Source organism: Streptomyces xanthochromogenes, assembly GCF_014650455.1.
Lineage (GTDB): Bacteria > Actinomycetota > Actinomycetes > Streptomycetales > Streptomycetaceae > Streptomyces > Streptomyces xanthochromogenes.
The window spans coordinates 229044-284146 of sequence record NZ_BMUZ01000004.1 but is presented as its reverse complement, the minus strand read 5'-3'; the positions used below and the strand labels follow the sequence as shown (position 1 = coordinate 284146).

General features: G+C 71.4%; 58 protein-coding genes (2 of these 58 cut by a window edge). 31 read left to right on the top strand and 27 right to left on the bottom strand.

Features of this window, described 5'->3' with window-relative positions; translation table 11 throughout:
* Nucleotides 1-217, top strand: partial view of a PRC-barrel domain-containing protein gene (locus tag IE267_RS12260; RefSeq protein WP_189763204.1) — the end only. 239 nt of this gene lie to the left of the window's left edge; the window shows 217 of its 456 coding nt (coding positions 240-456); the start codon falls outside the window, past its left edge; it ends in the stop codon at nucleotides 215-217.
* Nucleotides 218-340: 123 nt separating this feature from the next.
* Here the strand turns inward: IE267_RS12260 and IE267_RS12255 are convergent, their stop codons facing one another.
* The 5 genes from IE267_RS12255 to IE267_RS12235 all read right to left on the bottom strand — a co-directional run bounded on the left by IE267_RS12255 (nucleotide 341) and on the right by IE267_RS12235 (nucleotide 4052).
* Entirely contained in the window at nucleotides 341-697 is a 357-nt protein-coding gene (locus tag IE267_RS12255; RefSeq protein ID WP_161245078.1) for a hypothetical protein, read from the bottom strand.
* Nucleotides 698-794: 97 nt separating this feature from the next.
* Nucleotides 795-1472: a response regulator transcription factor gene (locus IE267_RS12250; protein WP_167161939.1), complete on the bottom strand. Its 678-nt coding sequence runs from the start codon at nucleotides 1470-1472 to the stop codon at nucleotides 795-797.
* Entirely contained in the window at nucleotides 1469-2680 is a 1212-nt protein-coding gene (locus IE267_RS12245) for a histidine kinase (protein ID WP_189763203.1), read from the bottom strand. Before IE267_RS12245 ends, IE267_RS12250 begins: the two co-directional genes overlap by 4 nt.
* 2 nt (nucleotides 2681-2682) lie before the next feature.
* Nucleotides 2683-3210: a hypothetical protein gene (locus IE267_RS12240; protein ID WP_167161936.1), complete on the bottom strand. Its 528-nt coding sequence runs from the start codon at nucleotides 3208-3210 to the stop codon at nucleotides 2683-2685.
* A gap of 209 nt (nucleotides 3211-3419) precedes the next feature.
* Nucleotides 3420-4052, bottom strand: coding sequence for a DNA polymerase ligase N-terminal domain-containing protein (locus tag IE267_RS12235; RefSeq protein WP_189763202.1), 633 nt, complete (start codon nucleotides 4050-4052; stop codon nucleotides 3420-3422).
* Nucleotides 4053-4232: 180 nt separating this feature from the next.
* Here IE267_RS12235 and IE267_RS12230 point away from each other — a divergent pair, with 180 nt between their 5' ends.
* The 6 genes from IE267_RS12230 (at nucleotide 4233) to IE267_RS12205 (ending at nucleotide 10058) form a co-directional block, all read left to right on the top strand.
* Complete coding sequence (locus IE267_RS12230; RefSeq protein WP_373304532.1) at nucleotides 4233-4469, top strand: chaplin; 237 nt, start codon at nucleotides 4233-4235, stop codon at nucleotides 4467-4469.
* A gap of 240 nt (nucleotides 4470-4709) precedes the next feature.
* Nucleotides 4710-6125: an NAD-dependent succinate-semialdehyde dehydrogenase gene (locus IE267_RS12225; protein WP_189763201.1), complete on the top strand. Its 1416-nt coding sequence runs from the start codon at nucleotides 4710-4712 to the stop codon at nucleotides 6123-6125.
* Nucleotides 6126-6308: 183 nt separating this feature from the next.
* A complete protein-coding gene (locus IE267_RS12220; RefSeq protein WP_161245084.1) occupies nucleotides 6309-7136 on the top strand; it encodes an aldo/keto reductase in 828 nt (275 codons plus the stop codon).
* A 173-nt stretch (nucleotides 7137-7309) separates the two neighbouring features.
* On the top strand, nucleotides 7310-7942 hold the full coding sequence (locus IE267_RS12215; protein ID WP_189763200.1) for a hypothetical protein: 633 nt from the start codon (nucleotides 7310-7312) through the stop codon (nucleotides 7940-7942).
* 341 nt (nucleotides 7943-8283) lie between these two features.
* A complete protein-coding gene (locus IE267_RS12210; RefSeq protein WP_229861129.1) occupies nucleotides 8284-9564 on the top strand; it encodes a molybdopterin-dependent oxidoreductase in 1281 nt (426 codons plus the stop codon).
* On the top strand, nucleotides 9561-10058 hold the full coding sequence (locus IE267_RS12205) for a hypothetical protein (protein WP_167161926.1): 498 nt from the start codon (nucleotides 9561-9563) through the stop codon (nucleotides 10056-10058). Before IE267_RS12210 ends, IE267_RS12205 begins: the two co-directional genes overlap by 4 nt.
* Nucleotides 10059-10073: 15 nt before the next feature.
* Here the strand turns inward: IE267_RS12205 and IE267_RS12200 are convergent, their stop codons facing one another.
* The 3 genes from IE267_RS12200 to IE267_RS12190 all read right to left on the bottom strand — a co-directional run bounded on the left by IE267_RS12200 (nucleotide 10074) and on the right by IE267_RS12190 (nucleotide 12777).
* Nucleotides 10074-10580 carry a hypothetical protein gene (locus IE267_RS12200; protein WP_229861045.1) on the bottom strand — a complete coding sequence of 169 codons (507 nt, stop codon included), beginning with the start codon at nucleotides 10578-10580 and terminating at the stop codon, nucleotides 10074-10076.
* A 57-nt stretch (nucleotides 10581-10637) separates the two neighbouring features.
* Complete coding sequence (locus tag IE267_RS12195) at nucleotides 10638-11195, bottom strand: hypothetical protein (RefSeq protein WP_167161924.1); 558 nt, start codon at nucleotides 11193-11195, stop codon at nucleotides 10638-10640.
* Nucleotides 11196-11478: 283 nt separating this feature from the next.
* Entirely contained in the window at nucleotides 11479-12777 is a 1299-nt protein-coding gene (locus tag IE267_RS12190; protein WP_189763464.1) for a phosphatase PAP2 family protein, read from the bottom strand.
* 328 nt (nucleotides 12778-13105) lie between these two features.
* Between IE267_RS12190 and IE267_RS12185 the strand changes: the two genes are divergently transcribed.
* Both IE267_RS12185 and IE267_RS12180 read left to right on the top strand, forming a co-directional pair.
* Nucleotides 13106-13306, top strand: a complete 201-nt coding sequence (locus IE267_RS12185) for a DUF6229 family protein (RefSeq protein ID WP_053728018.1) — start codon at nucleotides 13106-13108, stop codon at nucleotides 13304-13306.
* Between the two features lie 133 nt (nucleotides 13307-13439).
* The gene (locus IE267_RS12180; protein ID WP_189763198.1) at nucleotides 13440-16307 is read left to right on the top strand and encodes a type 2 lanthipeptide synthetase LanM family protein; all 2868 of its coding nucleotides are present in this window, start codon (nucleotides 13440-13442) and stop codon (nucleotides 16305-16307) included.
* 33 nt (nucleotides 16308-16340) lie between these two features.
* Here the strand turns inward: IE267_RS12180 and IE267_RS12175 are convergent, their stop codons facing one another.
* A complete protein-coding gene (locus IE267_RS12175; RefSeq protein ID WP_161245091.1) occupies nucleotides 16341-17573 on the bottom strand; it encodes an aromatic acid exporter family protein in 1233 nt (410 codons plus the stop codon).
* 170 nt (nucleotides 17574-17743) lie between these two features.
* On the opposite strand from IE267_RS12175, the gene IE267_RS12170 reads away from it, so the two are divergent.
* Nucleotides 17744-19906: a TerD family protein gene (locus IE267_RS12170; protein WP_189763463.1), complete on the top strand. Its 2163-nt coding sequence runs from the start codon at nucleotides 17744-17746 to the stop codon at nucleotides 19904-19906.
* 198 nt (nucleotides 19907-20104) lie between these two features.
* Entirely contained in the window at nucleotides 20105-20695 is a 591-nt protein-coding gene (locus tag IE267_RS12165) for a GNAT family N-acetyltransferase (protein WP_189763197.1), read from the top strand.
* Nucleotides 20696-20701: 6 nt separating this feature from the next.
* Here IE267_RS12165 and IE267_RS12160 read toward each other — a convergent pair whose 3' ends face one another.
* The 5 genes from IE267_RS12160 to IE267_RS12140 form a co-directional block, all read right to left on the bottom strand.
* A complete protein-coding gene (locus IE267_RS12160; RefSeq protein ID WP_167161918.1) occupies nucleotides 20702-20941 on the bottom strand; it encodes a hypothetical protein in 240 nt (79 codons plus the stop codon).
* Nucleotides 20942-21083: 142 nt separating this feature from the next.
* A complete protein-coding gene (locus IE267_RS12155; protein WP_189763196.1) occupies nucleotides 21084-23720 on the bottom strand; it encodes a type 1 periplasmic-binding domain-containing protein in 2637 nt (878 codons plus the stop codon).
* 199 nt (nucleotides 23721-23919) lie between these two features.
* Nucleotides 23920-24357, bottom strand: a complete 438-nt coding sequence (locus IE267_RS12150) for an ATP-binding protein (protein WP_167161914.1) — start codon at nucleotides 24355-24357, stop codon at nucleotides 23920-23922.
* Nucleotides 24358-24429: 72 nt separating this feature from the next.
* Nucleotides 24430-25665, bottom strand: a complete 1236-nt coding sequence (locus tag IE267_RS12145; RefSeq protein WP_167161911.1) for a PP2C family protein-serine/threonine phosphatase — start codon at nucleotides 25663-25665, stop codon at nucleotides 24430-24432.
* Entirely contained in the window at nucleotides 25662-27269 is a 1608-nt protein-coding gene (locus IE267_RS12140) for a CHASE3 domain-containing sensor histidine kinase (RefSeq protein ID WP_189763195.1), read from the bottom strand. Before IE267_RS12140 ends, IE267_RS12145 begins: the two co-directional genes overlap by 4 nt.
* A 114-nt stretch (nucleotides 27270-27383) precedes the next feature.
* Here IE267_RS12140 and IE267_RS12135 point away from each other — a divergent pair, with 114 nt between their 5' ends.
* On the top strand, nucleotides 27384-28157 hold the full coding sequence (locus IE267_RS12135) for a response regulator (RefSeq protein WP_189763194.1): 774 nt from the start codon (nucleotides 27384-27386) through the stop codon (nucleotides 28155-28157).
* A 95-nt stretch (nucleotides 28158-28252) separates the two neighbouring features.
* Here IE267_RS12135 and IE267_RS12130 read toward each other — a convergent pair whose 3' ends face one another.
* A complete protein-coding gene (locus IE267_RS12130; RefSeq protein WP_189763462.1) occupies nucleotides 28253-28999 on the bottom strand; it encodes an endonuclease/exonuclease/phosphatase family protein in 747 nt (248 codons plus the stop codon).
* 196 nt (nucleotides 29000-29195) lie between these two features.
* Between IE267_RS12130 and IE267_RS12125 the strand changes: the two genes are divergently transcribed.
* Complete coding sequence (locus IE267_RS12125) at nucleotides 29196-29537, top strand: cyclic-phosphate processing receiver domain-containing protein (protein WP_189763193.1); 342 nt, start codon at nucleotides 29196-29198, stop codon at nucleotides 29535-29537.
* Nucleotides 29538-29584: 47 nt separating this feature from the next.
* Here the strand turns inward: IE267_RS12125 and IE267_RS12120 are convergent, their stop codons facing one another.
* Entirely contained in the window at nucleotides 29585-29989 is a 405-nt protein-coding gene (locus IE267_RS12120; protein ID WP_167161908.1) for a hypothetical protein, read from the bottom strand.
* 361 nt (nucleotides 29990-30350) lie between these two features.
* On the opposite strand from IE267_RS12120, the gene IE267_RS12115 reads away from it, so the two are divergent.
* Nucleotides 30351-31010: a DUF5701 family protein gene (locus IE267_RS12115; RefSeq protein WP_189763192.1), complete on the top strand. Its 660-nt coding sequence runs from the start codon at nucleotides 30351-30353 to the stop codon at nucleotides 31008-31010.
* A gap of 113 nt (nucleotides 31011-31123) precedes the next feature.
* Here the strand turns inward: IE267_RS12115 and IE267_RS12110 are convergent, their stop codons facing one another.
* A complete protein-coding gene (locus IE267_RS12110; protein ID WP_167161904.1) occupies nucleotides 31124-31534 on the bottom strand; it encodes a hypothetical protein in 411 nt (136 codons plus the stop codon).
* Nucleotides 31535-31781: 247 nt separating this feature from the next.
* On the opposite strand from IE267_RS12110, the gene IE267_RS12105 reads away from it, so the two are divergent.
* Nucleotides 31782-32714: a SigB/SigF/SigG family RNA polymerase sigma factor gene (locus IE267_RS12105; protein WP_189763191.1), complete on the top strand. Its 933-nt coding sequence runs from the start codon at nucleotides 31782-31784 to the stop codon at nucleotides 32712-32714.
* Between the two features lie 170 nt (nucleotides 32715-32884).
* On the opposite strand, the gene IE267_RS12100 is transcribed toward IE267_RS12105, so the two are convergent.
* From IE267_RS12100 to IE267_RS12090, 3 genes are all read right to left on the bottom strand, one after another.
* A complete protein-coding gene (locus tag IE267_RS12100; RefSeq protein ID WP_189763190.1) occupies nucleotides 32885-33283 on the bottom strand; it encodes a hypothetical protein in 399 nt (132 codons plus the stop codon).
* Nucleotides 33284-33472: 189 nt separating this feature from the next.
* Nucleotides 33473-34216, bottom strand: coding sequence for a polysaccharide deacetylase family protein (locus tag IE267_RS12095; protein WP_189763189.1), 744 nt, complete (start codon nucleotides 34214-34216; stop codon nucleotides 33473-33475).
* Nucleotides 34213-35604: a glycosyltransferase family protein gene (locus IE267_RS12090; protein WP_189763188.1), complete on the bottom strand. Its 1392-nt coding sequence runs from the start codon at nucleotides 35602-35604 to the stop codon at nucleotides 34213-34215. Before IE267_RS12090 ends, IE267_RS12095 begins: the two co-directional genes overlap by 4 nt.
* Nucleotides 35605-35777: 173 nt before the next feature.
* On the opposite strand from IE267_RS12090, the gene IE267_RS12085 reads away from it, so the two are divergent.
* The gene (locus IE267_RS12085; protein WP_189763187.1) at nucleotides 35778-36209 is read left to right on the top strand and encodes a BlaI/MecI/CopY family transcriptional regulator; all 432 of its coding nucleotides are present in this window, start codon (nucleotides 35778-35780) and stop codon (nucleotides 36207-36209) included.
* A gap of 4 nt (nucleotides 36210-36213) precedes the next feature.
* A complete protein-coding gene (locus IE267_RS12080; protein ID WP_189763186.1) occupies nucleotides 36214-37221 on the top strand; it encodes a M56 family metallopeptidase in 1008 nt (335 codons plus the stop codon).
* An 18-nt stretch (nucleotides 37222-37239) separates the two neighbouring features.
* Here the strand turns inward: IE267_RS12080 and IE267_RS12075 are convergent, their stop codons facing one another.
* Nucleotides 37240-38190, bottom strand: a complete 951-nt coding sequence (locus IE267_RS12075) for an NADP-dependent oxidoreductase (protein ID WP_189763185.1) — start codon at nucleotides 38188-38190, stop codon at nucleotides 37240-37242.
* An 84-nt stretch (nucleotides 38191-38274) separates the two neighbouring features.
* On the bottom strand, nucleotides 38275-39036 hold the full coding sequence (locus tag IE267_RS12070; protein ID WP_189763184.1) for an SDR family oxidoreductase: 762 nt from the start codon (nucleotides 39034-39036) through the stop codon (nucleotides 38275-38277).
* 135 nt (nucleotides 39037-39171) lie between these two features.
* On the opposite strand from IE267_RS12070, the gene IE267_RS12065 reads away from it, so the two are divergent.
* Nucleotides 39172-40089: a LysR family transcriptional regulator gene (locus IE267_RS12065; protein ID WP_189763183.1), complete on the top strand. Its 918-nt coding sequence runs from the start codon at nucleotides 39172-39174 to the stop codon at nucleotides 40087-40089.
* 11 nt (nucleotides 40090-40100) lie between these two features.
* Here the strand turns inward: IE267_RS12065 and IE267_RS12060 are convergent, their stop codons facing one another.
* Together IE267_RS12060 and IE267_RS12055 are read right to left on the bottom strand one after the other, a co-directional pair.
* Nucleotides 40101-40781: a TetR/AcrR family transcriptional regulator gene (locus IE267_RS12060; RefSeq protein WP_229861044.1), complete on the bottom strand. Its 681-nt coding sequence runs from the start codon at nucleotides 40779-40781 to the stop codon at nucleotides 40101-40103.
* Complete coding sequence (locus IE267_RS12055) at nucleotides 40778-41449, bottom strand: DUF998 domain-containing protein (RefSeq protein ID WP_167161898.1); 672 nt, start codon at nucleotides 41447-41449, stop codon at nucleotides 40778-40780. Before IE267_RS12055 ends, IE267_RS12060 begins: the two co-directional genes overlap by 4 nt.
* 135 nt (nucleotides 41450-41584) lie before the next feature.
* On the opposite strand from IE267_RS12055, the gene IE267_RS12050 reads away from it, so the two are divergent.
* From IE267_RS12050 to IE267_RS12035, 4 genes are all read left to right on the top strand, one after another.
* Nucleotides 41585-42394 carry an inositol monophosphatase family protein gene (locus IE267_RS12050; protein ID WP_189763182.1) on the top strand — a complete coding sequence of 270 codons (810 nt, stop codon included), beginning with the start codon at nucleotides 41585-41587 and terminating at the stop codon, nucleotides 42392-42394.
* A gap of 245 nt (nucleotides 42395-42639) precedes the next feature.
* A complete protein-coding gene (locus IE267_RS12045) occupies nucleotides 42640-43527 on the top strand; it encodes a YihY/virulence factor BrkB family protein (protein WP_229861042.1) in 888 nt (295 codons plus the stop codon).
* A 72-nt stretch (nucleotides 43528-43599) separates the two neighbouring features.
* Complete coding sequence (locus IE267_RS12040) at nucleotides 43600-44424, top strand: MerR family transcriptional regulator (RefSeq protein WP_189763460.1); 825 nt, start codon at nucleotides 43600-43602, stop codon at nucleotides 44422-44424.
* A gap of 147 nt (nucleotides 44425-44571) precedes the next feature.
* On the top strand, nucleotides 44572-45447 hold the full coding sequence (locus IE267_RS12035; protein ID WP_189763180.1) for an RNA polymerase sigma factor SigF: 876 nt from the start codon (nucleotides 44572-44574) through the stop codon (nucleotides 45445-45447).
* A 94-nt stretch (nucleotides 45448-45541) separates the two neighbouring features.
* On the opposite strand, the gene IE267_RS12030 is transcribed toward IE267_RS12035, so the two are convergent.
* The 3 genes from IE267_RS12030 to IE267_RS12020 all read right to left on the bottom strand — a co-directional run bounded on the left by IE267_RS12030 (nucleotide 45542) and on the right by IE267_RS12020 (nucleotide 46864).
* A complete protein-coding gene (locus IE267_RS12030; RefSeq protein WP_167161890.1) occupies nucleotides 45542-45991 on the bottom strand; it encodes an ATP-binding protein in 450 nt (149 codons plus the stop codon).
* Between the two features lie 134 nt (nucleotides 45992-46125).
* On the bottom strand, nucleotides 46126-46473 hold the full coding sequence (locus IE267_RS12025) for an STAS domain-containing protein (protein ID WP_229861040.1): 348 nt from the start codon (nucleotides 46471-46473) through the stop codon (nucleotides 46126-46128).
* Nucleotides 46474-46702: 229 nt separating this feature from the next.
* Nucleotides 46703-46864 (bottom strand): hydrophobic protein, encoded by a 162-nt coding sequence (locus IE267_RS12020; RefSeq protein ID WP_100575597.1) that lies wholly within the window; start codon nucleotides 46862-46864, stop codon nucleotides 46703-46705.
* Between the two features lie 259 nt (nucleotides 46865-47123).
* On the opposite strand from IE267_RS12020, the gene IE267_RS12015 reads away from it, so the two are divergent.
* The 9 genes from IE267_RS12015 to IE267_RS11975 all read left to right on the top strand — a co-directional run.
* Nucleotides 47124-47297 (top strand): CsbD family protein, encoded by a 174-nt coding sequence (locus IE267_RS12015; RefSeq protein ID WP_167151788.1) that lies wholly within the window; start codon nucleotides 47124-47126, stop codon nucleotides 47295-47297.
* 196 nt (nucleotides 47298-47493) lie between these two features.
* Nucleotides 47494-47688: a hypothetical protein gene (locus tag IE267_RS12010; RefSeq protein ID WP_167151786.1), complete on the top strand. Its 195-nt coding sequence runs from the start codon at nucleotides 47494-47496 to the stop codon at nucleotides 47686-47688.
* Nucleotides 47689-47787: 99 nt separating this feature from the next.
* Nucleotides 47788-48468, top strand: coding sequence for a helix-turn-helix transcriptional regulator (locus IE267_RS12005; RefSeq protein WP_189763458.1), 681 nt, complete (start codon nucleotides 47788-47790; stop codon nucleotides 48466-48468).
* Nucleotides 48465-48923, top strand: coding sequence for a hypothetical protein (locus IE267_RS40125; protein WP_268251542.1), 459 nt, complete (start codon nucleotides 48465-48467; stop codon nucleotides 48921-48923). Before IE267_RS12005 ends, IE267_RS40125 begins: the two co-directional genes overlap by 4 nt.
* A 101-nt stretch (nucleotides 48924-49024) precedes the next feature.
* Nucleotides 49025-50113 carry an alanine racemase gene (locus IE267_RS11995; protein WP_189763457.1) on the top strand — a complete coding sequence of 363 codons (1089 nt, stop codon included), beginning with the start codon at nucleotides 49025-49027 and terminating at the stop codon, nucleotides 50111-50113.
* A gap of 571 nt (nucleotides 50114-50684) precedes the next feature.
* Nucleotides 50685-52175: a UDP-N-acetylmuramoyl-L-alanyl-D-glutamate--2,6-diaminopimelate ligase gene (locus IE267_RS11990; protein WP_189763179.1), complete on the top strand. Its 1491-nt coding sequence runs from the start codon at nucleotides 50685-50687 to the stop codon at nucleotides 52173-52175.
* 197 nt (nucleotides 52176-52372) lie between these two features.
* The gene (locus IE267_RS11985; protein WP_189763178.1) at nucleotides 52373-53761 is read left to right on the top strand and encodes a nitrosuccinate lyase; all 1389 of its coding nucleotides are present in this window, start codon (nucleotides 52373-52375) and stop codon (nucleotides 53759-53761) included.
* A 223-nt stretch (nucleotides 53762-53984) separates the two neighbouring features.
* A complete protein-coding gene (locus IE267_RS11980; RefSeq protein ID WP_161246873.1) occupies nucleotides 53985-54458 on the top strand; it encodes an ATP-binding protein in 474 nt (157 codons plus the stop codon).
* A 188-nt stretch (nucleotides 54459-54646) separates the two neighbouring features.
* Nucleotides 54647-55103, top strand: partial view of an STAS domain-containing protein gene (locus tag IE267_RS11975; RefSeq protein WP_167151780.1) — the 5' portion only. Its footprint extends 395 nt past the window's final position; only the first 457 of its 852 coding nucleotides appear in the window; its start codon is at nucleotides 54647-54649; the stop codon falls past the right edge of the window.

Genomic DNA, 55103 nt, shown 5'->3' with positions numbered 1-55103 from the left:
GGCGCAGCGCGGTCTCGTGGGCAGGCGCGTACTGACCGAACACGGCGAGGACATAGGCAAGTTGACCGATGTCGCCTTCGACCCGGTCGACGGTCGGGTGGAGGCCCTGCAAACCGCGCGCGGGCCGATCCCGGGGCTCTCCATGCTCGGCGTGGGCGCGTACGCGCTCGTGGTCCGCGCCCAGACCGCCCCGCCGCCCGGCCCGGCCGCCGGCTGAGCGGGCAACCGCCTCGCGACCGCATCCGTCGCCCCCTCGGCTGAGTCCGACGCATGTGGGCCGGGACCGGAGTACCGGTCCCGGCCCACATCGCTCACCGGGGACGCTCGGGTCCGTATCGGCTCAGTGGTCGGAGTAGCTGAAGTCCCCCACGGTCCAGGAGCTGACGTCCTCGATCGCGACCCGGTACATCCCGCCGGTCTCCGGGATTCCCACCGTGCCCTGAAGGATCCGGGCGACGTGGAAGTGCAGATGGGTGGGCGGGCCGCCCGTAGTGGCGGCCTCGAAGACGGTGGAGAACTCACCCAGCTGGTCCGAGTCCTTGAGCACGTCCGACACCCTTTGCCGCCACACGGCCTCGGGTGCCAGCCGTCCGGTGATGACCGTCCCGCCGGTGACCACGGTCAGGGACATCTGATTGCTTTGCGCGGATTCGACCAGGGCGGCGACGTTCACGAGCAGTTCGTCAGGCTTCGACATGAGACAGATTCTATTCACCGGTGCGGCGGCTGTTCCCTGCGGTCTGCCCGAGCGGTGACCGGGCGGCGGCCCGCGCCGCCCGGTCGGGTCCGCCGCCTCAGGCCAGTCCGGCCTCTATGGCGCGGCGCACGGCGTCGGCCCGGTCGCGGATGTCCGCCTTGGCGAACAGGTTGTTGATGTGGGTCTTGACCGTGGCCTCGCTGATGAAGAGCCGCTCGGCGATGCCCCGGTTGGGCAGGCCCTGCCCGATCAGCGCCAGTACCTCGCGTTCGCGGGGCGTGAGGTCCTCCGGCAGGGACTGGCCCCGTACCTGCCCTTGTGCCGGCGCCTTGGTCCTGGCCGTGGCGAGCAGCCGGTCCTGGACCTCGCGGTCGAGTACGGACTGGCCGGCGGCGGCGGCCCGGATCGCCCGGGTGATGTCCTGGCGCCCCGCGTTCTTGGTGAGGTACCCACGGGCTCCGGCGCCCAGTGCACCCAGGATCGAGTCGTCGTCGGCGAAGGTGGTCAGTACGACCACCGCCACATCGGGGTACTCCTCGCCCAGCCGGCGGGTGGCCTCGATGCCGTCCATCACCGGCATCCGCAGGTCCATCAGGACCACGTCCACCGGCCCGGCCGCGACAGCGGCAAGCACCTCACTGCCGTCCGCCGCGGCCGCGACGACGTCGATGTCCTCGGCCAGACCGAGCACCGCGGCCAGCGGTTCACGCACCGCGGCCTGGTCGTCGGCGACGACGACCCTCAACTGCTGTGCTCCGTCGCTCTGTTCACTCATGCCGGGATCACTGCCTCCACCTGCCACCCACCCTGGTCCGGTCCCTCGGTGATGGGGCCCGCCGTGACGCTTCCGCCCAGCAGAGCCACGCGCTCACGCATCCCGATCAGCCCCATCCCGCTGCCGGCGCTCGGAGTCACCTTATGGGGAGCGGGACGGTTGCGGATCCTCAGCGCGGTCGCCGATGAGCCGAACGCCAACTCCACGCCCACCTCGCCGCCGGGCGCGTGCCGGGTGGCGTTGGTCAGTGCCTCCTGGGCGATCCTCAGCAGGTTCTGGGTCACCTGGGCGGGCAGCTCGCGGACGGTTCCGGTGACGGTGAGGGCGTCACGGTGGCCCGACGATTCGACCATCGCGGCCAGGCTCTCCAGGAGCGGAAGCGAGTCCTCGCGGAGTGCGTGCACGGTCCACTGCGCCTGCTTGAGGCTCTCCTTGACGAGGCTGTGCGCCTTGTTGTTGGCCTCGCGGACCTGGTCCAGGTCTCCGGTGTCGAGCAGCGCGTCGGCCAGCTCCAGCTGCATGTTGATGCCGGCCAGCGAGTGTGCGAGGACGTCGTGCACGTCCCGGGCGATCCGGCTGCGCTCGGTCAGTACGGCGCTCTGGGCCTCGGCGCGGGCCGCGCGTTCGGAGGACTCGGCGGCCGCGAGGGCCGCCTTCACGGCCTGGCGCTGGGTGCGGTTGACGATGCCGACGAGGACCGGGGTGCCGGAGGCGAGACCGAGCACCCATGGCAGTACGAGATGCCCCGGCCCGAGGTGGAAGTACAGGACGCCGCCGCAGAGCAGGCTGCAGAACCCGGCGAGCGTGAGAGCCGACCTGCTGTCGAGCCGGTATCCCAGGTGGCCGGCCAGGAAGAAGGCGAAGAGGTAACTCGTACCGCTGCTGCTCACGCCGATCAGGGCCGCGGCCGCGATGATGCCGAGCGTCAGCCAGACGAGCGCGACGCGCCGGGACACCCGGTGTTCGGGCAGCCCCCGGGCCAGCAGTGCCGCGCAGTTGACCACGAAGAGGGCGGCGACGGCCAGGCCCTGGCCGCTGAGGCCCATGGGCCGGATCGTCAGCATCCCGACGACGACGACCGCGAGGGTCAGCGCCCACTGGGTACGCGGGTCCTGCCCGGGCACGGGCCGGTGGCCCGCCCCCCGGACGGCGGTCTTCTCGGGGGGCGGGGTGCTGTCGGTGCCGGACACGGGCAGAACATAGCGCACGGTCAGGCCGCGCGGTCGAGGACGGGGGCGGGGAGTGCGGCTGCGGTGCGGGTCCGGCTGCGGAGGTAGATCGTGGCCACCCGGGTGATGACCTCGGTGAGTGCCATCAGGACGAAGGCGGTGACCCAGGCCTGGCTGCTCGTGATGTCGTGAGCGAGGCTGAACCGGGCCACGTCGTCGGCGCCACCGCCGTGCTCGACCCACAGCTGGAAGCCCATCCGTGCTCCCATGCCCACCACCCACAGGATCGCCGACACCGCGCCGGCCTTGATCATGAGGTGCCCGTCGAGGGCCCGGATCCGGGTGTAGATGCCGCCGGCGATGCCGAGGACGGCGCCCACGGCCATCAGGGTCGCGATCAGCACCAGGTCGTTGCCCGCGGTGGGGATGGTGTCGAGGTACGAGTACGCCACGAAACCCACGATGCCCAGCGGGATGAGGAAGGTCTTGGCGTCGAGCCGGCCTTCCCGCAGCTGCCGGAACACGACGAGGATGAGGGCGATGTCGGTGATCCACTCGGTCGTTGTCATGCCTCAAGACTGCTGCGACACGGCCTCCGGCACCTGGACCCGTGGGTGGAGATCAAGGGTGGAGATCGACCGGCTCTCCCGTCTCCACCCCGCTCCGCCCGATGTCGCATCCCTGCGGACGCCGAAGGGCGCGAGCCGGTCGACCGGGGCATCAATGTGCTTACGGGTAAAGCGAGTTGGGCAAGGTTGTGAGTCGGGTGGCGTCGCGCTCACGGCGACGTCTGCTCCGCCGCCTCGTCCGCGACCTGCTTGAGGGTGCGCCCGCTCAGCGCGGACCGGGCGCGGGTGGGCTCGGTCGTGCTGTGCGCGGAGGCGTGCCCGTCGTCCTCCTTGACCAGCAGCCAGGCCTCGCGGTCGCCGTCCTGCGGGCGTCGGATCCGGGTCAGCGCGTAGCCGCCGCGCAGCTTGGTGCCTTCCATCCAGAACGAGACGTGCCCGTGCTCCAGCGCCTCGGCGAAGGGCACCTCGTGGTGGTGGCGGTCGGTGGCCAGGCTGCGATAGGTGCCCGAGTCCCAGACGATCACAGTTCCGGCGCCGTACCCCTCGCCGATGACGCCCTCGAAGTCGGCGTACGCCATCGGGTGGTCCTCGGTCGGCATCGCGAGCCGCTTGTCGTGCGGGTCGCCGGACGGCCCCTTGGGGACGGCCCAGGACTTCAGCACCCCGTCCACCTCCAGGCGGAAGTCGAAGTGCACCGTGCTCGCGTCGTGGATCTGCACCACGAAGACCGGCCCCCGGCCATTGCCCTGGGCGGCCTCGCCCGCGGGCTCCGGGGTCTTCGAGAAGTCGCGCTTGCGGGAGTACTCGCTCAGCCCGTCCCGCGCCTCGTGCTTCTTGGCCATGGTGGGCACCCTTCCGCGGACCATTTCATACCGGTGTGCGGCCAGCCGCCACCCGGACCGGGGGGACGACCGCCACTCGTCGAGGGCGACACGCGACCGGTGTGGTGAATGCGGCTTTTTCGATCATGCTGCGGGGTCTCATATCGGCTCAACGTTCTTTCGACCATGTGGGAGACAGACATGCGTATGCGAACCGCGATTGCCGCCGCAGCCCTCGCCGTGGCCGGTGTCCTGGCCGGAGGTGCCAGTGCCGTCGCCGACGCCGGTGCACAGGGTGTCGCCGCTCACTCGCCCGGCGTCGCCTCCGGCAACCTCGTCCAGATCCCGGTGCACGTGCCGATCAACATCTGCGGCAACACCATCAGCGTGGCCGGCGCCCTCAACCCAGCCGCCGGCACCACCTGCATCAACTCCTGACGCACCCCTGGCCGGGGTCCGCACGGCGGACCCCGGTGAGCCCGTAGTCCTCGACCCCGCCCCGGTGCCGGCCCTCTCGTCGGCGCCGGGGCGGGGTCGCGGCGTCTCGGCCTCGCGGCGGGCCACCGCGCCACGGCCGATCCAGGACGGTTTGCGCCATCGGAAGGCGGTTACCCGTGACAGGGACGGAACGTGCCATTCCGCCGCACTTCCTCCCCGTTTCACCGTTCTGGAGATTGCATGTCAGACCAGCACAAGAGCTCGTTCGCGACCGTGAACCCTGCCACCGGGGAGACCGTCGCGGAGTTCGATGCCATCGAGGGCGAAGAGGTCGATGCCCGGCTCGAAGCGGCCAACCGTGCGTTCGACGCATGGCGGCGGCGGCCGATCGAGGAGCGGGCCGCCGTCGTCGGCCGGGCCGGCGCCCTGATGCGCGAGCGCAAGGAGGAGCTGGCCCAGCTCATCACGCTGGAGATGGGCAAGCTCATCGCCGAGGCGCGCGGCGAGGTGGACCTCGCCGCGTCGATCCTGGAGTACTACGCGGAGAAGGGCCCTCACTTCGCCGCCGCCGAGCCGCTCGACGTCGACGAGGGCGAGGCGTACCTCCTCAACGAGCCCCTCGGTGCCCTCCTGGGTGTGATGCCGTGGAACTTCCCGCTCTACCAGGTGGTCCGCTTCGCCGGCCCCAACCTGGTGCTCGGCAACACCGTGCTTGTCAAGCACGCCGGGATCTGCCCGCAGTCCGCGCTCGCCCTGGAGTCGCTGTTCTTCGACGCGGAAGCTCCCGAGGGCGTCTACACCAATCTGTTCGTGGGCCACGAGGAGATCTCGCGGATCATCGACAGCCCGGTCGTTCGCGGTGCCTCGCTGACCGGCAGCGAGAAGGCGGGCGCGCAGGTCGCCGAACGGGCCGGGCGGAACATGAAGCCCAGCCTTCTGGAACTGGGCGGCAGCGATGTCTTCATCGTGCTCGACGGGGAGCGGCTGGAGCGTACGGTCGGCGCCGCGGTGGCGGGCCGGATGGCGAACACCGGGCAGAGCTGCGTGGCCTCGAAGCGCTTCATCGTCCTCGCGGACGTCTACGACGACTTCGTGGCGGGTCTGCGCCGCGCGTTCGAGGGACTGCGACCGGGCGACCCCGCCGACGAGTCGACCACCCTGGGTCCGTTGTCCTCCGAGCGGGCCGCCGCCGATCTGGTCGACCAGATCCGAGAGACGGTGGAGCAGGGTGCGGAGCTCGTCACCGGGGGCCGTCGGATCGACCGCCCGGGCGCCTTCGTCGAGCCCACCATCCTCACCGGCGTCAAGCCCGGGATGCGCGCCTACGCCGAGGAGCTCTTCGGCCCGGCCGCGCTGATCTACCGCGTCGCCGACGAGGAGGAGGCCATCGCGCTGGCCAACGACAGCCAGTACGGCCTCGGCGGAACCGTGTTCTGCGCCGATGTGGAGCGCGGGCGCAAGGTGGCGGAGCGGGTGGAGACCGGCATGGTCTGGGTCAACCACCCGACGTCGACGCAGCCCGACCTCCCCTTCGGCGGCATCAAGCGTTCCGGCTACGGCCGCGAGCTCTCGAAGCTCGGCATGCAGGAGTTCGTGAACCGCAAGCTGGTCCGCGTCCTGCCGCCCGACGCCGAACTGCGCGGAATCGCCGGCTGATCCTCCCGAGCGACGACGCCCGGGCCGCGAAGCCCGAGCGCCAACACCCGAGCGACGACGCCCGGGCGGCGAGGCCCGAGCGCCAACGCGCGAGTGGCGAGGCCCGAGCGCCAACGCCCGAGCCGCGAAGTCCCGAACCACGACATCGATCATCAACACCGGTCACGAGATCAGGAGAGCAGCATGACGGCAGTACCCACGATCACCCTCAACAACGGTGTGCGGATCCCGCAGCTCGGCTTCGGGACGTTCCAGATCCCGAAGGACGAGACCCGGGAAACCACGCTGGCCGCGCTGGAGGCCGGATACCGGCACATCGACACGGCGCAGATGTACGGGAACGAGAAGGAGGTCGGGCAGGCGGTCCGGGATTCCGGGCTCGACCGCGGCGACGTCTTCGTGACCAGCAAGCTCAACAACGACGCCCACGCGCACGACGACGCGCTCGCGGCGTTCGACCGCACCATGGACGAGCTCGGCCTCGACCACCTCGACCTCTTCCTCGTCCACTGGCCGCTGCCCGGCAAGGGTGACTTCACGGAGACGTGGAAGGCCATGGAGGAGATCTACGGCTCCGGGCGTGCCAAGGCCATCGGCGTCTCCAACTTCCAGCCGCACCACCTGCGTCGGCTCATGGAGAGCGGTGTGGTCGTGCCCGCGGTCAACCAGATCGAGGTGCACCCCTACCTCACTCAGGACGACGTCAGGGCCTTCGGTGCCGAGCACGGCATCGCCACCGAGGCGTGGTCGCCGATCGCGCAGGGCAAGGTGCTCGACGACCCGGCCATCAAGCGGATCGCCGAGCGCGTGGGCAAGTCCCCGGCACAGGTCACACTGCGCTGGCACATCCAGCGCGGGGACATCGTGTTCCCCAAGTCGGTGACGCAGAAGCGCATCGAGGAGAACTTCGACCTGTTCGGCTTCGAGCTCACCGAGGGCGATCTCGGAGAGATCTCCGCACTCAACCGCGACGAGCGGACCGGTCCCGACCCGGACCGGTTCAACGGCTGAGGCATCAACGTGCAGGCGTCTACGCCGAGTTGAGGACGGGGGCGCAGACCATGTGACCCAATCAGTGGATATGCCGGGACGGTTCGGGTGATCTTGGCATAGTGGTCGTGATGTGAAGCCGAGCTCGGCGGGCCCATCAGGGGCCCGGCGCCGGCCCGCGAGGGAGCTTCGCCATGGCCACTGCATCGATCACCGGAGCCGTCGTCACCGTCAACGTCGAGGGCGCGACGCCGCTCCGGCTGGACATGTCCCTGCAACGCCACTCCTACCGGCACTGCGCCACCAGCACGGTCGCCGGGGAGATCAACAGCCTGTTGTACGCGAGCGTCGACGACGCCACCGTCACGGCCGAGGCCGTGGAGGTCGGCGTGCAGGTCGAAGCGTTGCTCGCGAAGGCCAAGGGCAGTTGGAAGGCCCTGTTCGGCAAGACCCTGACAGTCGGTTCGGGACGCACCTATCTGGTGGACAACAGCGGCCTCAACCCCAACGGCTCGCCCAATCACTTCTTCGTCACCGGTGGCACGGGAGTGTGGTCGAAGGTCTCCCAGGCCGACTACGTCGCCGCCCGCGATGTGCGCCGCGCGGAAGAGGCGATCACCGCGCGGCGCGGGCGGGGCGACACCTACGACTACCTCGACTCGAAGAAGCTCAACGAGAAGCGGGCCGAGCCCGGCGGCGCCACCAACCCCGTGGTGCAGGCGGTGCAAGCGGCGCGCGTCAGTATCGCCGCTGCCTCCGCCGACGACGCGGCACTCATAGCGGCCTCGGGCCGCAAGGACCTCGTCACGCTCATCCGCAGCGTCTGAGGAGGCGGAGGCAGCCGCCCCCGGCCCGGCGGGCTGGGCCGTTCGGCTGCCTCTCCGGTGCGCGTGCGGAGTGTCAGCGCGCCGGGGCAGGCCGGAGGCGGAAGTTTCACCTGGAACGCGCGGCGCTCGGTCGGCGCCTGGTGGAACAGGGGATTCCCATGGACGGCGGCCGAAGCGACCAGCCCCTCCCCGAGGATCCCCACTCCGCCCCGCAGAACTCCAGCCCGCAGGACTCCCCTTCGCGGGCATCGGCTCCAGGTGCCTCCGCGCCGGGTGCGCCGGCGCACGGTGGGTCAACTCCCGCTGATTCCGGGCGAGTCGAGCCCCGCGGATGGCGGCGGCTGCGTGCGGCCGTCCCGGTGGGACCGCCTCCGGGTCCGGCGCGGCCGGAGTTCTGGCGCAGCCCCATCCGCGGCCCGTGGCTGACAGCCGTGTTCGGTCTGGCCCTGCTCTGCGGGGTGAGCGTCCTGTTCGTCACCGGGCTGCTGTCGTACGCGGCATACGACCCCGACCTGGCGCGGATCAACGACCAGACCCCGGACAAAGGGGTACTGGGCTTCTATCTGTTCACCTGGCCCACATCGCCGTACTGGGGGTACCGGCTCAGCCAGGGTGTGCACGTCACACTCGGCATCGTGCTGATCCCGGTGCTCCTGGCCAAGCTGTGGTCGGTGATCCCCAGGCTCTTCGAGTGGCCGCCCGTGCGCTCGGTCGGCCATGCGCTGGAGCGGCTGTCCCTGCTCCTCCTCGTGGGTGGGGCCGGCTTCGAGTTCGCCACCGGCGTCCTCAACGTGCAGTTGCACTACGTCTTTCCGGGTTCCTTCTACGTACTGCACTTCTACGGGGCGTGGGTGTTCATCGGCGCGTTCGTCGTGCATGTCGTCTTCCGCCTCAGGCGGGCCGTGATCGCGGTGGTGAAGGGTCCGCGCGCGGAAGAGCAGCACCGGGCGCGGCCGCTCGCCACGGCCGGGCCGAGCCTCGTTGCGCCCCGCCCGGCCGAGCCGACGATGTCGCGTCGCGGCGCCGTGCTGCTGGTGGGCGCGGGGTCGGCGGCCCTGCTCGTGGTGACGATGGGCCAGAGCATCGGCGGCTGGATGCGCAGGACCGCGCTGCTCGCTCCGCACGGCCAGGACCCGGGTTCCGGGCCGAACGGGTTCCAGATCAACAAGACCGCCGCCTCGGTGGGTGTCCGGCCCAGCGACATCGGCCCCGCCTGGCGCCTGACCGTCCGGGCCGGCGGTCGGCAGACCGTACTGACCCGGGACGAGCTGTATGCCCTGCCGAGGCGGACGGTCGAGCTCCCCATCGCCTGTGTGGAGGGCTGGTCCACGCCCGACCAGCGGTGGGGCGGCGTACGCCTCGTCGATCTCGCGGCACTGGTGGGCGTGACCCACGACGTGCCGCGGGTCCTGGTGGAGTCGGTGCAGCGTGGCGGTTCCTTCGGCTCGGTGGTCCTGGCCGCCAACCAGGTACGCGACACCCGCTCGCTCCTCGCGGTGGAGGTCAACGGGGCCGCCCTCTCCCCGGATCACGGTTACCCCGCGCGGATCGTGGTTCCGAACGCCCCCGGGGTCCACCACACCAAGTGGGTCACGCGCCTCACCTTCGGAGAGCCGACGTGAACCGCTTCCGCAGCCGCTACGGAGCCTCCCCGCTGCATCTGACGGCGGTCCTGTGCTCCTTCGCGCTCGCCCTCTACGCGGGGGTGCGCCTCCTGCGCGGCGACACACTGGGAGTCGTCCTCTGGTTCGTCGGCGCGGCGCTGCTGCACGACCTGGTGCTTCTTCCGCTCTACGCGACGGCCGACCGCGCCCTGCAACGCCTCATGACCGCAACGGGCCGAAGCGGTACGCACCCGGTGGGGGACCGCGTGGTGGGCGTCAACCACGTCCGGGTCCCGGCGTTCGTCTCCGGGGTGCTGCTTCTGGTGTGGTGGCCGCTCATTCTCGGGCAGGTCGACGGCTTCACCGCCGCCACCGCGCTGCCGAGCGATGTCTTCCTCGGCCGCTGGCTGCTGCTGACGGCGGCGCTCTTCGCGGTGTCCGCGCTGTGTGCGTCGGCGCGGCTGTGGCGGCGGTCGTCGCGCGAGCGGCGGCGCCGGGACGCGACCGGGTGAGCTTCCGGTCGGCGGTCACGTGCTGAGCAGGCGGTTGAAGAACGAGCGGTACTGCTGAAGGGCGACGCGCAGGTCCTCGGTCGGCACCTCCTCGCCGCGATGCCACTGGCCCTCCAGATCGCGCTTGTGGGCCGAGAACGTCGTGGCGAGGGCCTGCATCGTCTCGGCGACCAACTGGTCGGCGGCGTTGACGGAATCCTGGGGATCGTCGACGAACCGGCTCTGGATCTGCTGCCACCTGGCCCGGAACTCCTCCTGCTCCGAGCCGAGCAGGGGTTCGTCGTCCTCCACAGGTTCCGCCTCCGCCCGCGCGTGCCCGGGTGCCCGGTCGCCGGCCTCCTCCTGCCGGTCCTCGCGGCCGGCCGTGGCCTCTCCGGGGTACGTCGGTGCTCCACCGGCCGGCCCCGGTGCCTCGGCCTCGGTGTCCTGCTGCCTGCCGGCGGCGAGATCCTCCGTGGACAGCGGGCCCTCGTCGGGTCGGGGTGTCTCCTCGTAGCGCATCTCTTCACTTCCGTCCGTCACGCGTCGTGGTCCGCGACGCGTGGGCCCGTTCGGCGCCCACCCGCGGCGGTCGTGCACTCATGCCGTGCTCCTGCCCGGCCGGTCCCCGTTGTGGAGCAGCTCCTCGAACAGCGCGCGGTAGTGCACCATCGCGCCACGCAACTCCTCGGTGGTCGCCTGGTGGCGGCCGCTGCGATCGTTGATGTCATGGGCCGCGCGATAGTGCTCCAGGGTCTCCCCGTGCTCGACCGACAGGTCCTTGAGCTGCTGCTCGTACCCTTCGGTGGGGTAGCCCCGCTCGCTCATGAGCGTGGTCACGAGCCGGTCCGCGTCGTGGACGGCGTCGTCGGGCCGGTCGACGAACTGCTCCTGCACCCGGGCCCAGTCCTGGGAGTAGCGCTCACGTGCGGCGGCGGGCAGCGGCTTGATGTCCAGCGCGTCATGGCGCTCCTGGCGCTCACGCAGCTCCTGCTCACCCGCCCGGCGGCTGTCCTGCTCGTCCACGGTGCGCTCGTACTCCGGGCCGAACCGCTCCTGAAGCCTGCGGCGCCGGACCGTGGCCAGGCGCGCTGCCACCGCACACGCGATGAGCACCACCACGACGGCGATGACGATGATGACGACGGTGAGGGACATCGAGTCCTCCGGTCGTTGGCCGGGCCCGTACACGGCCCGGTGAGGGCATGGCCCGCCGCGTGAGCTGCCGCGCCCGGCAGGGAGGGGCCGCACCCGCCGGCGGACGGTCCCGCTGTCCCTGTGCGGACGAGGGTGGGTGCGGCCACGGCAGTCGTCGTTCCGCGCGACTGCGATGGCTGTGCGGCAATGACCTCCGGCGATGCGGAGGTGCTGCCTCCGTTCTGTCTCCATCGTGCTCCCTGTCGCCCCGGGCGACAAGGACCGGCCCCGCCCGGGGGCCGGCTCAGACCGGCTCGGGCTGTCGTTCCGGCAGCAGCGCCGGGGCGGTGTCCGGGCTCGTCCAGGGTCTGGTGGTGCGCAGGTAGCCGAGGATGACGGAGCCCATCGCCAGGAGGACGAGCGGCCCGAACAGCCAGGGACGGGCGGCCATGTGCACCGGGAGCCAGCGGTACGACACCAGGAGCAGGGTGAAGACCGCCGTGCCATGGGCGACCAGCCGCAGTCCCGAGCGGTCCCAGCCGCGGTCGAACGTGCGCAGGGCCGTTTCGACGGTGAGTGAGAACACCACCCCGGCGACCAGGTCCACACCGTAGTGGTAGCCGAAGCCCAGCGTCGCGGCGAGCGTGGCGATCAGCCAGAACGTGCCCGCGTAGCGCAGGAGTCGGGGGCCCGTGCGGGTGTGGATGAAGATCGCGGTGGCCCAGGCGGTGTGCAGGCTGGGCATGCAGTTGCGCGGGGTGATGCCGTCGTACGGCACCGGGTGCGGGATCGTGATCGGCGGCGGCGTGTGCGGCCACAGGTTGGCCACCGACCACTCCACGCCGCCGGTGCCGGACGCGCCGGGCCCGTACGCGAAGACCGGTCCGACCACCGGGAAGATCATGTAGATGGCAGGTCCGAGGAGACCGATCAGCAGGAAGGTGCGCACCAAGTGGTGGCGCGGGAAGCGGCGCTCGGCCGCCACCTTGCGCAGCTGGTACAGGGCGACCACGATCGCGGCCACCGCGAGCTGGGCGTAGATGAGGCCGAGGAGGTTGGAGCCTGCCGGGCCGATGGCGTCGAGCGCACGGCCCGCCAGCCATGACGGGTTGCCCAGCGCGTGATCCGCCGTCGCCACGTACGGGTCGAGCACGGTGGGGCGGGTCTTCGAGGTGATGAGCAGCCAGCTGTCACCGATCTTGCGGCCGGTCACCAGGAGCAGCCCGAGGCCGACGCCCTTCAGGAGCAGCACCCGTTCGGTGCCGGTGCGGCGCGTGATCGCGAAGACCGCACAGCCCAGCATCGCCCACAGCGCGCCGTTGCCGAAGAGGTGCCCCTCGGGCACCCGGACGCCGCACGCCCACCGGCCGAGCACGAAGACGGCATCGACACCGATCGCCACACCGGCAGCGACGAACCGTTGTCGCCAGGTGAGCACCACCATCATCAGCGCGAGACCGCCGTACAGGGGCCCGGGCTTCGGCGCGAACAACACCTCGCGCACCTGGGTGCTGAGCGGCCCCCGCTCGCCGTAGTGGCGCGCGGTGATCTCCAGGCCGATGAGGAACGCGAGAGCCACCACGCCCACCGCCGTCCACAGCATCACGCGCTGCCGGCGCCACGGGGCGGACTCGATGACGTGGCGTATTCGTGCGCTTCTCGGTGAAAGTCCAGGTATCAATTGTTCTGCCGATGTGTTGGTTGCCGGAGGGCAGGCTGGGGTGGGCGCATGTCGAGCATCGATCATGCCACCGCCCGATTCGGGTGCCTTCGCGGGGATCGGATCCGCCCCGCCGCCTGCCCGGACGACGGGTGTGCCGCGCATCTCGGACCCCGTGACTTTGGCTGGATTCCGCATCTGACGGGTGTTCGGACATGGCCATACTCAGGGCTGGGCGATCCGTCCCGATCCCTCTGTCCGGAGGCCGCTGATGCCGCAGACCAGTGTTCCTGCAAGTGCCGTGCTCAACGCCTGGCTCTCAGGTGCCGAAAGCGCGTACGGCCAGCTCAACCCGGCCGGTCCGCTCTATGTCGGCGGCGCCGCCGCCGAGGCCGCGCTCACCGACTCCAGTGACTCCCTCTACGGCTTCTGCTCCAGCCCGAGCGGGTCGCACGGGAGCTGGTGTTGCTGAGCGTGCGAGACACCCGGCGGGCCCTTCGTGGAGCGACTTCCCGCGAGGGGCCCGCCGCCTGACCGACCGCCCGCCTCGCGGGCCCTTCAGGCGCCTCGCGGGGCGCGAACTCGTGGTGGGACGGGGACGGTTGATGGCGAACGCGGTGGTGCCGGGAGCACCGGAGGAGACGGAGCACTTCGCTCGGCCCGTACGGAGCATCGCCCGCCCCTGGCGGGATCAACTGGCCCGCGCCCTGGCCGAGTTGCCCTCCCTGGACGCGACGGAACGCGACGTGATCCTTGAGGCCGGTCACACGGCCCTGCTCCGGTCGCTGCACGCGAAGCTGTCCCGCCTGTTCCTGATCGAACTGCACGCGCTGCGGCTCTCCGGCCCGGCCGCCGGGGCCGGTGCCGCCCCTGGCCCTGGCTCCGGCTCCGGCTCCGGCTCCGGTGCCGAGTCGGGCCGAGCGATCTGGGACGTCTTCGTCGAGCAGGCCGGCGCGGAGGGCTACCTCGACGGGCTGAGCGACCGGTACCCGAACCTCGCCCGGCGGATCGCCACGGTGGCACGGCTCTCGGTCACGGCCACGGCGGAGTTCGCCGAGCGCCTCGCGGCGGACCGGGATCTCCTCGCGCCGCTCCTCGGCGCACCCGCGGGCTGGGTACGGGCCGTCGCGTTCGGGGCCGGAGACTCGCACCACGGCGGGCTGACCGTCAGCCGGGTCGACTTCGCCGGGGGCACCGTGATGTACAAGCCCCGCCCGTCCGAGGCCGACGTGGCGCTTGGTGCGCTCCTGGACGACCTGTTCACCGGCCTCCCCGGCGCCCCGGCGCCGGACCGGCGCATCCGCGTCCCCGCGACACTGGCTCGCGACGGGTACGGCTGGGCCGAGTTCATCGGCCACCGGTACTGCGCGGACGGGGCCGAACTCGCCGTGTTCTACCGCAATCTCGGGCACTGGCTCGCCGTCCTCCGGTTCACCGGCGGCACCGACATGCACGCCGAGAACATGATCGCCGCCGGGCCCGTGCCGGTGATCGTGGACGCCGAGACGCTCTTCGACGCCCCGGCCCCCTTCCCGCCCAGCGGCCGCGGCGACGCGGTGGACGTGGCGGCGGCGGCCATCCGCCGCACCGTGCTGCGCACCGGTCTGCTGCCCGTGCGCGGCACCGGCTTCGCGCTCGGCGGAGTCGACATCTCCGGCATCGGCGCGCTGCCCGGGCAACAGCCGCTGATCCCGCACCCGGTGATCGCCGACGGCGGCACCGCCACGGCCCGCTTCGAGGTGGACCTGGTGGCCATGCCCGTAGCGGGCAACCACCCCGCCGCCACGCCGGTCCTGAGCACCTACTGGGACCGGGTCCTGGCCGGATTCCGCGAGATGACCGCACACCTCAGGCGGCCCGGCCTCGACCCGCACCGGCTCCTCGCCCGCTTCGAAGGAGCCCGGGCACGGCGCATCCTGCGGCCCACCCAGGCGTACGTCGACATCGGCCGCATGCTGTGGCACCCGGCCTCGCTGCACGACGAGGCGGCGGCGGTCGAGCGCGCCCGGGACATCCTGCGCCGCAACGCCGACGCGCTGCCCGGCGCGCCGACCGACCGCGCGACGATCGACGGCGAGATCGCCGATCTGCTGGTGGGCGACGTGCCGATGTTCAACTTCACCGTCGACGCCGCGGCCGTGCGCGCCACCGTGGAGGACTGGCGCGACGCCGACCTGGCCTTCGAGGAGTCGGTGATCCAGGACGCGCTCGTCGGCGCGTATCTGAACGAGCGCTCGCTGCCGGCCCGGGTGCAGGAAGCCGCCCACGCCCCGCACGCCCGCGACCGGGAGCGGCGCCGCCGTGAACTGGCCGCGCAGATGGTCCGGCGGCTGTGCGACGGCGCGGTGCGCGGCGAGGACGGCACGGTCACCTGGATCAGCCCCGTCTTCACCCCGGCCGGCTGGTCGATCCGGGTGCTGCCCGCCGACCTCTACACCGGCCAGGGCGGAGTGGCGCTCACACTGGCCGAGTACGCCTGCGAGGTTCGGGCCGGGCGGGCGGACGAAGTGCCGGGCGTGCGCGAGACGTTCGAGGGCGCGCTGCGCGTACTGATCAGCACCGAGGACCGTACGCCGACGCCGTCGGCCGGGGCCTTCAGCGGCGCGGCGTCACAGGTGTGGACATGGCTCGCGCTGCACCGGGTGCTCGGCGAGGACTGGATGCTGGAGCGGGCCGCCGAGCGCGCCCTGCTGCTCACCGGCGGACCACTGGTCGACGAGGACGTCGAAGTGGACCTCCTCAACGGCGTTGCCGGAGCGGTCGTCCCGCTGCTCGACCTCGCCACGGCGACCGGGCAGGCACGCTGGCTGGACGCCGCGGCGCACATCGGCCACCGGCTGGGCAAGCTGGCCGTGTCCGACGCCGGAGGAGCCCGCTGGCCGACCCGCCTCAACCCCGAGGGCATCGGCGGCTTCGCCCACGGCGCCACCGGCATCGGCTGGGCACTGACCCGGCTCGCGCTCTCGGAGGCGGGCTCCGCGGCCGAGCGCGATGACTGGAAACGCCTCGCCTCGCGTGCCTTCGCCTTCCAGGAGTCCCTCTACCGCCCGGCCGACGGCAACTGGCTCGACGTGCGCGTCGGCGCGGAGGAGGACTTCTTCACCAGCTGGTGCCACGGCAGCGCGGGCATCGGCATCGGCATGCTGGACCTCCACCGTCGCACCGGCGACCCCGCTCATCTCGACATGGCCCGGCGGGCCGCGGGGGCCTGCGCCGCGGAGGGCTTCGGATGGAGCCACACCCTGTGCCACGGAGACCTGGGTCTCTGGGAGTTCCTCACTTCCATCGGATCGGGCGATGCCAGGGACCTCGATGCCGAGATCCTCAGCGGGCTCGAACAGCGCGGCCCGGTCGGCGGCCTCGCGCGTGAGGCGTTCTCGCCCAGCCTCATGTCCGGCCTGGCCGGAGTCGTCCACACCCTGCTGCGGATGCACCCCGACGCCGACCTGCCCAACCCGCTGCTGCTCGACTGAAACAGGGCCGGGGGCCCGACCGGCCGTCGACCGTCAGGACCGCCGGTCCTCGGGTTCCGGCAGCCGCAGCGCCTGCTGGGTCCGGCTGCGGACCCGGCGCAGGAGGTGCCACCGCCGCCGCTGTTCCCGCGACAGCCGGTCCAGCTCCTCGACCAGGCGCTGGGACCGCTTCTCCACGTCGAGTTCGTCGAGGATCCGGTCCACCTCGGCGAGCAGCGCCCCGTGCAGCTGCCACTGCCTCGGGTGGCGCTGCACCTCGGCGAGCAACAGGTCGGCGACCCGGTCGCGGCTGGCACGGCCGGCCGTCAACTCGTCCGTCAGCCGTTGCTCCGCCTCCTCGGCATTGGTGCTGACCTGCGTGGTGATGAGGACCGCGAAACTCTCGATGGCCCGGGCGAGATGCTCGAAGACGTCCCGCAGGGCGAGCCCCACCTCCGGGTCGAAGAGGTGCTCCTCCGTCCGCTCCTTCGCCAGGTCCGTGAGCGACCGGCACACCACTCGCAGCACCACCGCCGAGATCTCCAGGGTGTCGAGGCCGGTGCGCAGCACCACGCGGGACAGCAGCCCCTCCTTGACGCGCGGGTTCAGCCTGAGGCTGTCCTCGGCCTGCCGCAGGGAGGCGTCCACCTGGGCGATGTCGTGGTCGAGCCGCCGTGCCTCGTGAAGGCGGGCGGCGGCTTGCGCCACCGGAGTGTGGCCGCCGACCTCGTCCCCGAGGTCCACCAACAGCCGCCGCATCCGCGCGGCGAGCTCCTCGATGGCACCGCCCGCGGAATCCACCCACACCGGGGGCGCGAGCAACACGTTGAACAACATGCCGACGCCCGCGCCGATCAGGGTTTCCAGCACGCGGTCCCAGGCGGTGGCCGAGACCCGGGTGACACCGAGGACGAGCATCGCGCTGATGGCCACCTCGGGCACGAACTCCCCGACCTTGACGAACCGTCCGACCACCAGGGCCGCCAGGATGATGAGTCCCAGGCTCCACCAGGTGAGGCCCACGAGGGAGCTGAACCCGACGGCGAGCAGCACCCCGACCACGACGGAGTTCACCCTGCGCACGGCAGTCACCAAGGTGGTGTAGAGGGTGACCTGCACGACGAGCAGGGCGGTCAGCGGGGCGGTGAGGGGCGCGGGCTCGCTGCTCAGGTGCAGGGCCACGACGTAGGAGATGACCGCGGCGGCGGTGGAACGCAGGGTCTGCACCACCGCGGGCTCACGGCGGCGGCGAGCGAAATCGAACAGAGGATCAGTGAACTCCCACACCTCCCACCCCTTCCCCCTCTGTGACGTTCACACGCAGCCGCGTACGGCACCTGGCCGCCCCCGCCCCCCTGCGCCTGGTGGACCGGGCATCCGGCCGCCCCCTGCGCCTGGTGGGCGGCTGCGCGAAAACCCGGGTGCGGCGGTTCGGCGGGCTCTGGGAACATGCCCGGATGGTCCACGCTCTCGAACCCCTGGTCGTCCGGCACGCCCACCGTCTGCCCGCCCCGCGCGGAGCCGCCGGACAAGGCGGGGTCGCCGCGCGGCAGTTCGACGCGGCGCTGATGTCCGTGGGCTTCAAGCTGTCGGCGGAGCTGCTCGGACACCTGTCGGCGCTGTCGGAGGGGACGGTCGTCGACACGGCGGTACGCACCCTGGACACGGTCCGTGCGATGGTCGGGGACCACGTCCGGCACAACGCCTACTTCATCGACTTCCCGGCCCATGTGCCGGACACCTACGCCTTCTGGCAGCAGTGCGTCGCCGACGCGGTCGACAGGGGTGTCGCGGTCGCAGGGCTCAGCGACGGCGTGGTCGATCTGCTGACCCTCCCGGCCTACGGCACGTACCAGCACAGCTACGCCGAAATGCTCGCAGCGCACGGGGAGTTGCTCGCGGCCGCGGGCGACCGTCTGACGGTGCTTCACCTGGGTGGCGCCCCGGACGACGAGATCACCGCCCTGTATCTGGCCCTCGCGGGGAGCGCCGCACCGCTGGGTGACGGGGGGCTGCCCGACCTGGAGGTGCTCGCCGGGCACTGTGTGCACGGGCCCCAGCCGGAGGCGATCCCGGTGCGGGAGAACCGAGCCGTCGTGAACCGTGCCCGCGTCGAGGCCGGAGCGGATCCGCTGCTCGACACGGTCACCGATGTGCTCCGGCTCGCCTGTGGCCTGTCGGACGGCGATGTCACGCTGGTGCAGCCGACCCGGTTCCGCTCGCCGTCCCGACGGGTTCGTCGAGTGCTGCTCGCGGGACTCGACGCCGTGGTCGCGGCGAACCCGGCCAAGCTCGCCGACGTATCCGCGCATCGCGAGGCGTTCAAGCGCCTGGGGGAGCGGCTGCACGCACACGAGTACGCGGCCCGCTGGCCGCACGCCGCCGATGTGTTCGCGGTGGCCCGGGGCGAGAAGCGGGCCCGGTCCTTCGACAGCCGGGTCGAGGAACTGCTCGCGGCCGATGATGTCCTGGGCGCGGCACGGCTGTTGGAGTCGGCTCCGGGCAAGCTCTTCCGCTGTCTCGACCGGCTGCTGCGTGCCTGCGCCACGGACGCCGAACGCGACGCGGTGGCCCGGGCGGCCGCGCGGCTGGCCCCGAAGGTGTCGGGCCGGGTCCTCCTGTCGGTGCGCGAGCACTTCCACAACCGGGCGCGGGGAAGCGGTGCGCGCCGCGTCTTCGTCAACCGCCTCGGCCGCGCCTGGGCCACCGACGAGTCGCGCTCCGCGCTGCCCGAGGCGGTGCGGGCCCGCCTGGTGGCCGCACTCGACGCGGAGACGTGCCGCCGACTGCCCGCGCCGGGGCACCTGTTGATCGATCCGGACGTCCTCGACGTGGCGCTCCCGCTCAGCGGCAGGGCGACGGCGCCCGGGTTCGGTGTGCTGCCGCGCGGCTCCCTCTCGCCGGTCGACGGCGAACTGCTGCGGTTCTTCGTGTACTGGAAGCAGACGAGCGACACCACCGACTTCGACCTCTCGGCGGTGATGCTCAACTCCGCTTACGAGACCGTCTCCTGGCTCTCCTACACGGCTCTCACCGAGGTCGAGGGCGAGCACTCCGGCGACATCACCGAGGCACCCGACGGGGCGTCGGAATTCATCAACCTGCGCCTGGGGGCCGTGCGCGGGACCTACATCGTTCCGCAGGTCAACATCTTCTCGGGGGAGGGCTTCGAGGAGGTCGAGGAGTCGTTCTTCGGCTTCATGCTGCGCGAGGGCGACCAGCGGGGTCGCCCCTTCGAGCCGCGTACCGTACGCATGAAGTCGCAGTTGCGCGGTCCGGGGCGCGTCGCGCTGCCGCTGGCCTTCATACGCGGGGAGGACGGACGCTGGCGCGCGAAGTGGCTCCACGTGTACCTCAAGGGAACCCCGAGCGCGAACCGGGTCGAGGGGAACAGGGTGTCGGTCGCGGCCCTGGTCCGGGGCTTCGTCGAGCGCGACCACCTCACGGTGCGCCACCTCACCGGCCTGATGGCCGACCGGGGAGATGTCACCACGCTGTGGGACGGCAAGACGGTCCCGCAGGGCCCCGTGACGTACATCGGACTGGAGCGACCGGAGGGACTGCATCCCGACTCGTGCGTCATCACCCCGGAAAACCTGGGCGACTTGGTCCCGGAGTGACTGCTACGGTTGAGTCCGGCGAGGCCATGAAGGGACTTCCTTCTCACACTCCTGAAACTAGTCCCTTCGCTTTCCTCGCCCTCGACGTGACGCCGGGATCTGCCGCATGGCACCCCGGCGTTCGTCGTTCGCGCGTCACCCGCTGGGGGCCTCGGCGGCGTCGTGGTGCCGCCGTGCCCCGGGACGTACGGTGACGTGATGGTGCGCGTGCGGAAGATGAACGGAACCGATGTCGAAGCCGTCTCGGCGATACGCGTGCGGGGCTGGCAGTCCGCGTACGCCGGCATCCTGCCGCGGTCGTACCTGGAGGCCATGACGGTCGAGGACGACGCCGCCCGGCGGCGGGAGTGGTTCTCGCTGCCGCACCGGCAGTCGGTCGACCTCGTCGCCGTCGACGGGGGCGAACCGGTGGGGTGGATCAACTACGGGCCGTCCCGGAGCGAGGTGCCCGAGGTTCCCGACGTGCGCACGGGGGAGATCAATGCGCTGTACGTGCGTCCCGGCCTGACCGGCCGGGGGATCGGCCGAGGGCTGCTCGACGAGGCACACGCGCTCATGCAGAGCCAGGAGTTCCGGGCCGTTCTGCTGTGGGTGCTCGCGGACAACCAGGGCGCCCGGCGTTTCTACGAGCGGGCCGGGTACCGGGCCGACGGGCACACCCAGGCCGACGTGTACGACGGTGTCGCCGTGCCCGAACTCCGATACCGGCGCGCGTGCTGGAGCGGGCCGCGGACCGGTGTGGCCGACAGCACTGTCGGCCACACCGACGCGAGCGGCAGCGCCCGCTAGCAGCGGTTAGAACCCGTTGAGGCGGTGGTGGAAGCCACGGCCGGGGTACCTGCCCTCCCACTGGGAGTGCATGCAGCCGGAGCCCCAGGCAGCGTGCCCACCGCCCGCGCCGGCGAACGAGCCACAGGCGCTGGTCTCGCCGCCGGAGTGGTGGTCGTCCCGGTCGTGGGCCAGGGCGGTGCCGGTGCTGCCGAGGACCGCGGCGATGGCGAGAGCGCCGGCGGCGAGGGTGGTGCGCATACGCATGTCTGCTCCTGTCGGGGTGTTCGGGTGGGGAAACAGGGTGATCAGTCCCCGGTGCCCTCAGGTCGCGAAACCTGTGTCACCCGACCGCCGCCACGACGGGCCACGGGCCTGCACCGGCCGTATCGCATGGTCGCCGAGGGCGCTAATCGGGGTGGACCGGCACCACGCAGTTGTCGTCGTGACCCGGCGCGTGCCCGGTCGGCCAGGCCACGCCCTCGAACACCAGCTTGTGCGAGCCGGGATCGAGGCGCACCACCGACAGCGCCTTGTTGTACGGGTTTCCCGCGTTCGTGAGGCAGATCCAGCCACCGGCGCCCCGCACGCGCAGGTCGGAGTTCAGCTTCCCGAGGTCCCTGGCCACACGGTCGGCCGTCGGTACCTCGAGACCGCTGGTGTGCACCGCGCGCGCCAGCGCCCGGCTCGCCGTGAGGACGACGTCGTACGTGACGATCGTCCGCCCGTCGTCGAGGTTCACCGGGCCGATGGGCCCCGGCTGGTCCGCGATGCCACGGCGCAGCGCGTTCATCGAGTCCTGCGCCTCCCGCAGGTACAGCGGAGGGTCCTGCCCCTTCGTCTTCGGGTCGTTCTGCCACTTGGCGAGCTCGGTGCTCCAGGCGTCGGGGTGCGCCGGTGCGGCGTAGCGGATGCTGACGGACGGCTTGCCCGAGCCCGGGTCGCCCCGCAGCAGGGCCCGGTCGTGGTCGTCCAGGCGCTCGTCGAGCGTGGTGGCGTCGGACCCGGTGATCACGGTGTACGACGCCTTCTCGCGGCAGTAGGTGGTGGCGAGCTTCTCCACGAAGAGCTTCAGGTGGAAGGCCCGTCCGGCGAAGTAGACGACGTGGGTGTTGGAGCGGCAGATGTTTCCCGCGAAGTCCTCGAACTCGTTCGGGGTGACTCCTGCTTCCTCGACGCCGGGCGACTCGAAGCGCATGTCCTGGACCCCGCGTCCGCCTTCGTTCCGCCTGGCCTCGGCGAACGCGTCGCGCAGGGAGCGGTCGTAGTCGTCACCCGGCCGGTCGTCCGCCACCAACGCGGTCTCGGAGCCAGCCAGTTCGGGGTCGAACGCCAGCAGCGCCCGGGCCTGCTCGCGGGAGGTGGACACGACTCGGGCGAGGCCGGGGTACGGGACCGTGTCGGTGCCCTCGGGGTTGGCGAAGTCGTCCGCCGTCACGACGCTGGCCACCGCGGGCAGGTGCAGGGTGTTGGTCACGTACGTGAGGGCCTCCTTGGTCTTGTCCAGGCTCAGATTGAAGCCCACCACGACCCTCAAGTCCGGCTCCTGAGAAGTGAGTTGATCGAGCGTGCCGCGCCAGCGCCCGTACCCGTCGCCCGGGTTGGCGAGGACCAGCCGGATCGCGGGCTTCACCGAGTCCGCGCCGTTCGCCGCCACCTGCGCGAGGTACGCGCCCTGCACCTCGCTGAGGATCTGCCGCTGCACGGCGGGACTGGCGGACTGCATCGGGATCAGCAGGGCGACGGTCGCGTGCTTGCGGCCCGCGACCGCCTTGTTCTGCTCGGCGATGCGCTCGAAGACCTGGGGCATGCCCTTGACATCGGGCATGAACACGCCGGTCCCGTCGGAGACGCCCACGCACTCGCCTCCATGGATCTCAAGTCCCCTTCCGCAGGCGGCCGGCTCGCGGAAGAAGGTGACATAGCCGCCGAGCCCCGCGGCGATGAGCGCGACTGCCGTGACCCCCACGGTCACCGGGCCCAGGAGGCGCACGCCCGGTGCGGGACGCGGGCCGGCGGCATCGTCCAGCACGATTTGGACGAGCAGGCTGGGCAGCGGTTCGCTCCCGCCGCCCGCCCGCGATGCGCCCACCTCCCGGCGCTCACGGAAACGCCCCGGGATCTCCTCGCCGAGGCAGTCCGCCGGCACGGCGGGCCGGCCGCCCGTCAGCGGGTCCGCCTCGCCCGGCCGGGACGTGGTGATGACCACGGGGTGCACCCGCAGCTCCTTGGCCGTGCCGCTGAGCGCTTCGAGCATCCTGTCCCGGATGATCCGCCGTGCGGGGATCGTGTCCACGTCCGGCAGGAGGATGACGGGACGGCGGACCCGGTTGAGGCGGCGGAGCACGCCGTAGTGCGCGTCCACGTCGGCGAGCAGCGCCTCGACGAGCAGCCGCTGCTTGTCGTGTGCGGGCCTGGCGCTCCAGCCGTCCAGTTCCTCGCAGACCGCTTCGAACGTGCGCAGGCCCGGGAACCTCCGCTTGCGGAACCAGCGCACCGTGCGGTAGCACGGCAGCCTCAGGGCGTTGGCGATCTTCAGCAACAGGCCGAGGAATCCCCCGAGTTGCTGGGTGACGTACGGATCCTGGATCAGCGGGTCGAGCCGGGTGCGGGCCTGCGGCATGGAGTGCCGTCGCTCCTGCGCGATCGCTTCCTCGATCTGCCGCTTCAGGGCTCCCATCCGCCGGGCGTGGGAATGGTCGCCCGTCTGCTGCCGGTCGTACAGCGCGGCGCGGGCGGCCGCGAAGCGCGGGAAGACGATCGGCAGGCCGCGAGCCACGATGCCGCCGTAGCCGCAGCCCTCGGCGACCGCCTGCAACTGCTCAAGGACCTGTCGCTCGGGGTCGCTCTCCTCGACGTCGCTCGGATTGTTCACCGGAACGATGCCGCGATACTCCTTGAGCAGCCGGGTGAGCCACTGCCGTACGGGGTCGCTCCCGCCCTCGATCTGCAACACCAGCGCCCCGGCGTCCCGTTCGAAGCGCACCCTCTTGCGGGAGAACCTCTCCCTGAACGTGAGTTGCGCGATGACCGCGTCCAGTTGCACCCTTGCTCCCCGTTGCCGTGGCCCTGGCGTAGGCGGCGCGCCCGGCGGCGGCCGTAGCCGTTCTCGGCCGACGTCGAATCGGTGAGCACTCTAGGTGTCAACTGCCCTTGATCTGGGGCGAGTTGCTCATTCACCATCCATGTGTTCAAGAACGGTCGGATCTGGACAGGTGGTGCGCAGCGCGCACACTCCCTTCGACCTAACCGCCGCCGACCGCCTCGGGACGGGCGGGCGTGGGCGGCTGGAAGCAGGCGGTGACGCTCTTGCCCCGGGGGCAGGGATAGGCGTACCAGTCGTCGGCGAGGACGTCGATCAGGAGCAGGCCGCGCCCTCCCAGGGCATCGGCTTCGGGGTCGCGCTGTTCGGGCAGCTGGGGTGAGGCGTCGTGCACGGTGACGTGCAGGCACTCCTCGTCCCAGGTGAGGATGAGCTGCGCCGTGCTGCGGGCGTGGACTTGCGCGTTCGTGACCAGCTCGGACACGGTGAGCAGCACCGAGTCGACGACGTCGGGCGACGTCCGCGCCCAGTCGAGCGTCGCCAGATGCTCGCGCGTCCAGTCCCTCGCCTCCTTCACGCTGCTGGTCAGCGGAAGGGAGCGCGCCCAGCCCACGGCCTTCAGTGATGAGTCCTTCGCCACGGTCTCTCCTTGGTTCGACGGCGGCTCGACGGCCGGCTTCTCGTCCCGTCTGCCCCGAAAACCGCGGTGTGGTCAGCCCCGGACGCTGCCCGGCGCACTCCGGGGCCCCGGGACCGCGGGCTGTCTCCAGTCGAGCCGGAGCACGGCGACGTCGTCGGAGTGGCGTCCCGCGTTGAGCGCCGAGGTCTCCTTGATGAGGAGGTCGATGTGTGCGGCGGGGTCCGACTGCGGCAGCCGGTCGATGAGGGTGAGCAGGCCCTCGACTCCGAGGCGGCCCCGGGCCGAGCCGTTGCGCCCCTCGGTCAGGCCGTCGGTGTACAGGGTCAGCGCTCCGGCGGCCGGGAGTGGGATGAGGCTCGCGGGCCAGTTGCTCACCCGGGGGTCGATGCCGAGGGCGATGCCGTGCGCGGCGGTGATCTCGCGTGATCCCCGGTCCGTGGAGAGCAGGGGCCCGTGATGGCCGGCCAGGTGCAGCTCGGCGGTGGCCGCGCCGTGGTCGAGGGTGAGGAGGGCACAGGTCGCGAAGAGCGGCCGGTCGCCGCGTTCGGCGATCAGGATGCGCTCCATCAGGTGCAGGAGCTCCCTGCCGCGGTGGCCGCCGAGGATCAGTGAGCGCCAGGCGATCCGCAGGCACACGCCGAGCGCGGCGGCGTCGGGTCCGTGCCCGCTGACGTCGCCGACGACGGCGTGCAGCAGCCCGTCGTCCCCTTCCACGACGTCCAGGAAGTCGCCGCCGAGCAGCGCGAGTTCGGTGCCCGGCAGATAGCGCGTGGTCACTGTCACGGCCGACGTGGACAGGAGCGGTTGCGGCAGCAGCCCTCGCTCCAGCCGGGAGTTCTCCTCGGCTCGCAGGGTGGCCGCCTGGGTCTGGGCGTTCGCGAGTTCGGTCTGGCTCCGGTAGACGGCGTAACGGACCGCCCGGTGCAGCAGATCCGCGTCCACCTTGCCCTTGACCAGGTAGTCCTGTGCGCCGGCGGCCATGGCGTCGCTGCCCGCCTGGGCCTCGGACAGCCCGGTCAGGACGATGACGGCGGTGTGCGGCGCGGCCGCCCGGACCGCCGCGACCGCCTTCGTGCCGGAGACGTCGGGCAGGTGCAGGTCGAGCAGGATGCAGTCGGCCGTGCGCAGGGCCGGATCGGTGCGGGCGCCGGCGAGGCTCGTGCACGTGGTGAGCTCGAACCGCAGCCCGGTGTCCAGGAGCAGTTCCTCCACCAGGACGGCGTCCGCCAGGTCGTCCTCGATGAGGACGACGCGGTAGGTCTGCTCCTGCGGTGCCGCGCCGGTCGGGTTCGTCACGAACGAGGTCATGACGCCGGCACCACCTGAGAGGCGTCGGCGCCGACGAGTTCACCCGGCCCGGGGCGTTCCGCCGGCTCGGGGGCGAGGGTGAACACGATGCGGGTGCCGTGCTCGTGCGTGAGGTCGACGGCGATCGTCCCGCCGTGGAACTCGACGATCTTCTTGCACATCGCGAGCCCGATGCCGCTGCCGCTGTAGGCGTCCTTGGTGTGCAGCCGCTGGAAGATGACGAAGACCTTGTCGGCGTACTCGGGTGCGATGCCGATGCCGTTGTCGGTGACGGTGAACCGCCACAGGACGTCATTGCGCACGGCCGACACGTGGATGCGTGGTGTCTGACCGGCCCGGCGGAACTTGACCGCGTTGCCGATCAGGTTCTGCCACAGCATGCCCATCTGGGTGGAATCGGCGATCAGGGTCGGCAGCGGATCGTACGTGATCTCCGCCCCGGTCTCCTCGATGCTGAGACTCAGCGAGGACAGGGTGCGATCGAGCGCCCTGCCCAGGTCCACCGCCTGATGGTTGTTGTGGACCCGGCCCACCCGGGAGAATTCGAGCAGATCGTTGATCAGGGTCTGCATGCGGTTCGCGCCGTCGACGGCGAAATCGATGTACTGGTCGGCCCGTTCGTCGAGCTGTCCACCGTAGCGGCGCTGGAGGAGCTGGGTGAAGCTGGAGACCTTGCGCAGCGGCTCCTGCAGATCGTGCGAGGCCACGTACGCGAACTGCTCCAACTCGGTGTTGGACCGCTGCAGATCCGCGGACTGCGCGTCCAGACGCCGACGCGCCTCCTCGCTGAACGCGAGCTCCTGTACGAGCCGTCGGCGCATGAGGTCGATCTCGTCGCTCAGCCGCTTCAGGTCGGCCGGGCCGGTCGCCGTGATGGGGTGGGTGAAGTTGCCGCCGGTGATGATGCGCGCCTGCGTACCGAGCCGTTCCAACGGTTCGTTGATGCCGCGTCGCAGGCCCTCGAAGACGAGCCCGGCGAGGATCAGGATGAACAGGGCAATCGCGGCGAACACCCAGTTCCGTTGGCGCATCATGTCCGCCAGGTCGGCCCTCGCGCGGGCCTGTTCGGCCCGCAGATGGTCCTGCTGGCGGCTCAGGGCCGACCGCACCTCGTCGAAGGTCCTCTTGCCCTCCGCCGCACGATCGGAGGCCAGCGTGGAGGGCGCGCCGGGCGGGGATGCGGCGACCGGCCCCCCGATCCGGGTCCGCCAGGTCTCCATGGCGTCCTGGACGGCCTTGATGTCCCTGAGGCCGACGCCGTCGTCGTGCAGCAGCTTCGACAACTGGGCGAGGTCGGCCGCCTGCTCGGCACGGCCCTGCTGGTAGGGGGTCAGGAAGTCCGCGGTACCGGTGAGCCCGTAACCGCGGACGCCGGTCTCCTGGTTCAGGAGGGCCGACTCCAGACGGATCGAGGTCGTCACTGCGGGAGACCTGACGTCCACCAGGTCCTGGCTGATCGACGCGGTCCGGCCCAGCATCCAGGCTCCCGCGACACCGAGCAGGGCGAGGACGGCGAGCGCCCCCGCCATTCCCGTACGGAGCCACTGCCGTGTCGTCCACGCCGAGAGGCCCCGTCTGCCCGCCCGCTCTTCGCTGTCCGTCATCCCCTGAACTCCTCGCTGCGACAGCCGCATTGAAACAGTCGCGGCCCGCATACTCTAAAGGCCGAGCGACAACGCTTGTTGTCGCCTGCCGGATCGGGGCCTATGGTTCCGGGTATGGCTGGCAAGAACTTCGCATTGCGGACCACACCGCCGGAGACGACCGCCGTCACGGACGCCGCGATCGGTGCCCTTGCGCGGCGCCTCACAGGTCAACTGCTCGACGGCCCATCATGCCCGTCCCCGGACGAGCCGGGGGCGGCGCTCGCGCTCCTGCACGTGCTGGACCAACTGCAAAGATCGGCCGAACGCCTTCAGCGGACCGCGGCCGCGGCCGCCGCGCGCGCAGGCGCCGGTTACCCGCAGATCGGCGACGCCTGCGGAATGACCCGCCAAGGAGCCCGGCGACGCTGGCCGGGGCTCTTCCACCACTCCATCGAAGCCCCTACGGAGCAACCGACCATGACCACCCCCGCCCGCGCCTTCGATGTCCTGCTGGTCGAGGACGACGTCGCCGACGCCCTGCTCATCGAGGAAGCCCTCTCCGAACGCGGGGCCCGCAATCTGGTCCAGGTCACGGACGGAGTCGCCGCTCTGGAATATCTGCGCGCCCCCGACAGCGTGCGCCCCGACCTCATCGTGCTCGACCTCAACATGCCCCGCATGAACGGCCGTGACCTGCTCAAGGTGCTCAAGACCGACAAGGATCTGCACACCATCCCCGTGGTGATCCTCACCACGTCCGCGGCCCCCGACGACGTCTCCGGCGCGTACGACAGCCATGCCAACGCCTATGTCACCAAGCCCGTGAACCTTGAGGACTTCGAGCAGGCGGTCCAGAACATCGACTCCTTCTACCTCGACACGGCGACCCAGCCGCCGCGCACCTGACGCCCTCGGGCCGGCGGGCGAGGTGCGCGGGTGGTCGCGCCCCGGGAGCGGGGGGTCCGGCTGGTGACCGGCCCGCCGTCCCTCCGGGCCCCGGCCTACGAGGCGGGCACCCGCAGCGCGGCCAGGACGGGCAGGTGATCCGTCGCGGCACGGAGATCCCGTTCCGAGACCCGGGGGAGACCCATCGGCACCCCGCACCCCAGGACCTCCACGCCCTCGCTCGCGAGGACGACGTCGATGCGCTGCAAGGGATCACCCAGCCGCGTGGTGTGCTCGCGCCCCCAGGGCTTGGTGGCCCAGCCGTCCTGGAGGGCGTCCGCGAGCAGGCCGAAGGTACGGCCGTCGGGGCGGTCGTTGAGGTCGCCCGCGGCGACGGCGTAGGGCACGTCCATGGCGGACAGCTGGTCGAGGAGCAGCCGCCCCTGTCCGTAGCGCTCCCAGTCCTCGACGCTCAAGTGGCAGCTGAGCACCCCGAGTCGGGCCCGGCCGAACCGCAACACGGCCGTGGCGAAGCCGCGTTGGTGCAGGCCCGGGGTGCGCGGCAGCAGCACGTCCTCGGTGCGCTCGACGTGGGCGCGGAGCGAGGACAGGATCATGGGCCCGGAGGCAGTGGCGCCGCCCGAGACGTAGACGAGCCCGGACGCCCGGGCGAGTCGGGCGGCGGCCTTGCGCCAGCGGAAGAACCGCGGTGCTTCCTGAACGCAGACGACATCGGGCCGGCAGGCCTCGATCACCCGGGCGAGGGCCGCGGTGTCGTCACGCATGGAGCGAACGTTGTAACTGAGCACACGAACGATCACGGAGCCGTCGGCTTCCGTCGTCGACTCGGGCAGATCCTGCAAGTCCGGCACGCTGTCCCTCTCCCTGCTTCCCCTTCCCGCCGCGACGGCACGACGTGCCACGACGGGTGTCCGGCGGAGCCCGGCCCCAACAGCGGCCTGGACATTGCCGAAAGGCACGGTAGCGGGTCCACGGCGGGTGCACCGGTGGGCCCGAAGCCGGCGGTCCTCGTGGCTGCCGTGCTGCGATGATGATCAGGTGACTCAGGATCATCCAGCAGTTCGGACGCCCGTCATCCTCGGCATCGACGACCTCCGAGCGCTTCCCCGGGCCACGCGGATCGCCCGTACCAGCCGTGAAGGTGTCGAGCTCCTGCTCGAACACCGCGACCGCTTTGTCGATGAACTCTGGCTCGACCACGATCTGGGCGGCGACGACAGCATCCTGCCGGTGGTGACCGTGCTGGAGGAGGCCGCGTTCCACGGGCGGCCCTTCCGCATCGGAACGGTCTTCGTGCACAGTGCCAACCCGATCGGCGCCGAGACCGTCGTCCGGTCGCTCGCCCGCTGGAACTACCAAGTCCGGCGGACAACGGCCTGATGCCGACGGTTGCCCCGGCGGGTGGCCGTGACCCGAGAGCGGGGGCGTCAGCCCGCGGCCATGTCCGGGCCGGGCAGAAGCGTCTCGTCCAAGTGGTAGCCGAGGGCCTGCAGCCCCTGTGCGATGGCGACCGCCCGGCGGTGCAGCTCGGCGAGTTCCGGTGACTGCTCCGTCTTCTCGGCCGGGCCCGCCGCCGGATCGGGCGGCGGGGGAGTGGCATCCTGCACCGCGTCCCAAGCCGCCCGGGCGACCGCCTCCGCCGTCCGGTCGTCGACGCGGCCGCCGTCCTTCGCGGTCTCCGGGCTTCCTGTGGCGTCGACTTGGCCGTCGGGGCCCGTCGAACCGCCCGGCCGCGCGGGCGTCCCCGTGCGGCGCAAGTACTCCTCGATCGCGCGGCGGGCCTCGCGGACGTCGGTCGATTCGTCTGTGCTGCGTTCCGGTTCTGACGTCATGGGACGCAAAGTATCGGCGACCCCGGCCGGGCGGGCGGCGCCACGCGCACGCCCCTGACCGGCGATCGGCATCCGCGGGCGAGGTTTCTTGCCGACGTGCGGAGCCGCGCCGCCCTCCGAGGCGTCGGGCGCCGCCTGGACCCGCGCCCTCTGCGTCACAACGCCGTCACGTGGACCCATCGGATACGCCTTTGGGGAGGTGGCCCCATCGGATACGTCTTCGGATACGTCTGCGGGGAGGGCGAGGAAGGCGCGGGAAGGGCCCGGGACGACGCAGGACCACCGGATTCGTGCGACGGGAACACTTCGGTGGGCCGCCTTGTTCGCCCTCTGGCCCGTTGTCCCCGAACCGAGGAGTGCCGTGCCCGATACGCCGCCCACCGTCACCGCGCCCCCGCTGCCGCCGCTCACCGCCCAGGCGGAACGCCTGATCGAGCTCGGAGTACACGAGCTCGTGCGGATTCCCGCAGACGAACTGCGCGCCTTCGCCGAAGGCGCGGGTCCGGAAAGCGGCGACGCACTGCTCGCCGTCCACCCGGACCGCCTCCCCGCTTCCGCCCTCGCGCCGCTGCTCCGCCGTGACGACAAGCCCGGTTTCGTGGTCGTCGACATGACCGACGTCGACCAATTCGCCCCCAGCGGCGTCGAGTTGCCCGGCACGCCGCTCTATCTCGTCACCGCCCCCGATCGTGGCGACCACATGGCCAACTGGAGTCCCGACGAGGCGTTGCCCGCCCTCGCCGAGGACGGCCGTACCCCGCTGCTGCTCACCGAAGGCATCCACTGGCTGCTCCAGCAACCGGCGGTCCTCGATCGAAACCACTGCTTCATGACCATCGGCTCCCGGCTGCGCAAGGCGAACGGCGAGCTGGACGCCCGCACCCCCGCGATCTGGATCAGCAACGGCACGGGACGGGACGGCCGCGAGCGGCGCGGCGCCCCGAAGATCGGCTGGTGCTGGTGGGGCAACCGCCATACGTGGCTGGGCTTCGCGTCCACGGCCGGCCGCACGGCCCTGTAGCGCGGCCCCGTAACGCCTCGGCCACGCCCTTGCCGTAGGGGCGTGGAGGCGCTCTCTGCGGCAGGGCCCTGAGCCCGGGGACCAGGGGCGGTCTCCGGGCTCGGGCGCGCCGACTAGCGCACGGTGACGCTGAACACGGCGGAGGCCGTGCTGCCGCTGACGATGCGCAGCTCGTTCTTGCCCTTCAGGCCCAGCTTGACGCCGAGGGAGTAGGAGCCGTTGCCGGAGATGGGCGCGGAGGCGGGCAGGGTGACCCACTTGCCGTTCTGCTTCTGCTGCAGCGTCACCTTGCTGCCCGCCTTGAGACCGGTGGTGGTGCCGGTCACGCGGAACAGCTGCCAGGCGCCGACCGACGTGGCCGACGGCTTGGCGGTGATGCCTGCCTGGACGGCTGCGGTCTGCTGCGCGGCGGGGGCGGACGTGGTGGCGTCGGCTGCCATCGCGGTGCCGGCCAGGGCGACGCAGGCGGCGCTGAGGACGCCGACGGTGGCGATGCGAAGGGAGTGCCGCTTGGTGACGTTCATGAGGTGTGTCCCTCTCGACATGGAGCATCCGGTTGTGCGCCAAAAGCGAGCTAAGTGACGCAAGTACTCTTGGCGCGGTCTCACCAGGAATGACGGGTTGTTGCCCGTATGCGTTGTCGGCGCTCTGTCACTGTCTCGTAACAGCGGTGACTACGGGCTCACCCGTCGCGCCGGCTCCCGTTTCCCGCGTCCCGACTTCCGGGAAAGGGAGTTCCGGGCACATGGATGCCGACCGAGCGGGCAGGTGATGCACATCTTGCTTTCCACCAAAGGCGGCACCGTGACCCTGTCCGTGAACACCGCTGCAGCAACTGTTTCGACCCTCGGGAGAGCATCCGAGGGCCAGGATGAACTGCCGTGGATCGAGGACGGCTGCGCTGTTGCCCCCAAGGACGCCCGTGTTCTGTCCAGGCTGTTCCTGGACCGGCTTCAGGTCCTTGAGGAGGGCACACGTGAATACCAGTACGCCCGCAACACCTTGATCGAGATGAACCTGTCCCTCGTGCGGTTCGCGGCCGGCCGGTTCCGCAACCGGGGCAGCGGCGAGATGGAGGACGTGGTGCAGGTCGGGACGGTCGGCCTGATCAAGGCGATCGACCGCTTCGACCTGACGCGCGAGGTCGAGTTCACCTCCTTCGCGATCCCCTACATCGTGGGGGAGATCAAGCGGTTCTTCCGCGACACCACCTGGTCCGTGCACGTGCCGCGCCGGCTTCAGGAGCTGCGCTCGGAGATAGCCAAGGCCAAGGAGCACCTGGCCGTCGAGCTGGACCGCGACCCCACGCCGAAGGAACTCGCCGCGCACCTCGGCCGGGACGAGGAAGAGATCATCGACGGCATCGTCGCGGCCAACGGATACACCGCCGGCTCCCTCGACATGTCCGCCGACAGCCAGGACGCCGGGCAGACGGCGAGCGGCAAGGCCCGTACGCTCTCGGACTTCATCGGTGCCGAGGACCCCGGCATGGAACGGGTCGAGGACCTGAACGCGCTGGGCCCGCTCATGGAGGAACTCAGCGACCGCGAACGGCGGATAGTGAGCATGCGATTCGGTCAGGAGCTGACGCAGGCTCAGATCGGAGTCGAGCTCGGCGTCTCCCAGATGCAGGTCTCCCGGCTCCTCACCAAGATCTTGGCGAAGCTGCGCACGGGTCTGGTCGACGCCCCCGCCACCGTGTAGACGGAGCCCTGTTCGCCGAGCCGCGCAGATCGAGTTGTGCGGCTCAAGTCATGGGGTCCGATGCCGTGTGAGCCGGACGCGGGAATCGAGTGAAACCTTCGCGCTGACCGCCCGTACCCTCGGGCCGTCAGCGCGTCGTCACGTCCCGCACGGGTTCGTGCGGGCGGTTGTCACCGCTCACCGTGCGCACAGACATGGCCGGCCCGGACTGTCGGGATGCGCATGCGCCGCAGGAGGTCGCGTCGGGTGCGCAGGGCGCGGGTGCTGTGCCAGCTGATGCCGGGGTGGCGGGATCGCAGGTGGGAGAGCGCACGGGTGTCGAGCCCGGTGCGGTGGAGGTCCTCGTCGATGTCGATGCCGGTGATCATGCCGGCGGCGCACTGGCCGCAGGTGCGGTAGTGGATCTCGCCGACCACCCGGCGGATGTGCACCAGGAGCAGTCGTTCCTCGCCCGGCGCCGCAGAACGCGGGCCTGAGGAGCGCGGGCCCGGGGCGCCCGGGACGTGGGTGGAGAGGAACTCGATGTCGCGGTAGGCGAAAAGCCTGCGGCGCAGTCGCCTGCCCAGCACCCTGCGCCGCCGGTGCCTCCCTGTCTGAGGGGACGCCTCCTCCACCACGGGGGCAGGACGGTGAAGGACGCTCGTAGGACGTGCGTGTAGTCCGGACATGGGTCCCGGGTACCCAGCGGGCGCGGCCTGACTCGGGGGCCACCGGCGTGGCGGGTGTTCCCGTGCATCGGCGCAGGCCCGGTGCCGCCTTCACGACCGGGACGCCACAGGCACTCCGTGGTCGCTCAGCCTCCCCACCCGGAACCCCCGCTGCTCGCACGTGTCGAGGATGCGGGGGAGGGCGCCCAGCGCGGACCGCCAGGCCCCAGGGGCCGAGGTGCAGTCGGAGTCGTGGAGCAGGATGGTGCCGCCGCCCGTCAGATCGCGGGTCACCGTGAGGTGGACGGACGCCGGGGTGGCGCGGGCCGTCCAGTCCTCGCCCCAGCAGGTCCACAGCACCGGTGTGAGGCCGAGCCGACGTGCGGCCACGTGTGCGGCGCCCGACATCACTCCGTACGGCGGCCGGAAGAGGGTGGGCCGTCGTGCGGTGATCGTCGCGACCGTGTCGCGCACGCGGGCGAGGTCGTCGTACGTGGCGCGCGGGCCGCGCAGAAGCAGCGGGCGGTGCCGCCAGCCGTGGATGCCGATCTCGTGGCCCGCGGCGGCGATGTCACGGACCAGGCCGGGGGAGCGATGCACCTGAGTGCCGAGGAGGAAGAAGGTGGCAAGCGTCTCGCGCTGGGCAAGTAGCTTGAGGAATAGGGGAGTTGAGAGGAAGTCGGGGCCGTCGTCGAAGGTCAGGGCGACGTGGTCCGGCCGGCCGAGGCCCGAGAGCCGGGGCAGCACGCGGTTGCGCAGCGGCCCGAACGTCGAGATGGCCGGCGCCGCGTGGACGGCGGCGAGGGCGGGCAGTGTGGCCAAAGCTGCCGTACGGAGGCGACGGGCGGCGATCACGAGTGATGGCCTTGCGGGTGGGCGCCCTGGTGCCGGGCGAAGTCGTCCAGGTCGAGGCCGTGACCGATGGCGCGGGCAAGCCCCGGTTCCCCGTACGACGTGGCGACCGCGGTACCGACGGCACCCGCCCACACGGCACACGCGACCACGGCGGTGGCGGCGAGCCGGCGTGACGTGCGGTGGCGGTGAGGGGCGCCGGGGGGTGCGGCGGTTCGCCGGAGCCCCGCCCGGGCCTCTCGGGCTATCTCGCCCGCCGGACCCTCCTCCGCGGTCCTGGCGAACAGGGCGAGGCCGGCCGCCCGCCGCTCGGGTCCGAGCGGCCCGTCGATCAGATCGTTCAGCACGGTCTTGAGGTCGGCCGGGTGCGCTATCCACACCGCCGCGCCGGCCTCGTCGAGGGCTGCGGCGTTGGTGAGGCCGTGGCCGGGTATGCAGCGGTAGCTCGCGACCGGCAGGCCCGCGGCGAACGCCTCCAGGGAGGTGAGCCCGCCCGCGTTCTGGATCAGGACGTCCGAGGCGTGCATCAGGCCGGGCATGTCGTCCACCCAGCCGTAGACGTGCTCGATGCCGTCGGACCGCAGCTGAGCAGCAAGGGTCTCGTTGCGGCCGCAGACCACGACCGGTACGGCGGCGCCGCAGTCGCGCACCTCGCGCGCCACCTGCCGGACCGGACCGACGCCCCAGGAGCCCGCGACCAGCAGGGCGAGGGGGCTGTGCGGCGGGAGCCCGAACCGGGCCCGCGCCCGCAGGCGCCCCCTGCGGTCGCACGGCCGGAAGCGCGGGTCTGCGACGGGGCCGCTCACCCGCACGTCCAGGGCCCCGAGGGCCCGCGCCTGGAGGGCGGGCACGGCGTGGGCCGCGAGGTGTACGTCGACGCCGTCGGCCACCCACAGGGGATGCACCGAGAAGTCGGTGAGGTAGGTGAGGACCGGGACGCCGAGCCGCCCCGACCGGCGCAGATCGCCGAGCACTCGGCTGGCCCCGGGATAGGTGGACACGACCGCCCCCGTGCTCGGGTGAAGGGCGCCCAGCACCCGGCTTTCGGCGGTGCGGAGCAGCGCGCGGGCGACCGGGCCGCCGCCTCCGGCGCGCTCGGTGCCGGCGTAGATCCGCTGGTAGGCCCACGGGGCCCGGACGAGCAACCGGTGGTACCCCTCCTGGACGGCTCGACCGAAGCGGGCCGGCAGCAGGTCCAGCAGGTCGTGCCGGTCGACGACGAAACCGTCGGCGATGAGGCGGCGGGCCAGTTCGGCGGCCGCCCCGTCGTGTCCCGCGCCGATGCTCGCGGAGACGATCGCGATCCGGCCGGAGGGGGCCGCCCGGCCGCGCGGGCGCGGCGGGGGGCCCGCGGGCGCGGGCCGGGGAAGAGTGCGTCCGGCGTGGGGCATGGGTGGTCCTCCGCCCATCGGGAGAGCACGCGAACTCTACAAGATGTAGTAGTTCGCAGGTTGAAGCCCGGAGCATACCTCCTACAACTAGTAGGAGATGCTCGGGGTAGCCTGACGGCGCGATCGAGGACGCGCGATCGGGCAGGGCGCGATGGGCGACTGGCAGGAGGCGGATGGTGGCGAACGGCCCCAAGGGTGAAGAGGCTGCCGGGTCCGGCAGGCGGGCGCGCGGTGCACTGGAGAGTGATGTGCTGGCCGCGCTGTGGGCGGCCGACGGTCCACTGACGGCACGTCAGGTATTGGAGCGGCTGCCGGGCGAGCTGGCCTACACGACCGTCCTCACCATCCTGTCCCGCCTCCACGACAAGGCCGTGCTCGTACGGCACCGGGAGGGGCGGGGGTATGCCTACGCGCCCGTCCGGGACGAGGCGTCACACACGGCCCGACGCATGCGGTCCGTCCTTGAGGAGGGCTCCGACCGCGAGGCGGTGCTGGCCCGCTTCGTGTCCGAACTCTCCGCCCAGGACGAGGAGTTGCTGCAGCAGCTGCTCTCCGGGCAGGACGCCGGGGACGCACGGGGCGAATCCTTCGACGGCGGACGGTGAACCCGTGCTGATCAGCGTCTACATACCGTTCGTCGTCACGACCGTGCTCACCGTGCTCGCGCCGCGCATGGCACGTCGGCTCACCCCGCGCCCGGCCGCGTGGGCCCTGGCCTGCGCCGCACTCGTCACGGCGGCCGGGTGGGCGGGCTCGCTCGCCCTGCTGGCGTTCACCGGCATCGCGCAGATCCCCCAAGTCGCGGCCGAGGGCCACTGGTCGGCCGCCGCGGTCCGCGCGCAGGATCCGGTGTACGTCACGGTCGCGGTCGTCGGCGCCGTCGTCCTGGCCGCCGGTGTCGGCAACTTGGGCATGGCCGCCTTCCGCCAGGTCCGCCAGATCGTACGGTTCCGCAAGGAATGCGCCGAGCTGCCCGGCGACACCGAGCTGAGCGTCCTGGACGACGATGCCCCGCTGGCCTTCGCCCTGCCCGGCGCGCCCGGCCGGATCGTCGTGTCCCGGGGGATGCTGCGCCGGCTCGGCAACGAAGAACGTGCGGCCCTGCTGGCACACGAGCGGGCCCATCTGCGCGGAAGGCACCACCTCTTCCTCGGCCTGTGGCAGCTCGCCGCCGCCCTGAACCCCCTGCTGCGCCCGCTGGCCAAGGCCGGCGCCTTCGCCCTGGAGCGCTGGGCCGACGAGGAGGCCGCGGTACGGGTCGGTGACCGCACGGTCGTGGCCCGGGCCGTGGGGCGCGCCGCCCTCGCGTCCGCCGGTGCGGCAGGCCCCGCCGTTCTCGCCGCGACCGGCGGCGAAGTGCCGCAGCGGGTAAGGGCGTTGCTCGCGCCGCCCCCGGCCCGCCGAAGCCTGCCGTTCGCGGCGGGCGCGTTCCTGCTGGCCGTGTGCTGTGCCAGCCTGGCCAACGCCGCGTCGGACAGCGACGAACTCGTCGACAGCGCGAAGCGGGTGCGGTGCGCGGAACTGCTGGCGGCGACGGTCGCACAGCCCGCGGGGGCCCCGCGGCCCGGGGCCGACTTTCGCTGCGGCCCGCACCACGGGGGCGAGCACCGCTCATAGCGGTGCCCGCCCTCCGCATCACGCCTCGGTGGCCCCGGTGTCGTGGGGGAGCAGGACGACCTTGCCCAGCGGATGGTCGTGTTCCAGGTGGGCGAAGGCCGCTCGCACCTCGGTCATCGGGTAGGTCGCGTCGACCAGTACCTCGATCCGCCCGGTCGCTGCCAGCTCGGCCAGTTCGCTCAGCACCGCCCGGTCGGTGCCCTCGGCGTTGCCCTCTGACCGCGTGCCGAGTGCGGCCGCGGCACCGTAGTCGAGGGTGTTGATCCGCCGGGGCGGCACTCCCAGATCGAGAGCGATCCGCGGATATTCGCCGCCGTGGAAGTCGAGGAAGGCGTGCGCCTTCCCGCCGCTGTCGCTTTCGATCGCCCGGCGGAGACGTTCGGCCGCTCCGCTCCCGTAGCCGACGAGGGTGGCGCCCTGGGACTCCAGCCACACCCGGTGCCGGCCGGAGGCGACCGCGACCACGTGCGCCCTGCGCAGGCGCAGGAGTTGGACGGCGATGCTGCCGACCCCGCCGGTGGCGCCGCTGACCACGACGGTCTCACCGGCCCGCGGATCGACCGCGGCCACCGCTGCCCAGGCGGTGGTGCCCGCCACGTAGAGGGCACCGGCGCGGACCCAGGAGAGCGCTTCGGGCTTGGGCACGAGCTGGTCCTGCGGGACGACGACGTACTCGGCGTGGCTGGACCGCTCCCAGGACCAGCCGAGGACATCGTCCCCGGGCGCCCAATCGGTCACCGCGGCGCCGACCGAGGTGACGGTGCCCGCCAGATCGCTGCCCTGACCGGACGGGAAGGTGGCAGGGAACAGCTCGTGCAGGGCTCCGGTACGGATCTTGGCCTCGCCCGGGTTGATCCCGGCGGCTCGCACCCGGACCAGGACGTCCAGCGGGCCGAGCGGACGCGGCTGGACGTCCTCGATGCCGAGCACCTGGAGGTCTCCGTAACGATGGAAACGTACGGCTTTCATGGTCAACCCTTCGGCAGTGCTGGGAAGTTGATGCTGGCGCCGTGGTCGAGAACCTGATGGCGCGGGCGGGGCCGGGCCTTGGGCTCAGGCGATGCCGCCGTTGCTGAACAGCACCTGACCGTTGACCCAGCGGCCGCCGGGGCCGGCCAGGAAGGCGACGGCCTCGGCGATGTCCTCGGGGGTGCCGAGCCGCTCCAGAGGTGCGGCGCCGGCGATCCGGGCGACCAGCTCCTCGCTCTTGCCGTCGAGGAAGAGCGGCGTCGCCGTCGGTCCGGGAGCCACCGCGTTCACGGTGACGTCCCGGCCGCGCAGCTCGCGGGCCAGAATCAGGGTCATGGCCTCGACCGCCCCCTTGGTCGCCGCGTAGGCGCCGTACTCGGGCTGTTGGAGCCGGGTCACCGAGGTGGAGAAGTTGATCAGCGCACCGCCTGGGCGCAGCCTGCGGGCGGCGAGCTGGGACACCACGAAGGTCCCCCGGACGTTGACCCGGTGCATCCGGTCGAAGGCGTCGAGATCCATTTCGGCGAGCGGGGCGAGCAGCATGATCCCGGCGGTGTTGACGACCGCGTCGATGCCGCCGAAGCGCTCCTCGACGGCGTCGAACAGCTCGCTCATCTCGCCCGGCTCTGCGACGTCACCGGGCAGGGCCAGTGCCGTGCCCCCGGCCTCGGTGACCGAATCCACGACCGCTTCGGCCTTCGCCGCGCTCCCCGCGTAGTGGACGACCACGGTCATCCCGGCCTCGGCCAGCCGGCGCGCGACCGCGCCGCCGATGCCGCCCGAACCGCCGAGCACCACGGCCACGCGGGAGCCGCCGGAGGCGTGCTGCGATACCGAGCCGTTCATGACTGCTCCTGATCCGGCATCCGTCCGGACGCCTGTGCGGTGGACTTGCCCGGGCGGTCTCGCCGGGCAGCAGGATCAACATTCCGCCGCCCCCCATTATTTGTCCAATGCATCATGAATATGTAACTTATTCGGATGGCGCATATTGAACGGGTCGACCTCAATCTGCTGGCTCCGCTCGCCGCCCTGTTGGAGGAGCGGCACGTGTCGAACGCCGCCGCGGTCGCCGGGATGAGCCAGCCCGCGATGAGCCGGGCGCTGCAGCGACTGCGGGACGCGCTCGGCGACGAGCTCCTCGTGCGCACGCCGCGCGGCTACCGGCTCACCCCGCGGGCCGAGCGGATCCAGCGCCGGCTGCGGGCCGTCCTGCCGCGCCTGGAGGGCCTGTTCGCGCCGGAGGAGTTCGACCCGGCCGGGGCCGCCGAGGCGTTCCGGGTGGCCGGCACCGACTACACGCGGGTGTTCGCCCCCGCCGTCTTCCAGCGCGTCTTTCGCGAATCCCCGCGCTCCACCCTGCACTTCCGCACCTGGCACGACGCCATCTACGAGGACCTCGACCGGGGCGTCGTGGACCTCGTGTTCTTCGCGGGCGCGGAGCCGCTCGTCGCGCTGCACACCGAGCGACTCTTCGGAGACCGGTTCGTGTGCGTCCTCTCCGCCGACCACCCGCTGGCCGAGCTACCCGGCATCACCCTGGACGCCTACCTGGACGCCACCCACGTCGTCATCGGCACGACCGATGAGCGCCAGACCGCGATCGAGCACCGCCTGGAGCACCTCGGCGCGCGCCGCCGGGCCGGGCTGACCGTGCCCTACCACTCCCTGGCCGCGCACTCGGTCCTGGGCACGCGGCTGATCCTCACTCTGCCCGCCCGGCTGCTCGCGGAGCAGCCTCCGGACGCCGGGCTCCGCGTCCTGCCCGCCCCGCGGGAGATCCGCCGACTGGACTACCTGATGGCCTGGCACCCCCGTCTGGACGGCGACTTGGGGCAGCGCTGGCTTCGCGACACCGTTCGCGCCGTGACCGCCGAACTGCCGGAGGCGGCCATGTGATCCGAGGCGGGCTACGCCCGGCCGGCCCGGCCCGGGTCTGCGCTCCGCCGGGTGGCCGGCTCGGGCCAGGTCCGGCGGATCTGCTCTTCGGTCATCGCCGATGTGTGCGCGGCGGGAGACCGTTGCAGGCCGAAGCCGAGCAACAGGACTTCGGCGTAGCGCCGCCAAGCGCCGGGGGCGATGTCGTGGGTGCGGTCGGCGACGGCACCGATCATGTGGAGGAAGGCGTACACATCGGCGCTCGCGAAGTCCTCGCGGACCGCGCCCGCGGTGACCGCCGCCCGCACCAGGCCGTCCACGTGCCGGCCGAGTTCGTCCCGCATGCGGGCGATCGGCTTCGTGTCCGTGCCCGCGTGGGCGAGGATCGTGTCCAACGCCCGGTCCTCGGACCGCCATTGGGCCGCATCCAGCAAGTACTGACGCAGCGCCTGCGCCGGATCGACGTGCTGTCCGGCCGCCGCCGCGAGTCGCAGGAACGTCGTGAACCGCTCCGTGAACAGCGCGTCGATCAGGGCCTGAAGGTCGGGAAAACGCCGGTACACCGTGCCGACTCCGACGCCGGCCGCACGCGCGATCTCGTTGAGCGTGACGGCCGGCCCGCGTCGCGCGATGAGGCGCTCCGCCGTGCGCATGATCAGTTGGCGGTTTCGTTCGGCGTCCGCTCGTAGCGGGCGCTGCGGCTCGGGGGTCACGCCGCGCCCCTCTCCACCACGGCGGGCCGGCGCGGCCGCCCGGCCAGGAGCAGGACCCCTGTCACGGAGCTCCACAGCAGCCACGAGTAGACACCGCCGCGCTCGAACACCCCGGCCGTGCCCGCCGAGGCCCCCACGAACGCCTCGCTGACCAGGCCGAGGGTGCCGACCGCGATGCTGAACACGCGGTACGCCAAGGCGAGGCCGAGGGAGCGCAGCGACCCCACCACGATGGCCAGCGCGTTGGCGCACAGGATGCCGACCGCGGCACCTCCGCCATGGATGGCCAGGCCGATGCTCACACCGTCACGGGAGCCGTGGAACAGCCCGACCAGCACCATGCCCACCCCGTGCGCGAGGGCAAGGGCGACGACGACGCGCCGGGTGCGGCCGGTGACCAGGCGGGCGAGCAGGACGACTCCGAGAGCGAACAGGATGCCTTCGGCCATGAAGGACGCGTTCATCAGCGCGTGGTCCGGCGAGCAGATGTCACGGCCCTGGAACCGTGTGCCGCACACGGGTACGCCGAGGTCGCTGATGTAGTTGGAGGCGTAGCTGTACGGCGGGTCGGTCCAGGCCGCCGCGGTGATCGCTTCGCAGACCACCCATTGCACGGCGTTCACCACGAGAACGGCCGCTCCCAGCGGGAGCCGGATGCTGCGGGGCACGGGCGCTCCACTCCGGTCGTACGGGTGCTCTGTCCCGGGACGTCGAAATCGTAGCACTAAGTGGATAAATTGATCCGCTTAGGATCGGGGTCGACGGGCAGAGGGGCCGACGGCCGCCTCGGTATCCTGCGCAGCATGATCAACCCATACGGCACATACGTGAATGCGGACGACGCCGCTGTCGCGATGGCCGGGGCGCGAGCCGGCGCGGACGTGGTCCGCACCTTGTACGGCCGGCGGCTCGACCGCTTCGACAAGGGGGCCGGTGACTTCGCCACAACCGCTGATGTGGAGGCCGAGCGGGCGATCCTCGACGTCATCCGCGCCGCCCGCCCGGCCGACGCGGTGCTCGGCGAGGAAGGAGGGCAGCGGGGCGCCGTCGGCACCGCGCGCCAGTGGCTGGTCGATCCGCTGTGCGGCACGCTGAACTACGCCGTCGGCAACATGCTGGTGGCCGTGAACGTGGCCCTGCGCGATGGTGCGGCGGCGGTGGCCGACCCGTTCGCCGAAGAGACCTTCTTCACCGACGGGCAGGCCGCCTGGGTGCGGAAGCCCGGAGCCGACGACACCCTCCTCACGCCGTCGTCCGCCACGCGCCTGGTGGACGTCAACCTCGATCCGCCGTTCCCAAGTGCCCCTCTTCTGCGGGCGGTCGACCTGCTCGCCCACCCCGGATTCATCGAGCGCTTCCGCCCCAGGGTCCTCTCCACGACGCTGGCGCTCGCCTGGGTCGCGGCCGGCAGGCGCGCGGCGTACGTCACGGACGGCGGAGACCTGTCGACGAGCGTGCACTTCGCGGCCGGGGTGGCGCTGTGCCGGGCCGCAGGGTGCGTCGTCACCGGAATCGACGGAGCGCCGCTCGGTGGAGCGGGCCGTGGGCTGCTGGCCGCCGCCGACGAGGAGACCCACGCCCTGCTGCTGTCGATGCTGCGCGACCCGAGCTGACGCCGCCCCCCGGGGCCCCGAAGGGAAGCAACTCGCCGTACGCATCGGCGCTCGTCGTACGGACCGGTGAAGGCCGCGGCCCACTCGCCGTGCGCGGCGCCCGAAACGCCCTGGGGCGCCGCCCGCCTCGGCGCGTTGACGCGCCGAACAGCGCATGGAACAGACTGTGGGGGCTACTCGAAGAGCCACGCTCCCCTGCATGAAACCCCTGCATGAAACCCCTGCATGAAAAGAGAGACAGGCACGTGCCTCCACCGTCCCGCCCAGTCGCCGGCCGCCCTCGTCCCGCCGCCATAGCCCGGCGGCTGCGTACCGCGCTGCGCGACACGGCCGTGGCCGTCTGGAACGACAACCTGTCCGACTGGGCCGCGTCGCTCACCTACTACGCGCTCCTCGCCCTGGTGCCCGCGCTCCTGGTCACGGTCTCGGCGATCGGCCTGGCCGCCCCGCAGGCCACCGGGCAGCTCATCGACGACCTCACCGCCTACGCGCCGGCCCAGTCGGCAAGCGCCCTGCGGGACGCGCTCCGGCAGATGACCGCGACCCAGTCCACGGTGTGGGTCCTGGTCGTGACCGGTGCCGTGAGCGCCCTGTGGTCGGCCTCCAGCTATCTCGCGGTGTTCCGGCGGGCGCTGCACGCGATGCACCGGATGCCCGACACCAGGCCCACCCTGCGCAGGGCCCACACCATCGTCGCCACCGCACTCCTGCTGCTCGCCCTGCTGCTGACCGGCTCGGTGGTGATCGTGATCTCGGGCCCCGTCGCCCGCCGGGCCGCCTCGCTGGTGGGAGTCCACGGGATCGGGGCCTGGTCCGCGCTGCGCTGGCCCGTACTGCTGTGCGTCGTGGCGGTCCTGGTGCTCATGCTCTTCCGTACGGGGCCCGCCGAAGCGCGGGGCGTCCGTCGAGGGCTGCCCGGGGGAGTGCTGGCCGTGATCCTCTGGTACGCGGCATCCGCGCTCTTCACCCTCTACGCGGGGCACATCGCCTCGTACACCCGCCTGTACGGTTCCCTGGCCGGTGTGGTCGTGTTCCTCGTCTGGCTCTGGTTCACCAACCTCGCCCTCCTGGTCGGCGCCCAGTTCAATGCCAGCCGGAGCCGTCTGCCCCGGGCGGGCCGGGCGTCGGCGTGAGCCGGCCGGGCAGCGGGCCAGCCGGCGGCTGTTGACCCTCACACCGTGTCAGGCGCTGAACTCGGAGCCATCATGTTCACCATCGGAGACTTCGCCCGGCACGGCCGCGTATCGGTCCGGATGCTGCGTCACTACGACGCGACCGGCCTGTTGCGCCCCGCCCATGTCGACCCCGCCACCGGCTACCGCCACTACACGGCCCACCAACTGGCCCGTCTCAATCGCGTCATCGCGCTCAAGGAACTCGGCTTCACCCTCCAGCAGGTCCAGAAGATCCTGGACGAGCCGGTCAGCACCGAGGAACTGCGCGGCATGCTGCGTCTACGGCGGGCCGAACTGGAGGCCACGGTGGCCGCGGCCGCGAGGCGGCTGGTCCAGGTCGAGGCGAGGCTCCGGTCGATCGAGAGCGAGGGGCACATGCCCACGAACGACGTCGTCATCAAGAGCATCCCGGCGACGAGGGTGGCGGAACTGACCGCGACCGCCGCGAGCTTCGAGCCCGAGGCCATCGGTCCGGTGATCGGCCCGCTCTACGACGAGCTGTTCCGGCGCCTGGACACCGCCGGCATCGCGGCCGCGGGACCGGGTGTCGCCCACTACGAGGATGCCCCGGAGGGCGACGGCAGGGTCATCGTCCACGCCGCCGTCCAGGTCGCGGCCCCGCTGCGGGAGGAAGGTGCCTTCCGGGTGTTCGACCTGCCGCCCGTGGGCCGGGCGGCGACCATAGTGCACCGCGGCTCCATGGAGACGGTGCTGCCCGCGGCCCAGGCACTGGCCCGCTGGATCGACGGCAACGGGTACCGGGCGACCGGACTTCCCCGCGAGGTCAACCTGGAATGCCCGGACGACCGTGACGACTGGGTGACCGAACTGCAGGCACCCGTCACCGCTGCCTGAGCCCATGAGGTGCCGCGGCGAAGACGATCTTTTAGCTCGTTGGTGTGAACGGAGGCATGAATGCAAAATGTGGGGGTAATCGGGCCGCGTTGACGGCCGCGTAGGGTCGGCAACGGCATCTGGCTTCATAGGGCGGGAGGAATGGCCATGGCGCTCATCGGCGCAACGGCAACGGCGACAGCGGGATCCGCGACGGGCATGCGGGTCGGCGAGTCGGGCGCGCTGCCGCGTGTGGCCGACGCCTCCCGCCTGGCGCCGAAGGACGCCCGCGAGCTGTCGCGGCTCTTCTTCGACCGGCTCGCGGTACTGGAGGAGGGCACGCCCGAGTTCCAGTACGCGCGGAACACGCTGATCGAGATGAACATGTCCCTGGTCCGCTTCGCGGCCGGCCGGTTCCGCAGCCGTGGCGCGCAGGAGATGGAGGACATCGTCCAGGTCGGCATGATCGGCCTGATCAAGGCGATCGACCGCTTCGACCTGTCCCGCGAGGCCGAGTTCACCTCGATCGCCGTTCTCTACATCACCGGTGAGATCAAGCGGTTCTTCCGTGACACCACCTGGGCCGTGCACGTTCCGCGCCGCCTCCAGGAAGCCCGTGTCCAGCTCGCGCGCGCCACGGAAGAACTGCACAGCCGGCTCGGCCGCACCCCGACGGTCAAGGAACTGTCGGACCTGATGAGCCTCCCCGAGGACGAGGTGCGCGAGGCACGCATCGCCTCCAACGGCTACAACTCCGCCTCCCTGGACGCCACCATCGGCGGCAGCGAATTCGGCGAAGCCGCGCTGCAGGAGTTCATCGGTGCCGAGGACCGGGAGCTGGAGCTGGTGGAGGACTTCCACTCGCTGGCCCCGCTGCTCGCCGAACTCGACGAAAGGGACCGGCAGATCATCCACCTGCGGTTCGTCGAGGAGCTCACCCAGGGGCAGATCGGCGATCGTCTCGGCATCTCACAGATGCAGGTCTCCCGGCTTCTCGCGCGCACCCTCACCCGGCTGCGCGAGGGTTTGCTCACCCAGCACTGACTCCCGGCACGGTGCAGGACACCGTACCGTCGGCCGACCGGCCCATGGCCGTGCGAGCGGCGTGCCGTGACCCCGAACGGGCAAGCGGCACAAGCTAGTTGGCGGCCTCGCCGAGGTGGAGGTCGGCGACGATCTGCTTGCCGTCGTCCAGCGGGACGGTGTGAAGCCGGTCGCACAGGCGGGTGACCAGAATGAGGCCGTGCCCGCCGATGCGCAGGGGATTGGGCGATTGGGGTGCGGGCGGGGCGGGACAGCTGTCCCGCACCGTGACGCGCAGCAGGGAGGCGTCCGGCAGGACTTCCAGCGTCAGATGTCCGGGGCCCGGCGCGTGGCGCAGCGCGTTGGTCACCAGCTCGCTCACGACCAGCTGGGCGTCCTGGGCGGGTCGTCCATCGGGCTCGTGTCCGGCCCGGGCGAGCAGTGTGCGTACGGCGGCCCGGGCGTCGGCGATGGACAGCTCTGTCGTGTCCCAGGCGGCGCTGTGACGCAGAGACGCCGTGGAGTCCTCCGTGCCCGATGCGCGATTCCTCAGCGGGGTGACCATAGAGCTCCTCTTCCGGGTCGGTCCTCGGTGTTCCCTTGCGGGTACGGGACGGTCGCTACTGGCTGTCGTCACTGGCTGTCGTCCCTCGCGCAGAGTCGCTTACCCGCTGTCGTCCCATCCATGAGACCCAGGTGCTAGCTGATCGGAGCGGGGCCGGTGTCGGCGATGGTGAAGTAGTCGCGCATGCCGGTGACGTCGAGCAGCCGGGTGACGGCCGGCTGCAGCGGGCCGACCAGGATGAGGTCCCGGCCGTCGGCCTCGTGCCGGCGCCGGGCATTGAGCAGCGCCCCCAGGAGCATGCTGTCACCGAAGGTGACCTGGGTCAGATCCACCGCCGTGGTGGGCAGCGCAGCGCGGTCGGCCGCGTCCCAGGCCGCCTGGAAGGCCTCCGAGTCGTCGTAGTCCATCTCGCCGCGCACGGTGATCACGCAGACCTGCCCATGCTGCGCGATCTGCACTTTCTCCTCGAAGGCCGCATGCATGGTGCCATCCTCACATCAGGGCCGGGCATCGGACCGAGCCCCTCGCGCCGCCAGTTTCTGCCTCGGAGTGCCCGGGAATGGACGGCATATTCCTCCTCGCGCCAAGGTGACGGCGAGTAGTCGCGCATGATCGCTCCGCCTCGGACGGGCCGGGGGATGGACATGGGTATGGGCTCCCCGCCGATCGACCGGCGGAGAGCCCATATGTCACGTGTTCGGCGCCGTGCGCCTACCAGCGGTACCAGCGGCCGCTTCCTCCCTTGGGGCGGGCGACGAAGCCGACCAGCCAGACGACGAGCACGATGATCGCGATCCACCAGAGAGCCTTCAGTGCGAAACCCGCACCGAAGAGGATCAGAGCCAGCAGAAGAACGAGAAGCAGGGGAACCATAGTTATCAACCTCCGAGCCACCGAATGCCCCCGCGCGACAAGCCCACACAACTCCAACACGTCTGTTTACGAAATTCTTGGCCGGGAATCGGCTTTCCCCTCGTCATGGGGCGCGATGGGCCGTCATGGGGGGCCGGATCGCCCGGCGGCCGCCCGCGTCGGAAAAAGCTTTGCGCTCCCGCTGTTTGGGCCGCTGGATCGGGGACATCCGGATTGTCGAGCGGATTCCCCCCACAGTGATTCAAGGGAGTTGAGTGTTGTGGCAGGCGACGAGAAGGCGAAGTCCAAGGTCGAGCAGGCCAAGGGCAAGGTCAAGGAGAAGGCCGGAAGTGCGGTCGGCAACGAACGCCTGGAGGCCGAAGGCCGTGGCGAGCAGGTAAAGGGTGACGCCCGCGGCGCCAAGGAAAAGGTCAAGGACGTCCTGAAGGACTGAGGACCGACGGACACCGCTCCGAAAAACATGCTTGTGGCCGGGCCCGCGTCGATCGACGCGGGCCCGGCCACAAGCATGTCCGGAGAATTCCGCGGATTGCCCGCGCCATTGCCAAGCTGTGACGAGACGGCAACAGGGCGGCTGGACAACGATAGTTGGCTGTGTACCGGATGAGGACCTCGGAGAGGTGGAGAACATGATCGGTCTGGTACTGCTCGTCGTCCTGGCGCTCGTCATCTGCGGGTGTGTATGCGTGGTGTGGGCGGAGCGCGGCGGGCCCCGGTGGGTCCGCGGGGTGTCGGCGGTGACGCTCTTCGCCGGCCAACTGGTGCGTCACTCGCACAAGCACCGACGCCGGGGCTGGAAGGGAACCTCCGGCGAGGGCGACTAGGTCCCGCGCGGGTCCACGGGCCGCACTCGCTGGATTTGTAGTCTAGAGTTGTTGTATAAATCTAGACGACAGGTTCGAGCCGGAGGTCTTGTGGCACGCATGGTGGACGGCGATGCGGAGCCGGGCGAGCGCGTGAGCGTCGTCGCGGCAGCAGCCGTGGACGCCGACGAGCACCTCATCCGCGAGGCGGAGGGCATCGCCGTCGCGCTCGGCCGCATGTTCCCGGGACTGTGCGAGGTGGTGCTGCACGACCTGCGCGATCCGCGGCACGCGATCCGGGTGATCGAGAACAACCTCTCGGGCCGCGAGGTCGGCGACTCCGCGACGGAACTGGGTCTGGCCCGCATCGAGGACCCCGAATACCCCAGCGTGATCCAGAACTACCCCAACCGGTTCCCCGACGGCCGTCCGGCCAAGAGCACGTCCATCGGGATCAAGAACGCCGCCGGGCAGTACATCGCGGCCCTCTGCCTCAACCTCGACGTCTCGGTGCTGTCACCGGTGACGCTCGCGCTGTCGAACCTCGTGGCCACGGACGCCGAGTTCCGCGAGCAGTCCTTGGAGAGCCTCCGGGACCGCAACGCGCGTGCGCTGCGCCGGGCGGTGGAGGAGCGGGCCGCGGACCGTGGCGCGACACCCCGCTCGCTGGGGCGGGAGGACAAGAAGGCGCTGGTGCGGCAGCTGCACCAGGACGGCTACTTCGACTCGCGGGACGCCGCGCAGGCCATCGCGGATCTGCTGGGCGTATCCAGGGCGACCGTCTACAACTACGCCAAGTGAAGGCGCCTCGTGACCGCCGCGGAACCGACGACCGCGGAACCGACCGGGGCGGGGTCGACCGCTGCGGAGCCGACCGTCGCAGAACCGACCGGGGCGGAGCCGACCGCCGCTCCCGTACCCGCTCCCACGTCCGGCGCCGTGCGGCCGCGTGGGTCAGGCCCGGCACACACGTCTCCGGCATGGGAGCCGATGCCCCCGGCAAACGGGAGCTCCCGCCCGAACTCTTCGCCCGCGCCCGCGCCTTCTGCGACCTCCCCGAACAGACCCGCCGCATGGGCGAGAGCCGGCACGCCCCGGCCGGTACGGTCCTCGCGCCGCTCGGCGAGGTCCTCACCCACCGGGCCCCGGGACGCGCCGACGACAGCGACAGCACGGTCTTCGACAGCTCCGGAATCGGCTTCCAGGACCTGTATCCGGGCCTCGCCCTCCTGAAGAAGATGGACATCTCCCTGTGAACCTCCCTCCACACACGGCCCGTTCCGGCGCCGCCCGCTCCACAGCCGCCGGGACCCTCGCCGATCCCGACACCCCGTTCGCCGTCGTCGACGCGCACAGGATGCGCCGCAACATCGACCGACTGGCAACACGGGCCGACGGCTTGGCAGTTGCCCTGCGGCCCCATGTGAAGACGGCCAAGTCCCTTGGTGTGGCTGCCTTCCTGCACCACGGCACCCCCGGCCCCATCACCGTCTCCACGCTCGCCGAAGCCGAGGCATTCGCCGACGGCGGCTACACCGACATCACGTATGCCGTCGGCATCGACCCCCATAAACTCCCGCGCGTTCTCGCGCTGTTGGGCCGGGGCGTCACCCTGCGCGTCCTGCTGGACAGTGCCGAGCAGGCGGAGTCCGTGGCCCGAGCCTCCCGCCGGGCCGGCCTCCCCGTTCCCGCCCAGATCGAAATCGACTGCGACGGCCACCGCGGTGGCCGCACGGCCGACGCGCCCGAGCTCGTCGAGATCGGGCGCATCCTGCACGACGCGGGCTGTCTGGACGGGGTGTTGACCCACGCGGGGGAGTCGTACTTCGCCTACACCGCGGAGGAGCAACGTTCGGCGGCGAAGAACGAACGCGACACCGCTGTCGCCGCGGCGGAGCGGCTGCGGGCGGCCGGCCTGCCCGTGGCCACCGTCAGCGTGGGCTCCACTCCCACCGCGCACGCGGCCGAGGACCTCACCGGCGTCACCGAACTGCGCGCCGGCAACTACGTCTTCTTCGACCTGGTGATGGCGGGCCTCGGCGTCTGCGAACCCGACGACCTCGCCCTGTCGGTCGTCGTCACGGTCATCGGACACCGGCCCGAATACGGATGGCTGGTCACCGACGGCGGCTGGATGGCCATGTCACGAGACCGCGGCACCTCCGTCCAGGCGCAGGACCAGGGCTACGGCCTGGTCGCCGACCTGGACGGCAACCTCGTTCCGGGCCTGGTCATGACGGCCGCCAGCCAGGAACACGGCACCCTCACGGCCCGCGACGGCGCCGACCTGCCCGACCTTCCCGTCGGCACCCGCCTGCGCATTCTGCCCAATCACGCCTGTGCCACCGCCGCCCAGCACCGCGGCTACCACGTCATCGACGGCACCCGCGGCACGGACACCGCGCCGGAGATCGAAGGCTTCTGGACGCGCGTGAGCGGCTGGTGAACCACGACCGCCCGTGCGTCCCCGGCAGAGGACGCACGGGCACGTCCTCGTTCCCGGTCCGTTCCCCGTCCGGCGTCACGTGCCGGTGAGACCCGTGCCGAGGTGCGCCACACGTCGCCCGCGGGCACCGCATGGGCCCGTAGGCATCCATCCGGCCACGGGGGTGGGAGCCGCGCGGCCCGGTGGGACGTACACTCCACTCATGGGTTGCACATACGCGGTGAGGAAGCGCCTGAGCGGCGCCCCGCGTGCCATGTGCCCCATTGCGCCTCGCATTCGCTGTCGCGCGCTGCACGGCTTTGGCTAGCTTGAGCAGGCCGTCTCCCCAGGGACCGGAGTGCGGTCCTCCTTTCCGCACGTAGAGAACCGTCGGCCCTTCCGCGCCCTCGCTCCCGTGCGCGCTCTCCTTTTTCCGGTTGTTCGCGTGCTTTCCCGGTCGCTCACACCACCGAGCCGTCCGTCGCGTACCTCCCGCACGCCTCCGCACCGTTTCCGCGGCTCCTCGGCGCGTGCCTCGCCGTTGTCGGCGATGGCCCGGCGCCCGACCGGCCGCACCATCGAGAGGGCCTCCATGAAGTTGACCGAATTGCTGGCCGGACACGACCACGAGGTCCTCCTGGGAGATCCGGGGACGCACATCACCGCGGGCACGTGCTTCGACGCCCACCGCGTCTCGCCAGGTGCCCTGTTCATCGCGGTGCCGGGACACCGCGAGGGCGGCCCCGAAGCCGTCGGCCCGGCCCTCGCGCGCGGCGCGGTCGCCGTGCTCGTCGACAGCGCGACCCCCGACCTTCCGGCCTCGGTGTGGGCGACCGAAGCCGCGGTGTGTGTCGTACGGGTGCCCGACGCCCGGACCGCGGCCGCGTTCGTCACCTCCCGCTACTACGGCGAGCCGGGTCGGGACATGGACATGGTCGCCGTCACGGGCACCAACGGGAAGACCTCGGTCTCGTACATGGTCGAATCCGTGCTGCGCCTCGCCGAGGGCGCTCGGGTGGGGGTGATCGGGACGGCCGGCAACCGGATCGGCGACGCGCTGATCCCCATGCCGCGTTCGGTCCTGACCACTCCGGAATCACCCGACTTCCAGTACCTGCTGGGTCAGATGCGCGACCGAGAGGTGAGCACCGTGGTCCTGGAGGCCACGTCGATGGGCCTGCTGCACCACCGGGTGGACCACGCCTTCATCGACGTCGGCATCTTCACGAACCTCACCCAGGACCACCTGGACGACCACGGCACGATGGAGAACTACCGGGACGCGAAGCTGCGTCTGTTCCAGGGGCTGTGCCGCCGGGCGGTGGTGAACGCCGACGACCCGGTGGGCGCCGGGATCGGGGCGATGATGCCCGGTGAGGTCACCACGTACGCCCTCGACGCGGAGGCGGACTTCCGGGCCACCGAGCTGAGCATGGACGCCTTCGGCACGCGCTTCACGCTGCACCACGGCGGACGGAAGTACCCGGCGGCGATCCCCGTGCCGGGACGCTTCTCGGTGGCCAACGCCCTTGCCACCGTGGCCGCTTGTCACCTCCTGGGACACGACCTGGCGGGTCTTGTCGCCGCGCTCGAACGGATGCCCCCGGTGCCGGGGCGCTTCGAGCGCTTCCAGACTCCGCGCGGCACGTCCGTGATCGTGGACTACGCGCACTCGCCCGACTCCCTGGACAAGGTCCTCACCGCCATCCGGGAGTTCGCCACTCACGAGGTCATCACCGTCTTCGGCTGCGGCGGGGACCGCGACACCACCAAGCGCGCACAGATGGGCGAGATCGCCGGCGCCCACTCCGACCGGGTCGTCCTCACCTCCGACAATCCCAGGAACGAGGACCCCGAGGCGATCCTGGACCAGATCACGCCAGGGCTGGTGGCCAGCGGCACCCCCTTCGAGCGGTGCGCCGACCGAGGCAGTGCCATCGCCTTCGCCCTGTCCGTCGCCGGGCCGGACGACATCGTCCTGATCGCGGGCAAGGGGAGTGAGCCGTACCAGATCGTCGGCGAGGAGCTGCTGCCGTTCAGTGACATGGCGACGGTACGCGAACTGGCCTCCACTCAGGCGTAGTTGGGTGCTCGCAGCGTGGGCGACGCATCGCCGGGTCCGGCCACTCGGTGACCGCGGTCGGGGCGCGGACCGGGGTGGGTCCGACGAGGTCGGCCGACGCCCGGCTGCATGGCCCGGTCCACCCGTGCCACCATCCTCGGACACCCGGCCCGGGCCCCCGAGCGGTCGGCGACGACCCGTCTTGCAGAGGTGATCGCATGACCACGCACATCGACTCCGGACTGCTCTCCCCGGTCCGGGCCGGAACGCCCGTCGAGGCAGCCGTGCAGGACGGCGCCTGGCTCCAGGCCATGCTCGACGCGGAGGCGGCCCTGGCCCGGGCGCAGGCCCGCGTCGGCACGCTTCCCGGGCCGGCCGCCGAAGCGATCACCCGCGCCGCCAGGGCCGAGCGCTTCGACGTCCGGGAGATCGCCCTGGCGGCCAGGGAGACGGCCAACCCGGTGGTCGGTCTGGTGGCGGTCCTCACGCGAGCGGTGGCGGCCGACGAGCCCGCGGCGGCCGAATACGTACACCGCGGCTCCACCAGCCAGGACATCTTCGACACCGGCGCGATGCTGGTCGCCCGGCGGGCACTGCGCATCATCCGGGCCGACCTCGTTCGCACCGCCGCCGCGCTCGCAGAGCTGGCGGTGCGGCACCGGGACACCGTGATGGCCGGACGCACCCTCGGCCTTCAGGCCGTACCCACCACCTTCGGCCTGAAGGCGGCGGGCTGGCACCGGCTGGTCCTCGACGCCGAACGCAGGATCGGCCACCTCGTCGACGGCGGCCTGCCGGTGTCGCTGGGCGGTGCGGCCGGCACCCTGGCCGGGTACCTGGAGTACGCACGGCTCGACGGCGCGGAAACCACCGACCCCGGAGAGCACCTGGACCGGCTGGTCGCGGCCTTCGCGGCGGAGACGGGTCTGGCCCGACCCGTACTGCCCTGGCACACCCTGCGTACGCCGATGGCCGACCTCGCGGCGGCTCTGACGTTCACCTCGGGGGCGCTCGGCAAGATCGCGGTCGATGTGCAGTCCCTCACCCGGACCGAGGTCGCCGAGGTGGCCGAGCCCTTCGTGGCCGGACGCGGCGGCTCCTCCGCCATGCCGCACAAGCGCAACCCCGTACTGGCCACCCTGATCCGTTCGGCGGCGCTCCAAGTGCCCGCGCTGGCTTCGGCGTTGAGTCAGTGCATGCTGTCGGAGGACGAGCGCTCCAGTGGTGCCTGGCACGCGGAGTGGCAGCTGCTGCGCGAGTGCCTCCGGCTCGCCGGCGGTGCCGCGCACACGGCGGTCGAGCTCACCGAAGGGCTTGAGGTGCGGCCGGAACAGATGCTCGCCAACCTCGAACTGACGGGAAGTCAGATCGTTTCGGAGCGCATCGTGGCGACACTCGCACCGAAGCTCGGCAAGGTGGTTGCCAAGCGGCTCCTCGGCGATGCCTCGGCGCTCGCCCGGCAGACCGGTCGGCCCTTGGCCGATGTGCTCGCCGCGACCCCCGAGCTGGCCGACCTGATCGCGGAGGAGGAGCTCGGCGCCCTCTGCGACCCGACGACGTACACCGGCACGGCGGGCGCCCTCGTCGACCGGGCGGTCGAAGCCTGACCGGAACGTCCCGGACGGGAACGCGTGACCGCTCGCCCGTGCCTCCCGTATCTGCCACGCCCCCTGCATGCGGGGCGGGGCATGGCTCGGGCGGATCCACGTGGCGCGGGAGCGCGGGAAGTGGGTCCAACAGAATGTGTGGCCGAGAGTGTGTGGGGGACACATATCGGGGTAGCAGGCCAAACCTGGGTATGTGTGGAACGGGGATGGCGGTGTGGATCAGATGGTGTGCAATGACGCGGTCCGGCGCGTGACGGCGGACCGGCCGATATGGTCGGCGGCTACATTCGGTGGCGACGAGCCCATCGCGGAGGCCCGTGATGTGGCGCGTCGTTTTCTGGCCGAGGTACAGGCGGTCCATGGGATCCCGGTGTCGTCCCGTGTCATGGGAACCGTCCAGCTGGTGGTGAGCGAGCTGGTGACGAACGCCTACAAGTACGCCCCGGGACCCTGTCTGCTCGACCTCCAGGTGACCGACGGGACCGTCGAGGTCAGCGTCTGGGACAGCGAGTCCACCCTCCCCATGGCCCGCCCGGCGGACCCGGGCCGGGTCGGCCAGCACGGCCTGGAGATCGTGATGGGCGTATGCCGGAGTTTCGAGGTCAGCCGAGAGCCGGTGGGCAAGCGCGTCACGACCAGGATCGCGCTGTCCGACGACCCGGGAGGCCACCCGGCCGGCGCCGGGCGCCTCATCTGAACCCCGGAATCCCCAACCCCCGCGGTCGGAGATCGGGTGGATGATTGTCTGTCTCGCCGGGCGGCAAACGGAATTTTGAACTCCTGCGAGGGAGCGGCAAGGAGGACCGGGACTCCACGCCTGATGTGTGCCGTACGCTGCATGGGTCAGCTCTGACGCGAATATATGAATACCGAAGGAGCGCCTGAATGGTGAAGCGAGACAGCGCTGTGGACCTGGTGGGAATCCTGTCGGTAGAGGACAAGGACCTGGCCTCGTCGTGGATTCGCGAGGTGTCGGGGACGCTGGGCAGTCGCGTGGGCAAGGCCGAGCTCGACCGTGAGCTGCGGGAGTTGTACGAGGCACTCGTCGAGGCATTGCGCCAGGGCGCGACCGACGTTCACGCCGAGCAGATGTCGGAGGTCCGCGCACTGCTGACGGAACTCTCGCGCAACAGGGCGCGTCAGGGTTTCTCGCCGAGCGAGACCGCCATCAGCGTCTTCGCGCTCAAGCGCGTGCTCGAACCGCTCCTTGAGGACGGCAGTGCCGAAGTGGTGCGTGCCTATCTGCAGCTCGGGCGCATTCTCGACGGTCTCGGCCTGTTCACCATCGAGACCTACACACAGACGCGTGATGAGCTCATCTCCGCGCAGGCGGAGCAGCTCC

Bases quoted from the DNA above. Each gene is read 5' to 3' on its own strand.
- IE267_RS12255 (WP_161245078.1), bottom strand. From the start codon at position 697: ATGTCGAAGCCTGACGAACTGCTCGTGAACGTCGCCGCCCTGGTCGAA.
- IE267_RS12250 (WP_167161939.1), bottom strand. From the start codon at position 1,472: ATGAGTGAACAGAGCGACGGAGCACAGCAGTTGAGGGTCGTCGTCGCC.
- IE267_RS12240 (WP_167161936.1), bottom strand. From the start codon at position 3,210: ATGACAACGACCGAGTGGATCACCGACATCGCCCTCATCCTCGTCGTG.
- IE267_RS12235 (WP_189763202.1), bottom strand. From the start codon at position 4,052: ATGGCCAAGAAGCACGAGGCGCGGGACGGGCTGAGCGAGTACTCCCGC.
- IE267_RS12230 (WP_373304532.1), top strand. From the start codon at position 4,233: ATGCGTATGCGAACCGCGATTGCCGCCGCAGCCCTCGCCGTGGCCGGT.
- IE267_RS12225 (WP_189763201.1), top strand. From the start codon at position 4,710: ATGTCAGACCAGCACAAGAGCTCGTTCGCGACCGTGAACCCTGCCACC.
- IE267_RS12220 (WP_161245084.1), top strand. From the start codon at position 6,309: ATGACGGCAGTACCCACGATCACCCTCAACAACGGTGTGCGGATCCCG.
- IE267_RS12215 (WP_189763200.1), top strand. From the start codon at position 7,310: ATGGCCACTGCATCGATCACCGGAGCCGTCGTCACCGTCAACGTCGAG.
- IE267_RS12195 (WP_167161924.1), bottom strand. From the start codon at position 11,195: ATGTCCCTCACCGTCGTCATCATCGTCATCGCCGTCGTGGTGGTGCTC.
- IE267_RS12190 (WP_189763464.1), bottom strand. From the start codon at position 12,777: ATGCTGTGGACGGCGGTGGGCGTGGTGGCTCTCGCGTTCCTCATCGGC.
- IE267_RS12185 (WP_053728018.1), top strand. From the start codon at position 13,106: ATGCCGCAGACCAGTGTTCCTGCAAGTGCCGTGCTCAACGCCTGGCTC.
- IE267_RS12180 (WP_189763198.1), top strand. From the start codon at position 13,440: ATGGCGAACGCGGTGGTGCCGGGAGCACCGGAGGAGACGGAGCACTTC.
- IE267_RS12170 (WP_189763463.1), top strand. From the start codon at position 17,744: ATGGTCCACGCTCTCGAACCCCTGGTCGTCCGGCACGCCCACCGTCTG.
- IE267_RS12165 (WP_189763197.1), top strand. From the start codon at position 20,105: ATGGTGCGCGTGCGGAAGATGAACGGAACCGATGTCGAAGCCGTCTCG.
- IE267_RS12160 (WP_167161918.1), bottom strand. From the start codon at position 20,941: ATGCGTATGCGCACCACCCTCGCCGCCGGCGCTCTCGCCATCGCCGCG.
- IE267_RS12145 (WP_167161911.1), bottom strand. From the start codon at position 25,665: ATGACCTCGTTCGTGACGAACCCGACCGGCGCGGCACCGCAGGAGCAG.
- IE267_RS12140 (WP_189763195.1), bottom strand. From the start codon at position 27,269: ATGACGGACAGCGAAGAGCGGGCGGGCAGACGGGGCCTCTCGGCGTGG.
- IE267_RS12135 (WP_189763194.1), top strand. From the start codon at position 27,384: ATGGCTGGCAAGAACTTCGCATTGCGGACCACACCGCCGGAGACGACC.
- IE267_RS12120 (WP_167161908.1), bottom strand. From the start codon at position 29,989: ATGACGTCAGAACCGGAACGCAGCACAGACGAATCGACCGACGTCCGC.
- IE267_RS12110 (WP_167161904.1), bottom strand. From the start codon at position 31,534: ATGAACGTCACCAAGCGGCACTCCCTTCGCATCGCCACCGTCGGCGTC.
- IE267_RS12105 (WP_189763191.1), top strand. From the start codon at position 31,782: ATGCACATCTTGCTTTCCACCAAAGGCGGCACCGTGACCCTGTCCGTG.
- IE267_RS12090 (WP_189763188.1), bottom strand. From the start codon at position 35,604: ATGCCCCACGCCGGACGCACTCTTCCCCGGCCCGCGCCCGCGGGCCCC.
- IE267_RS12085 (WP_189763187.1), top strand. From the start codon at position 35,778: ATGGTGGCGAACGGCCCCAAGGGTGAAGAGGCTGCCGGGTCCGGCAGG.
- IE267_RS12075 (WP_189763185.1), bottom strand. From the start codon at position 38,190: ATGAAAGCCGTACGTTTCCATCGTTACGGAGACCTCCAGGTGCTCGGC.
- IE267_RS12070 (WP_189763184.1), bottom strand. From the start codon at position 39,036: ATGAACGGCTCGGTATCGCAGCACGCCTCCGGCGGCTCCCGCGTGGCC.
- IE267_RS12065 (WP_189763183.1), top strand. From the start codon at position 39,172: ATGGCGCATATTGAACGGGTCGACCTCAATCTGCTGGCTCCGCTCGCC.
- IE267_RS12050 (WP_189763182.1), top strand. From the start codon at position 41,585: ATGATCAACCCATACGGCACATACGTGAATGCGGACGACGCCGCTGTC.
- IE267_RS12040 (WP_189763460.1), top strand. From the start codon at position 43,600: ATGTTCACCATCGGAGACTTCGCCCGGCACGGCCGCGTATCGGTCCGG.
- IE267_RS12035 (WP_189763180.1), top strand. From the start codon at position 44,572: ATGGCGCTCATCGGCGCAACGGCAACGGCGACAGCGGGATCCGCGACG.
- IE267_RS12030 (WP_167161890.1), bottom strand. From the start codon at position 45,991: ATGGTCACCCCGCTGAGGAATCGCGCATCGGGCACGGAGGACTCCACG.
- IE267_RS12025 (WP_229861040.1), bottom strand. From the start codon at position 46,473: ATGCATGCGGCCTTCGAGGAGAAAGTGCAGATCGCGCAGCATGGGCAG.
- IE267_RS12020 (WP_100575597.1), bottom strand. From the start codon at position 46,864: ATGGTTCCCCTGCTTCTCGTTCTTCTGCTGGCTCTGATCCTCTTCGGT.
- IE267_RS12010 (WP_167151786.1), top strand. From the start codon at position 47,494: ATGATCGGTCTGGTACTGCTCGTCGTCCTGGCGCTCGTCATCTGCGGG.
- IE267_RS12005 (WP_189763458.1), top strand. From the start codon at position 47,788: ATGGTGGACGGCGATGCGGAGCCGGGCGAGCGCGTGAGCGTCGTCGCG.
- IE267_RS11995 (WP_189763457.1), top strand. From the start codon at position 49,025: ATGCGCCGCAACATCGACCGACTGGCAACACGGGCCGACGGCTTGGCA.
- IE267_RS11990 (WP_189763179.1), top strand. From the start codon at position 50,685: ATGAAGTTGACCGAATTGCTGGCCGGACACGACCACGAGGTCCTCCTG.
- IE267_RS11985 (WP_189763178.1), top strand. From the start codon at position 52,373: ATGACCACGCACATCGACTCCGGACTGCTCTCCCCGGTCCGGGCCGGA.
- IE267_RS11980 (WP_161246873.1), top strand. From the start codon at position 53,985: ATGGTGTGCAATGACGCGGTCCGGCGCGTGACGGCGGACCGGCCGATA.